Below are 57,671 nucleotides of genomic sequence, written 5' to 3' on the forward strand. Positions count from 1 at the left end.
AGAAAAACTGCACCCCCAATTGTTAGACTGTGTCTAACAATTGGGGTGCAGTTCATTAATCCCTACTCTTTTTCACTTTTACTCGATATGATAAACATTCATTTAAAGATGATTGCTCTTTATATTTCCCAGCTTCAAAATCATACGCTCCTCCTGGGAAAATCCCAACTATACTTAAATGAGCCTCGGCACATAAATTACTAATCTCATCTACAGCATAGCAGCGTAAAGATTGTGTCACGATATCATTTGAAGAATCTATTTCCCACCAATGGTCTAGCATTCTTGCATTTTCACTATCATATTCATACTTTCGTATTGCAGAACCTATCGGCATTTCTTGTCCATTGGCTTTTTCCCAATATAACGGTTGATAAATATCAATAAGTGCACATCCATCATCTTTCAACCAGTTATTTATACGCTTTAATAAAAATAATTGTTCCTCATCTGTTCCTACACCAAATCCGTCTAAATAAATAACAACATCAAACTTTTCTTTAAAGTTAATTTTATAAAAATCGGCGCAATGAACCTCAATGTCATTAGTAGAATGTTCTTTTGCAAACATAGCTAACTCCGGTACAAGCTCAACAGTAGTCATTTTTACATTCAAATTAGACATCGCCCTTGCAAATCCGCCATTTCCAGCTCCTAGTTCTAACATCGTCTGAATTGGATATCCAACTTGTTCTTGCACTTCTTTAGCAACTTCCTGTAACCAATTTTCATTATTTATATCATAGCTCATTAGTTCAAATTGTTTTTTATAAAATTCTTTTACATTTAATTCGTTCATTATTATTCTCCTCCTGCAAATTATTTTTCTGTTACAGGTGAGAAACTAAATTTCTAATCCCCATGAAAAATCCTCCTTTTGATTTCCCTACACTTACAATTCATCAAAATAATAAGAATTTTGAAAGTGAAAGTATAAAAAATAGATAATGGATTATTCCACTATCTACTCTTTAGCTACTCTTATTTTTCTTTTTGATACTCCATCCAGTCACCAGAATCAATAACTTTCAATATCATCTTTTTATCTTGAGCGATATACACATATGCCTCAATTTCCCTATCAGCAACATATACTGTTTGCGTGATTCGATCATATAAATCAGTCTCCGCATTACCTGTATATTCTTCTAGTTCATCTAACTTACACAATATCTCATCATTTACTACATAAACTTCTCCATACACCTTTTCTTCAATCGAATAAGTCATGGCCGGATATCCTTCGTTCGTATCAAATAATTTTCCATATGTCCAAGCTCTGTCTGCAATGCATGTTGCACCTAGCATATAATGAGCATTCGTTTGTCCTCTTCTTAACGTGCCATAAACGAAAACATGATACATAAATTCTTATCCCCTTTATATGTCTCTACTTTCTTATTTGTAAATAAGCACGAATCATAAAGTAACTCACTTCATTCGGAAGCTGTTCTTTAATAGATTTCAGACCACCCTCTGCATTTTGAACGGCAGTTTCAATAAGAGATTCATACTCTGATGGAACAAAACTTTGCCACTCTACTTCCATTCCATCCTCGTAGCAGCGAATTAAATGGTTTTCGATTGTTTGTCTTGATAAGTTGCGTTCTTTTGCAATCTCATTCAAATCAATACCTTGTTTATACATTTCATACGTTTCTAAATGAGAATTTGCGGACGCTTTTCCTGACTTTTTACGCTCTGAAACTACTTCTGTCTTAATCGTTTCAGCATAATTTGGATTTTCTTCAATAAAATGCTGAACTGCTTGTAAGAAGTGCGAGCCATATTTCACAAGTTTGTGTTCTCCGATACCTTTTACCGTCAACAATTCGGAATCACTTTGCGGCATTTTCACGCACATATCTTTCAATGTTTGGTCAGAGAAAATAACGAACGGAGGTACACCTTCTCCTTGTGCAATTTCTTTACGTACTTCACGAAGCACTTCAAATAAAGGATGGTCTTGAACAATTTGTCTTGTCTCTACTCGTTCTTTTCGTAAAACATTCTCTTTACCAAGTAATACTTCTTTCCCTTTTTCTGTTACTTTTAACGTCGGATAAGTGCCATGTTCAACTGCAATTAACTCATCTGAAATTAAAAACTCAATAAACTCACTGACCTCTTTTACACTACGGTTCGATAAAAGCCCATACGTTGGTAAAGTATGGAAATTAAATTCAATAACTTTCTTATTTTTCGACCCCGTTAATACTTGCGCTATCATTTGCTTTCCAAAGCGTTGGTTCGTTCTAATCATGCATGATAAAACCATTTGTGATTCCCTTGTCACATCGATGCTCTCGCGATTGTCTGTACAATTACCACAGCGTCCACAATCTTCTTTCGGTTCTTCTCCAAAGTATTGCAAAATGAATGATTGTAAACATTGTTCAGTATGACAGTAATCGGTCATATTTTGCAATTTTTCAAGTTCATTTGAAAAACGTGATTCTCCAGTTGATTGATCAATTAAAAACCGCTGTACTTGTACATCTTGAGAAGAATATAACAATATACATGTACTATCTAATCCATCACGACCAGCACGTCCCGCTTCTTGATAGTAACTTTCCATATTTTTTGGAAGCTGATAATGAATTACGTAACGAATATTCGATTTATCAATACCCATCCCGAATGCAGATGTTGCTACCATTACACTTACTTCATCTCGTAAAAAGAGTTCTTGTTGCTCATTTCGATCACTATCACTCATACCAGCATGATATTTTGATACAGAAACTCCTGCCTTCATTAAATCTTCATATAACTGATCGACTACTTTTCTAGTAGCTGCATATATAATCCCAGATTCCTTTTGATTTTGACGAATATAATCCGCCAAATATGCATTTCGATCTTGTCCTTTAATGACAGAAAACGATAAGTTCTCTCGCTCAAACGTTGTCATAATTGTATTTTCTTGATTAATTTCAAGTGTGTTACAAATATCTTCACGTACTTGCGGTGTTGCTGTTGCTGTTAATGCTAATACGAGCGGTTTTTCTGGAAGATAATCTAAAATGCGATGTATATGTAAATAACTTGGACGGAAATCATGTCCCCACTGTGAAATACAGTGTGCTTCATCAATCGCAATCATAGGGATTTTCATATCGATAAGTTGGTCAACAAACTCCATCGAATCAAGACGCTCAGGCGCCACATAAAGTAACTTGTAATGTCCTTGTTTCGCTAATTGAATTCGCTGATTTGCTTCAGCAATAGAAATAGAACTATTAATATATGTAGCTGAAATGCCATTCTGTACCAATGTATCTACTTGATCCTTCATAAGTGATATTAAAGGGGATATAACCAACGTCGTTCCTTCAAATACTAATGCCGGAATTTGATAACAAATCGACTTACCGCCACCTGTTGGCATAATACAAACTGTATCTTTCCCATCTAGTACATTTTTAATTGTTTCATCTTGTCCTCTTCGAAACGAAGAATAACCAAAGTAGGACGCTAAAAGTTCTTGTGCTTTAGTAAACAAAAAAGAGTCACCTGCTTTTCTTTATCTTTCATCTACTTCTATTATATCAATCACTTATACGACTTGAAAGGGATGAATAAATGCTTATTGTTTTTTCATTATTCTATATTTAATATGAATTAGCATCCGTGTTTTATATGTTTTACAACATTTATAACGTAAATCCAGTACACATGAAGAAAGAGTTTCAATTTAAATATTCATTTTATTTCCCTTTCTTGAATACTACTAATCGTATACATATAAATTCAGGAGGTTTCTATATGAAACATCGTAATATGAGTTCCATCACAACAAAAAAGAAAACAACACAACTCCAATTCTCTAATAATGATGCGTGGAAATATGAATCATACTATAAGTACCAGCCATTATTCTCTTATAAAAAGCTTTTACATTTTCTTTCTCAACTTTTTAGACGTTAATATATGCGCAAAAAATGTATCATTCACAGAAGTTTTCTCAATATTAAACGTATAGACTTACTACAATTCAGTTGTTACCATATATAATAATCTGTTGGATAAACCCCTTAAGTTGACCTGCTTATATTAGCAGGTCTTTTTCATGATTACATACTTCTGTGCACTTCAATCCCACTTCCAAGTCTTTTCTCCATTTTATAACTATATTTAAATCCCAACAATTAATGATAATCATAAATCGTTGGGATTTAAATTGTTCACATATAATTATGCAATTCTTCTTTCTCAATACACAAAACACATTTTACTTGTTACTATAAAAGTACTCCAGATGAGTTTTTGCTCATCGACATTATCTAGTTAATGGGGCCTGCCGCGGGAAGCAGGTCCCTTTGACTTTATGACGGTACCAATTTCATTTGGACACATTTACCAGGTTTTTTCAAAAGAATTTTATGATAACATTACGTAGTCGAGTCCGACATCTCGGCAATACCCTTTTGAGGGTCTGCAACTTCCCTTGCAGACTCTCTTTTACTTTATATTCATTTTATTCATATATACCACAACATCATTCGTTGAATTTCTCCATTTCAAATTCCCTAAAAATAATCTAGGACACGTAACTAAAAATAAATATTTATCATACTTTGAGTTATACATGTTCAAAGGAGTGTTACTATTTATGTATTCTTATTGGCAATCGTATTACTCCCCCTACCATAATCCTTATGTAAACTATGATTTATCCGTACGTAACTACCGAATTAGTAAAAACGAGAATTTTTTAAAAGGGTATATGCGTTCTTTATGGGAACAACACGTCGCTTGGACGAGATTGGCTATTATAAGTATTGTATTTAATTTACCAGATGTTAACGTTACTGTTGGACGGCTTCTACAAAACGCAACACATATGGGTCTATCACTTGAACCATTTTACGGTGAGGATGCAGTGAAAAAATATAGTGCATTAATTAAAGATCACTTAGTAATTGCAGCGGATCTTGTTAAAGCCGCAAAAGCTGGTGATCAAAATGCAGCGGCCGCTATAGAGAAAAAATGGTACGCTAATGGTGATGAAATTACTCAATTTCTTAACAGTATCAACCCATATATAGATAAAGAAGAATTTAGAAAAATGTTTTATGAACATTTAGCACTAACTAAGGCAGAAGCACTGGCATTCCTAAATAAAGATTATGAAGCAGGAGTAAAACTTTACGATAAAATTGAAAAAGAAGCATTAGAAATGGCCGACATGATAACAAACGCAATCGTAAAACAATTCCCGCAAGTATTTCAATAAAGTAAAACTTTAATCAGAGTAGGTATTACTACTAAGTAATACTTAATAAAAATAAGTCGATTTCCAAACATAAATCGGCTTATTTAGTTTTCTCTCCATGATATTTCACCTCTCCTCTTTACATTTAGCTTATATCGATATATTTTATTAATATCCGTTTTTTATAGGAGGAAATAGTTTGATTAACGCGATTGGTCTCGTTTTTATACTTACAAATAAACACGAGAAAAAAAAGAAAGTTTACTTAAATGAAAAATTTGCACTAATAGATATTATTGATTCTAAAGAAGTATTTGATGATGAAGGGAATCCTTTAGTAGAACTAACATGTAAATACAGTATATATTTAGATGAAAAATATTACTGTAAATCTCTCGATGATTATACCGGACAAGTATTTCCTTTCTTAAGTGCAAAAATAGGAAAAGGTCTTCTAAGAAACTTAAACTACTACTTTTCTTACGTTGATGCCTATGATAAGAAACCACCAGTTAAAGAAATAAGACCACTTATGAAACAAGTAACGAACAGATAGCGAAAAATACAAAAAAAAGAAAGCATCTAACTCTAGATGTTTTCTTTTTTATTGAAAACTCATTAACTTTCATCCTCTTCTAAAAGTATGTATCCAAGCATATTTTAAAATAAAAACATTGGAGGATTAGACTGAATGAAATACTCAGAAACAATTATAAGCAAACGACTTCGAATACTTAAACTGACGGGTATGTTTTTCATGCTAGTATTAATAGCATGGATTGGATATACAAAATTACTTTATGAAAACGGATTCCTTCAAGAAAAAAAGAATTCAGTAGAAGTAATGAATACTAGCATTACAGGAGAAATAGAGCAGCTTTTTCATATAAACTTGCAAGGTTATCGAAAAACAAGCCTTGATGCTGTTATAGAAGCAAGCAAAACCGATCCAAGCGAACTATCCCTAATTGAATTGGTCAACAAATCCTGCTCGCGAGATTGCATAGGCGAACCAGTAACATATGTAAACTCAAACAATGGATATATCTTTTATAAGGAATCTAATGGAACTAATGTAGCTATAACGGTTAAAAAGAAAGACACATGGGTAATTGTAAAGAAATCTGTTCAAGATGGATTATAATTCCCCCCCCAAAAAAAGAGTACGTATCGTACTCTTTTTTATTATTAATCCCCTTCCTCTTCATCCCTACAATGGCATTTCGGTTTTGTTTTACAATGACATTTTTCACACTCACATTTCGGTTTCTCTTTGCAACAACATTCGTGAAAATCTCTGCATTTACATCTACATCTCCCAAACATTAAATCATCCCAAAATTTATTACAATTTCGGGAATGCCCACAATGACAAGTATTCCCCATGAATATACTTCCTCCTAAATAGAATTCATCATACTCTATGTTTGAAAGTATACAAAGGCTTGTATATTAGTCTATTTTCTCCATATCATAAGTAGAGTTAGAAGATTATATAATAATTAGTCTTATCTCACATACTCATAGTACCACTTACGTGAATCTAACCAAGCTGTAAATTTATCGATATTTCCAGCCGAGTAACCATTCGTTATAGCATAACCAATGCCATCTTTCTGAACGACAATTTGTCCATCAATACCCGCATCAACCATCGCTTGAGCCAAAGCTTGTAAATTACTAAATGCTACACCGCCAGTTTTTACTTTGAGCAAATCCACTGCACCTCCTCCAGTTTGTCCTGTAAGAGCAAATACAATAGAATTAGCGATTTTATCAACATTCCATTTTGCCATGTCGGATTCATTGTCAATAAATCCTAATTCTATAAGAATAGCAGGTGCTTTCGTCCCATTTAATACCGCTAAATCTGTACGCTGTTTCGCACCTCGATTACGCCATCCAATATCTTTTGCTAGTTGAGCTGAGATTTTAGCCGCCAAGTCTTTCTGATCATAATACAGAACCTCAACACCCTGTCCATTTCCATTGCTCGCATTAAGATGAAAAGAAATAACTAAATCCACAGCATGGGAATTGCTTTTACGAATAATATTATTTAAATTTTGTGATTGAGTTGTCCCTACCTCGTCCGTATCGTCATAAACCGTGTGTCCCAAGGCTCTTAACTTAGCCGCCACAGCATCTTTAACTTGCCTATCCAGAACGTGTTCTCTCCGATTCCCAAAATTAGCACCTTGAACAATACTATTGTGTCCTCCGTGCAAACTATATCTGGCCATTATTCATCAACATCTCCTTTCTTAATATCCTATTCAAAACTTGTCTCATTGCTATTCCCACTTACAATCTTAACTGCACCAATACGTCATACATTTTCTAAAAGTGAAGGCAATTCGTTTTCGATTAAAAAAAGAGATGTCACTTCACAAATCGGATTCTTTATTCTCTAAATTGTATTAACTTGAATGGTAACACGAACAAAAAAGCATCACCTTTTTGGCGATGCTTAAAAACTCTATTTTACTTTTAGTTCCCTAAATAAAGTTTAAGATCATGGTGACCGAAACTATACCTATATTTCCGCCTCCTCCTTCACTGCCTCTTTTAACCTCTGCAACATATACCCAATTCCTTTACACCCCTCTAGCGGATATGTAATCATTTCTTCTGGATATAACTTTGTCACTACTTTTTTATGCTTCTTCCCTGCTAGTAAGACGATTTCGTCAAACTGTAGTAAACTTTTATCTACCATCTGTTTTTGTAATTTCTCTATACTTATTACCTCATCGCTTTTTGAATCAAATGCAAGATCATAGTTTTTTAATACAATATCATTTGGCCTTAAAAATCCATGTTTCGCTGATAATATAACCCAGTTTTCGAAAAACATGGATGCGTACGCCTGACATGCTTTTCCGAACGGACTAATATATACATCTTTTGCTTCCATCGGTCCGTAGTTTGAATGCTTATCCCAAATTTTCTTTTTTCCACATGGAATTATACATAGCCTTTTCATATATATTTCTACTCCCTTTACTTCAATAAATAAAATCCATTATTTTGTACATTTTTCTCTCGAAATACTATATAATAATTCTGAAAGTTTTAATTACACATTTTACCATATAAGTACTATGGATCACTCTCAATGCAAATATTATAATACCATAAAATTTTTTCTTTTTTCTTCAAAATAATAAAAATAAATTGCAATATTATGATGTGCGAATAAAAATTAAAAAGGAGGTTCGTAAAAATGAAAAATATTATCCCTGCACTATTAGTCTATTTTATCGTTTGCGTTATTTCCGTTATCATCCCAGCATCTGAAGGCTACAATTATGTCGGCTGGAAGTTATTTGTTGGGCAAGTGTATGCGATACCTATTTTCTTCATTACTGCGATAATCACATTTTATATAAACAAGAAAAAATCTTACGAATAAACAATTATAAGGATAGCTAACGCTATCCTTATTTTAATTCGTTAATCAAATCTAAAATAGCCCTTGCAGTACTTTGTATCCTTTCTTCCGAAAAGTCAAACGCAACACCTGTATTTTTATATATTTCCTGTATAGATAAATTCCAATCTGAACTCGCTCCCTCTTTAAAGAAAGTAATCGCTTGTTCCGGATTCTCTCGATAAATTTGAAACAATTGAATCGCTCCTATTTGTGCAATTGCATATTCAATTTTATAAAAAGGAAACTGAACAAAGTGAAATGACTCGAACCAACTAGAACCAATTTCATTCTCTACTCCTGCAATATCAACTGATGAATATTGATACCTTTTACATAGTTCAATATATTTCTCATCTCGCTCTTCTGGTGAATGATTTGGATTTGTATAAAGCCAGTGCTGGAATACATCTCCTGAAACTGACGATATTAATAACGATAAAGTACGATATAATTGAACTCGCTGTACTTCTTTATAATCATCCTCTTGCGTATAAAAAATAGTAAGCTTATCCATTAATAATAACTCCAGGCTAAGGGAATAAAGTTCCGCCACCTCTTCACGAAGGTATCTTTCCTGCATACTACTTTCATTGTTAAATTGTTTATAAAAATGTAATGCATGCCCCAATTCATGTATTAATGCATGAATTGCATAAAATGAAGGACTAAAATTAGAATAAATAAAAACGTCTTTACTATGAGGTAAGGTAAAGCAAGCAGCTCCTGATGCTTTATTTTTCCGTTCTTGTACGTCAATTAATCCCGCTTCCCTTATATGAGTAAATTCCTCATGAAAACATGAATCTGTCTTCCGAAACATTTCTTCAACCCCATCCAATAAATCAATGTAATTTTCAAATGAAGATTTTTGCAAATTACAAGGAGCAAGATCCCAAGGACGATACGTTTTTACATCAAGATTCTTTTTAAAAAGACTTCCTAACTGTTTCCAAATTGGTACAACACACTTTTCTATCGACTCATGAAACTTATAACAATCTTCAATACTATAATCTCTATTTTTTTGTTTAAAGGCATACTCACTATAATTATTAAACCCTGCATTTAAAGCCATCTGATTCCGCAATTGTACGAGTTCCTTCATAATACAATCTATTTCTATTTTTACTATACTTCTTGCTTCGCATAAAGCGTACCAAGCTTTTTCACGAATAGCTCTATTTTGGTTATCTATCCTTGCTTTTACGTATGCATACGTCTTTTGCTCACCTTCCCAATTAATAGATATGTTAGACATTATTTCTCTATATTTCGTAATAAGTTCTTGCTCTTTAACGGAAAGCGCTATGTTCTTTTCATTAAACATTTCACTCTTCACAAATCTTGCTTTTTTCATAAATCCATATTTCTGCTCATCTAATAAATCAGAAAACGGACAATCTCTAAATTTCTGGTCAAATTTTGCATTGTATCTTTTTAAAAGTGGCTGAATTTCATTTTGGTTATACATATGTATATCACGTATATTACTATCTTTTGTATCTCTATACATAGCGATTAAATTGATCGTTAACTCTTCTTCTATTTCTGCGTTTAAACTCAGCTCCTCCGAAAGCCAGCTCTCTAATTCTGAAACCGACGTAATATTTCGCTCTAAAAGTGACTGTAATTTACTCTCCAAATCATTCAACATACACAATCCTCCCCTTTTTAATTTTCTGTTTTTTAGAGATAAAAAAGGACAAGTAGCCAATCTGACTACTTGTCCTTGCTGTTTTTGTGTACTCAATAAAATTAAGCTTGGAATGCTTCTGTTAATACTGGTACGATTTGTTTTTTACGAGATACAACACCTTTTAAAGTAGCTGTGTTGTTTTCTAGTGATACGTTGTATGCTTTCTCAACAACGTTTGCTGCTTTACCGATCGCAAGACCGACAGAATCGTTAGTTAAGATATCCGTTACAACGAATAAGAATAGGTCTAAACCTTTCTCTTCTACTACTGCAGAGATTACTTTTTCAAGTTCCGCTTGGTGTACAAGAACGTCGTTTGTATCAACAGCGTTTACTTGTGCGATTTCAACTTTCGCATTATCCATTTGGAATTCTTTAGCGTCAAGAGAGATTAATTGCTCCATTGTTTTTCCGCTTAAGTCAGCACCAGCTTTTAACATTTCTAAGCCGTAGCTATCAGCATCTACACCAGCGATTTCCGCTAATTCACGAGCAGCTGCTACGTCTTGTTCTGTGCAAGTTGGAGATTTGAATAGTAAAGAATCTGAAATAATTGCAGATAACATTAAACCTGCAACTTCTTTACGAATTGTAACGCCATTTTCTTTGTACATTTTGTTTAAGATTGTAGCTGTACATCCAACTGGCTCACAACGATAGTATATAGGATCGCTTGTTTCAAAGTTAGCAATACGGTGATGGTCAATAACTTCTAACACACGAACTGATTCGATATCGTTAGCACTTTGTTGACGCTCGTTATGGTCAACTAAAATAACGTTGTCCACTTCGCTTGCTACTGTCTCAACAAAACGCGGTCCTTCTACTTTAAAATAGTCTAACGCAAATTGAGTTTCACCGCTGATTTCGCCTAAACGTACAGGCTCAGCATTCATTCCTAATTCTTTTTTCAATTCTGCATAAGCAATTGCAGAACAAATTGCATCTGTATCTGGGTTTTTATGCCCGAAAACTAGTACTTTTTCCATGTTTTCCACCTCTTCATGAAAAGGATATCTTAAAGAAGCAAATATGACAATATTTAAAGCATATTTTTTTATAAATAATTGCACTTTCTTCTATATTTTTCATCATTTTCATAAAAAAAATCATCTAAAATGAATTAGATGATCGAAATATATGTTTCAATTAAAATAGTGTAGGAGTTTGCACTACGTTGTTAAAAGCGAAATTTGAAGCTAAGCCATTATTCACAAGGTTTACATCTATAACTTGATAAAACGCATTTCCAGTGTCTGCAATTTCCCAAACAGCTAAAATAAGATGGTATCCACTACGGTCAGTTGGTACATTTGCTTCGTGCATTACTGTTGTCCCTGGTCTAGCTCCACCGTCATTTTTCACATAGAATGGCACTAAATCTAAATCTGATCGCGTTAAAGGTTTATTTGGATTCCAACCTTTTTTCGTAATATAATATTTCCACTCTTTTGTACTATGAGGAGCCGTTAGTTTCCACTTGAATGTATTCATCCCGCCATTTAACGTAACTTTCTTCCACCTATCTACAGTTTGAACATCTAAAGCGGGAAAATGACCAGCCCCTGCAATTTGTCCATCAGAAGGTCCTAGTTGCGGAAATCCACCTATCCCTTCTACGCTTTGTGGTTCATATTGAATCGGTCCACAATTTACATTTACCCCTTGCTTACATAAATAAGATCGGCTCGCTGGTGATTCTACATATCCATGAGCTGAAGCCTTTTCTGAAAATCCAAATGTTAATAATCCCGTAAGTAATACTCCACCACTTAAAATAACTTTCTTCATCTTTTGTAAACTATTCTTTTTCATACTTTCATCCCCTTCCGATAATAAAGCGAAAATAACTATAGTTGGCTAGTCATCTTCTCTACATTTATTATAAGACGAGAATCATTACTAAAAGAACCCTCTAAAAACTTTCTCAAATTCATTTAGTGCGTTAATTAGATTATAATTAACTATTTTAACACCGCCAGAAAAATATAGACTGTGTTAAAAATAGTTGTTTATTATTCACTTACTAATAATTAAGCACTCTCCCCGTTTGATTATATCTTAAATGTTTTTATAATAAATAACCGTAGCATCTAACTTTCCATTCGGAGAAATTGCATACTCTGGTATTGTTCCAACTTCTTGGTAGTCTAGTGATTTGTACAATTTATTGGAAGGATCTCCTTCTCTAGTATCTAATACTAAAAGAGACCTGTTTTCTTGCTTTGCTCGTTCCTCTGCTTTTTGCATAAGCGATCGTCCAATACCGTTACGTCTAAAGTTTGGATGAGTCATTAATTTACAAATCTCGGCTCTATGAATTCCGTTAGGCTTTGTAACTAATTGTAATTGAATACTCCCTGCTACTTCGTTGTTTATTTTAGCCACATACAATATCACTTCTGGCGCTAATACTGTTTGCCAATACTTTGTTGCGTCTTTTTGTTCCAGTGGAGGCAAAAAACCAATTGATGCCCCATCATTTACAACCATTTTCAAAAGTTTCGAAAGTTCTTCCATATCATTTTCTAGTTTCTTAATTTCTTCAATTACTAAATTTCGCATTACTTTTCCCCCTTTTGTTTCATTGTAACAATTTTTAAAGAAGGAATAATGAAATAATAAGATGAATTTATATTAAGATATGATTTTTTTTGAAAGGATAACGATATGAAATATATATTAGATAGAACGTACGCAAAAGAATTACTCGAATGGGCATATGAACAAAACCCGGGCCCTTGGTTTGAACATTCACTACATGTTGCTCAAGCAACTGAAAACATAATTATAGAACTTATAAAAAAAGGGTACAAGCTAGATGCTGACATAGCATATAATGCTGCCCTTTTGCATGATATCGGAAGATACAAAGGTTTTACCAAATCGGTCATTCATTCCTATGATGGTTATATGTATATGAATGATTTAGGGTATACAGGAAACGCTGTTATTTGTGTGACACACTCATTCCCATGCAAAAATGAACATATAGATATCGCAGCGGAGTGGAGTCTCGTTCCTCACCATATGAGAAGCCGGTTAGTTGAAATATTAAATGAACATTGTAACTACGACTTATACAATAAAGTAATTACTCTTTGTGACGCTCTTGCTGATGCGGATGGCTTTACTACGCTGGAAAGAAGATTAATTTCTGTTGGTTTGCGTCATGGTACAACATCTCATACATCTTTACATTGGAAAGGGTTTTATGCGATTAAGAAAGAATTAGAAGCTTTAATCGGTAAGAGTATATACACAGTTCTTCCTGATGTAGAAAAATCTATTTATGAAGATATAGAATATTAAATTGAATACAAATTGAAAACGATAAAAATTGAACCCATCCTAGATAATTTTTATACTCAAATTTAATTTCACATAAAAAACGTTTTAAACATAAAGTTTAAAACGTTTTTTATTCAATGCTTTTGATTTTTCAGTTCTGTTAAACACTCTTGCACTAAAGTTACCGCTTGACTCATCGCAGCTCCGCCAGCAAATGCTGCTGAAACACCACATGCTTCCAGAATCTCTTTATCCGAACATCCTTGATCAAGACAACCTTTTGTATGATAAATTGTACAATACTCATCTTGCATTGCTAAACTAATTCCTAATGCAATAAGTTGTTTTTCTCTTTTTGTTAAAGCACCCTCTTGAAAACAAGCTTGCGTGAACGCATTATATGTCTCAGCGATTTCAGGAATTTGATTTGTAAAACTACCTATACCTTCTTTATAATGATGTAGAATATCATTTATCGAACTATGTTGCTCATGTTCCATCTTATTCCCTCCAGTCATATTATCCATACCTATTGTAGTATGCGATGAAATGGAGGCAATATACCTTCTTTTAAATTAAGAATTTTCAGTTAATTTACGTTATAATTTTAAATTATCATCTACAATAACTTTTCCTCTAGAACTTTTTCTTTCAACCTCTTTACTTCTTTCTTCCCAAAATGTTAATCCTTCAATCCCCACATTTTTAGGATTAAATACTGGATCTTTCCCTTCTTTTTTCTGCGTTTCATAGTCTTTTAACACTTTTAATGCGATTTTACTTAATAATAGAATCGCGATTAAGTTTAACCATGCCATACTACCGATTCCTAAATCTCCGAAATTCCATAAAAGCGACGCTGATTCAACACTACCGATGTAAACCATAATTAAAAATCCAAATTTTAAAACTGGTTTTAACCAGCCATACTTCAATTGACGATCTAAATAAGTAAGTGTCGTTTCAGCAATATAGTAATAAGCGAGTAACGTTGTAAATGCAAAAAAGAAAATTGCAATTGAAATAAATATTGGACCAAATCCTGTCATCACAGTTTCAACTGCTTGTTGCGTATAAATTGGACCTGCTTCCACATTTCCTATGTTTTTTACAATAGCGCTTTTCCCTTCAGGTATAACATTATACATACCTGTAATTAATATCATAAGAGCTGTCGCTGTACATACGACAATTGTATCGATATATACGGAAAACGCTTGAACTAATCCTTGTTTTGCAGGATGCGATACTTCAGCAGCAGCCGAACTATACGTCGCTTCTCCGACACCAGCAACGTTTGAAAATACAGCGCGTTTTACACCCCATGCAATAGCTGCACCAACAATTCCACCAAACATTTCATTTACACCAAATGCGCTAGAGAAAATTAAAGCAAACATACTTGGAATCTCCGTTACATTCGCAATTAATATGATACATGTAACAATTACATAACCAATTGCCATAAATGGAACAAGCATTTGAGAAACGCCAGCAATTCTCTTTACACCACCAAAAATAATTGCTGCTAGTAACACGACTAAAAATATACCAGTTATATATTTGTTAATACCATTAGAGTTTTCGAATCCAACTGCGATACTACTAGATTGAATACCTGGTAATAACATGCCATATGAAAGTGTTACAACTACCGCTACAATGACTGCAAACCATTTCATTTTTAAACCTTTCTCAATGAAATATGGAGTACCGCCACGATATTCATTCCCTACTTTACTTTTGTATACTTGAGATAATGTTGATTCAACAAACGCACTCGCTGCCCCTAACAAAGCCATTACCCACATCCAAAATACAGCTCCAGGCCCGCCGAAAGCGATCGCTGTCGCTACCCCTGCAATATTACCAATTCCAACTCTTCCTGATAAGGCTAAACAAAATGCCTGAAAAGATGATATTCCCGTCTCGGAACTCTTTCCTTCAAATAATAGTTTAATCATCTCTTTAAAATAACGAATTTGCAAAAAACGTGTTGCAATCGTGAAATATACGCCTGCCCCTAATGCAAAAACAACTAAACCGATACTCCACACTTGCCCTACTAACCATTCTACTAAATTCTCCATCCAAATCCCCCTTATCATTCTTTGGAAAAGCAATTTTATATATAAGAAAACGGACAACTATTATCAAACTTTCTAGTTGTCCGCATCTTTCATTATTTCATCCCTCAATTTTTGTCAGTAAAACACCCTATTACTTTATATTTACCCAAACACTTTTCACTTCTGTATAATTATCAAGCGCATATGAACCTAATTCGCGGCCAATACCAGATTGTTTGTATCCACCAAATGGTGCAGCTGCATTTTCTAAGTTATAATCATTAATCCACACTGTTCCTGCTTTTAATTTATTTGCCACTTGATGACCCGTTTTGATATTTTGCGTCCATACACCCGCAGCAAGGCCATAGGATGAGTTGTTCGCTCGTTCAATTACTTCTTCTGTCGAATCAAATGGAAGTACAACAACAACTGGTCCAAATATTTCTTCCTTAACGATTGTCATATCGTCTGTAACATCTGTGAATACAGTTGGTTTAACGAAATAACCTTTTTCAAGCGCACGTTCGCCACCAGCCGCAACTGTAGCACCTTCTTTCTTCCCTTGCTCAATATAATGTAACACACGCTCTTGTTGTTTCTTAGATACGAGTGGACCCATTTCCGTTCCTTTCTCCATACCTGCTCCAAGTTTTACGTTGTTCGCCATTTTCACAAGTGCATCTACTACAGTTTCATAATGTTTACGATGAACAAATACACGTGATCCTGCGCTACAATTTTGACCGTGATTATACATAATACCTTGGAATGCACCATTAATTGCTTCTTCCAAGTCCGCATCTTCTAAAATGATATTTGGTGATTTGCCGCCAAGCTCTAACGTTACATGCTTAATCATTTCTGCAGACTGACGCATAATATACTTTCCTGTAACAGTAGATCCTGTAAAAGCAACTTTATCAATGTCATGATGATTTACAATTGCTGCTCCTGCTTCAGGACCAAAGCCTGGTACAAAGTTTACAACACCGTTTGGAAATCCAGCCTCTTTAAAGAGTTTTGCTGTATATAGTAAGGATAAAGGTGTTTGCTCTGCTGGTTTTAATACGATCGTACAACCTGTCGCCAGTGCAGCTCCCATTTTCCAAGAAGACATAACGAGCGGAAAGTTCCACGGAATAATCTGACCTACAACACCTACAGGTTCATGTCTCGTGTAATTTAAGTAATCTTTTGAAATTGGGATTGTTTGCCCAATAATTTTTGTAGCCCATCCTGCGTAATAACGATAATTTTCTACAGTCGCTGAAATATCATCATCAAGTGCTACTTGATATGGCTTTCCATTATCTAAAGCTTCTAGTTGCGCTAATTCTTCTCTATGTTCTTCAATTAAATCTGCTAATTTATAAATAAGATGCGCTCTTTCAGCAGTAGTCATTTCTGCCCACGGACCAGATTTAAATGCAGATCTTGCTGCTTTTACTGCAGCATCAATATCCTCTTCTTGCGCTTCACATACGACTGCTAGAACATCTTCTGTTGCTGGATTGTATGTTTCAAACGTCTTTCCGCCAATAGCAGAAACAAATTCGCCATTAATAAACATTTTAATTTCTTCATTTAAAAACGCTTCCACTTTTGGTTTCAGCTCAATATTTGTCTTTAACATTATGTTCTCCTCCTTATTTAAACAGCTGCATGAGCTGCAATATTTGATAAAATCGTTTGAAGCTTTTGATCTTCGTCAACAGTTAATCCTAGTCTTGGATAGCGAGAAGGTCCTCCCGCTTGCCCATGTAATTCCATGGAACGTTTAACGATTTGAACATATTTCCCTGATCCTTCAAGAAACTCGCAAAGTGGTAAAATAGCATCGTTTATTTCCCACACCTTTTCTAATTCACCATTTTGAAAATGCTCATACATTTTTGTAACGAGACCGGGAACGATATTTCCTGCTACTGAAACCCATCCCGAAGCACCAACTAAATATGATTCCATAACTAAATCTTCAGAACCACAGAAGACTTGGAAAGCCCCTTCACTTTGTCTTACTAAATCTCTCGCTTTTCGAATATCTCCGCTAGATTCTTTAATATGTGTAACATTTTCACACTCTTTTCCAATACGGAGCATTAGCTCTGTACTCATATCGACACCAGAAGTAAATGGGTTATTGTATAGCATAATTGGTATATTTACAGAGTTTGAGATTTCTTTAAAATGAAAATAAATCTCCTCTTCCTTCGGTTTACAATAGTAAGAGTTTATAATTAATGCACAATCCGCTCCGTGCGCTTCTGCATGTTTCGTATATTCAATTGTTTCTTTTGTGGTCTCTGCTGCAGTTCCAACAATGACTGGAATACGGCCATCAATTTCTTTCAACACAGTTTCTACCATTTTAAATCGTTCTTCTTTTGATAAACTTACAAACTCTCCTGTACTTCCATTAATGATAATACCTGCAACCTTTTGTTCGATAAAGTAATTTACATTTTGTTTTATCCCATCCCAATTAATTTCCTGAAATTCATCCATCGGTGTTATTAATACTGGAAATGCCCCTTTAATTTTTTGCATATTTATCTCTCCCTATCACATTTTATTTTAATAAGAATCCTGCCGGAAACGGATCCGTAGGGTCTAATAGAAACGTCTGCATCCCTGTAATAAATCCTCTACTTTCAAAACGGAAAATGTATCCTAGTTCCTCCTTCTTCACTTTTTCCACAGTTATAAAACTATTAAATATACTTTCATTTTTAAAAGGTTGATCCGCCATATAATCATTTTTAAATAATGCATGAACATAGGAAACAATAGTAGAAACAAACCCTGGTGAACGTACGATAAAGTTATCTTCATGAAATGTAATCGACTTTATATGGTTCTTTTCTTTTTGCGAAGGATCTACTAAAATAAGCCTTTTTATTAGCGACTGTTTTTGTATAGCCTGCAGTGTAGCTTCTCCCCATCTTTTCAATTCTGAAATGTTTTCAACACGAATTTCTGGTGAATACGTATCCTTTTCTACTACTGCATATACTTTATCTGCCTGTATGAGAGAGTAAGTGATATTACCACTCTTTAAATTTTCCTCAATCATATAGCATAGTTTGCTTTCAAACGAAACAGATATAACTTCATCATTCTCTACATACGCATGAACTAAAAATATTCCAGATAACGTTTCAATTTTATATTGATTGGACTCTCTCTTTTTTAAATACCCACTTTCGAGTAACATCGTTATTACCGCAACAATGCCCCCATAATGAAGCGGAATCGAACCTTCATGATTAAAAAATAATACAGCTGCATCTACTTCATTATGGATAGATGGAACGACAATACACCCATTCAAACCGATAAAACCACGTGGTTCATTTAATAAAAGCTTCATCTCTTCTGCTAATTCACCTGAAAATTGTTCATTTAATTGCTCCAAACTGTAGTAGTATTTGCATGGTACGTCTTTCATTACACGAAATGCCTCGCCATTTACATGTACGTCTACTGCTGTATACATTTTTTGAATGTTCATTTTATATCCTCCGTTTCATGTTCCATCGGCGGAATTAGCAAAAATCCTTCTTTGAGTGGATCCATTTCATTGTAAAAAAATTTATGCATACCCATAAGCCAAGCTGATCCCGTAATTTTCGTTATGACAGCTTCAATATTTTCAACATGTGTCGTATTCATGACATATCCTTTAAATAAAGAACCAACGATACTCTCATGAATGAACTCTTCACCAATTTTGATTTCTTTCCGAGCGTATAATACAGCTAGTTTAGCAGATGTTCCTGTACCGCATGGGGATCGATCTATTCCGCCTGGTGGTACAACAACTGTATTTTTCACATGCGCACATTCATGAGTAGCATCTGTATAAAATTCAACATGTGTTAATCCTCTAATAAACGAATACTCTGGATGAATGATTTCAAACTTCTCATTAATTGTGTTTCTTATATGAATCGCCTTATCGATGATTGTAGATGCATTTTCTGGTACTAATTCTAGGCCTACTGACTTCGCATCAATAATGGCATAAAAATTCCCTCCATACGCAATATCAGCCTCTACAGTTCCAATGTCTTTGACGTGTACAGTAATATTTTTCAATAAAAAAGCTGGTATGTTACAGAAAGATACCTCTTTTGCTTTTCCATCTTGAACAGCAATATCTACTTCCACTAAGCCAGCCGGGGTATCTAGTTTTAAAGAAGTAATCGGTTCAACTACTGGAATTAAACCTGATTCAACTAACGCTGTACATACACCGATTGTATCGTGACCGCACATCGGTAAGTATCCACCTGTCTCTATGTATATAACACCTATATCAGCCTCAGGATGACATGGGTCTGTTAATAATGCCCCTGACATTACATCATGACCACGCGGTTCATTCATTAACAATTTTCGAATCCAATCATATTCCTTTTTCATATGTAACATCTTCTCTGCCATCGTCTCTCCAATCAACTTTGGAAGTCCGCTAATTAATGTCCTCGTTGGATTCCCGCCCGTATGTGTATCAATAGTCGTAAAGACTCTTTGTGACCTCATCCGTTTAACACCCTTTCTGTAAAACGACTCAAACGAAGTGGTTCAATAGGAATAATTGTCTCTTTTTCATTTAATAACTCTTCAATTACTTTCCCAGTAACTGCTGCAAGACTAATCCCATCCCCTTCATGTCCAGCGGCAATGAAATAATTCGGAATATGTTCGACTCGTGAAATAATCGGCAAATGATCTTCTGTCCACGGACGTAAACCAGCGTAAGAACGAATTACCATCATATCTGCCATTTTCGGATAAAAGCGAATCGCTCTATTTGCGATACATTTAATGACTTCATTGTTTATTCTCGTATGAAACCCTACAAATTCACGACTACTTCCAATTAAGAAATTTTGACTTTCAGTAGGCTCAAATACGAGCGCAACCCCGTATTTTTCAGTTAAAGCATCTACTTTTCTTTTTCCGCCAAATTTAGAAATTAAATAACCGAATTCCATTACTTTACGGCATCCTACATGTTGTTGCCTTGATGCTACTATAATATGCCCTTTTCTCGGTTCAATTGGTATATTTACATTTAACATCTGACCAATCTTAGGAGCCCACACACCGGCTGCATTTACAACTTGTTTTGCTGTAAAAGTACCATTCGTAGTTTCTACAACAAATGAACCATTCGTCTCTATTTTCATACTCTTTACTTCGGTCTGCTTAAAGGCTTTTGCGCCAAACTTTTGTGCCTCTGACAGAAGCGAGAAAGCAAGGAGATATGGATTCACAGTTGAATCCGTCGCACATTCTAAACCGCCTAATAAATCATCAGCAAAAAAAGTCGACTCTTCTCTTATATCTTGCCTATCAAGCATTCGAAACGGTAATCCAGCTTTTTTTTGCCGATTTACCCATTGCTGTGCAGCCTCCATCTCTTCGTCTGACTCACATACGAGAATACTTCCTGGTGCCCTATATTCAAATGAATGCTCTAATTCTTCACTTAAATTAGTTACTAATTTTTGACTTACTAAAGACATTTGACTATCAAACCCTGGGTCTTTATCAATGGCCAAAATATTCCCATCACACCGTGAAGACGTCCCGCTGACAAATTCTCCTTTTTCAATGATTGTTACGTCTCTTCCGTATTTTGAAGTGTAATAAGCGATAGAACACCCTATTATTCCACCACCTATAATTAAAACGTCGCAGTGCCTCACAATATACTCCTCCTTTCCCTAAACCTCTCACTTTCTTTTATGCAATTGACGTGCCAATTCTGCACATATACAATTTCCATAAACAATATTTTTATTTGTAAAAATAATTCAAATTTATAGTAAATAGGTGTATTATTTTTTTATCACTGTCAAAATTTTTATACATAACGGGAGGATATTATGGCATTTTCATTTCCGACTATACAAGAGTTTTTGGAAAGTATTTTAATCGATCATACATGTAGCCTTAATCACATTAAGCAAGTAAACGAAAGGTTTTATTATCTCCCTTCTACTACAGAAGAATATAATTGCGCCATTATTTATGTAGATGACTCATTCGCTGCACTAATTGACGCTTTTTCTTATGAATTAGCTGTTATCATCCTTAACGAAAACGATAAGCCGATATGCTGTATAACTTCTCAGCAAATGATTCCATTTCTTTATAAGTCCTACAATGAACTACAGGCATTTTATGACACCGTAATACTAACAACTGACTCTTCTGTTACAGTCATTGATAGTAAAGAATACGTTCGAACTTGGACAGATGGTGCTGAAAAAATATTTTCAGTCAACCATAATGAAATTATTGGGCAACCGATTACTCGTTTTTTTGATTATAAAGACTTGGAAATTTTACAATCTTTACATGATGGAAAAAGCATAGTCGCTCAGTTCCATCAGCCTCGTCCCGATTTATTCGTATTAATTAATTCAAATCCAGTTTATTGTAATGATGAAATTATAGGAGCAGTCGTTTCAGAAACAGATGTTACAAATCAAGTCGCTTTAAATGAAAAACTATTTAATATGTCACATGAAATGCACCGTTTAGAACAAGAAGTGGCAAAGTATAAAGATGAATCTGATCCTTTCCTTGCGATGAATGGAAAAAGTCCTGTTATACAAAGAACGATACAATTAGCTAGAAAAGTTTGTTCGGTGAAATCAACTGTTTTAATACTTGGGGAAAGCGGAGTTGGAAAAGAAGTATTTGCGAAAGCAATTCATGAAGCAAGTGAAGCAGCGAAGGCGCCTTTTATTTCGATTAACTGCGGGGCAATTCCAGAAGCGTTATTTGAAAGTGAATTATTCGGTTACGAGCGTGGGGCGTTTTCTGGAGCTAATAGTAAAGGGAAAAAAGGTAAAATTGAACTCGCACAAGGCGGTACTTTATTCCTCGATGAGATTGGCGAAATGCCGCTCGATATGCAAGTAAAACTGTTACGTGTACTACAAGAACGAAAGTATTACCGAGTTGGCGGAGAAAAAGAAATTAATATTGATTTCCGCATTATCGCTGCTACAAATCGGGATTTACAAGAAGAAATGAGAAAAGGAACTTTCCGAGAAGATTTATATTATCGTTTAAATGTAGTTAGCCTGCATATTCCACCGCTGCGTGAAAGACGAGAGGATATTATCGAACTCACATACTCATTCTTAAACGATTTTTCAATCAACTATAACAGACCAATTCGTGACTTACCTTCAAGCATTATGCATGAACTGCTTCATTACAATTGGCCAGGTAATATTCGCGAACTTCGAAACGTTGTTGAACGACTTGTGGTATTTGCGACAGACGGAATTATAAAACAAGAATATTTACCATTTCATACAACCGAAAATTTAGACAATCATACAGCTCATTCCCTATTACTCAGCAACAATAATACAATCCTTTCTTTACAAGAAGAGATGGATGAGCATGAGAAAAAAGTTATTGAAAGGGCTTTACGAATTTTAAATGGGAATAAATTAGAATGCGCAAAACAACTTGGCGTAACCAGGGCTACTTTATATAACCGTTTAAAAAAACTTGGACTTCAATAAAGAAGCAGTATGCACCGATTAGGCGTTTACAGGTAGCTCTCTCTCCCTCCTCTATATTGGCATGATTTTTGCATATATAATTTGTGCAAACCGAACTAGAGGAGGAATACACATGACCAATAAAAACAACTTAATTGTTTGTCGTTGTGAAGAGGTTACATACGGACAACTTCAATCGACAATTGCTGAATATAACTGCTCGGCAAGAGAATTAAAACTAAGGACACGTGCTGGCATGGGATTTTGCGGTGGTCGTACATGCAGAATAATGATAGATCGAATGATTGAAAATGTGAATCCTGACGTAACTCTTAATGAACTACCGTTAAAATATCAACCACCAATACGTGCAGTTACTTTTGGATCGGTAGGTGAAAGTAAATGAGTAGAATTACACATCACCCTATTTTAGGTACTTTACAAAGTAGTGAGCGTATTACTTTTCAATTTAACGGTCATCAATACGAAGCATATGAACATGAAACGATAGCTGCTGCCCTGTTAGCAAATGAAATACGGACATTAAGAGTTCATGAAGATAGCGGGACACCGCGAGGTATTTATTGTAATATCGGGCACTGTTCTGAATGCCGCGTAACAGTAAATAATCAAACAAATGTACGTGCATGCTTAACTGTTGTAGAAGAAAACATGGTTGTTGAAAGCGGGAAACAGCATCCGAATATCGTGAGAGAGATGGTGAAAAAACGATGAGTGATGTAATTATCATTGGTGCAGGACCAGCGGGATTATCTGCTTCTATCTCTTGTGCTCGTTTCGGACTAAAAGTGCTCGTTATTGATGAATTTATGAAGCCGGGTGGGAGATTGTTAGGACAGTTGCATCAAGAGCCTACTGGAGAATGGTGGAACGGAATAGAAGAATCGAAGCGACTTCATGAAGAAGCAGAATCACTTTCAGTACATATTAGGTGCGGTGTTTCGGTCTATAATTTAGATAAAGATGAAAACAATTGGTTTGTACATACTAATATCGGTACGTTAGAAGCACCGTTCGTACTACTTGCTACTGGTGCTGCGGAATATTCTATTCCCCTTCCAGGCTGGACACTTCCAGGAGTGATGTCAATTGGAGCAGCTCAAGTTATGACAAATGTTCATCGCGTGCAAGTTGGAAAAAAAGGAATCATTATTGGTGCTAACATTTTGTCTTTCGCCATTTTAAGTGAATTGCAATTAGCGGGAATTAAAGTAGATCATATTGTACTCCCTGAAAAAAGCGAGTTAAGTCAAAAAGCTGGTGAACCTGAAGAAGTTTTAAACTCTCTTTTAAATGCAGCACATCTCGCTCCTTCTGCTATTTTACGAATAGGTAGCCACTTTATGAAATATGATTGGATTCGAAAAGCTGGATTAACATTCTATCCAAACAGCGGAATGAAAATAAACGGAACGCCACTTCACCTTCGGAAAGCAGCTCTTGAAATTATCGGAACAGATCAAGTTGAAGGTGTACGTATTGCTAATATTGACTCTAAAGGAAATGTTATTAATGGATCCGAGAAAATATATGAAGCAGATTTTGTTTGTATTGCTGGGGGATTATACCCACTTGCCGAACTTGCAGCTGTAGCTGGTTGTCCCTTCCATTACATTTCAGAATTAGGCGGACACGTTCCTCTCCATTCCGAAACAATGGAAACCCCTCTTCCTGGTTTATTTGTAGCTGGCAATATTACAGGCATTGAAAGCGGAAAAATTGCGATGGCGCAAGGAACTGTTGCAGGTCTATCAATTGCTAAATATGCAGGTGAAAAACATGATATAGTCGACCAACAATTATATCACGCCATGCAAAACGTTCACTCTGTTCGTCAAAAAGCTGCAATTCAGTTTAATCCGATGGTAGATATCGGTAGACGAAAGATGAATGAAATTTGGCGTGATTATTCTTCTACATATGCACATACTAAAAAGAGCTGCTGATATTATTCTCAACAGCTCTTTTCTCTACTCATCTGAGTTATTAAATCTCGCTAATGCGTAAATACCTTCTTCATCATCTAATTCAAGTTGTAATCTCGCTGCGAATGAATTGACATTATATTCTCTGTCAAGCAATAAGCGTAATGCTTCGATTAAGTTTGCTTGAATTAAAATTTGCTGGCGACCATTTACCTCTACTTCCGCAGAGAAACCGTAGTCATCGTCATACATGAGTTCAACTAACACTTCTTCTGGACCCACTTGTCTTTTTTCAGCTATATATACGCAAAGCGCATTTATTAATTCTTGTTCAGAAATTTTTATTGTTTCCATGCTACTTCATCTGCCTTCTTTTTACGTTGGTCTTTGAAGTATTTAAATGCACGAACTGCTAACATTACGATACCAGCCATTACTAACATATTTACCATAAACGCTAATACAGAACCAAGAGCTCCCATATTTGCAAATAAGCTACCCATTAGTAAACCACCAAGACCACCTAGTAATAAACCTTTCATAAAGCTTCCTTTATTACTTTTTGGTGCTGTGTTTGTTGCTTTCGTTTTTGAATCTGGAGTCGTTTTTTGAGAATTTACATTTGAGTCTTTTTTGTTTAAATCAACTTTTGACTTTTGACCTGAACTTGGTGTAAATGATTTTTTACCAGATTTGTAACTTTTCGCTGCCGCATGATCTACGAACATAAAGCTGCTAGCCCCAAAGATAACCATAAATGCTGTCATTACTGCTACAAGTTTTTTCAACATATTATATCCATTCTCCTTTTATATAGATATATGTGAAATCTATCTTTCTAGTAAATTCAGAATGATAGATTTGTTTTTAAGAACATTTTAAAGGTTCTTATGAACTTATTATATGAACTTTTGTCGAAATATGCAAGTATTATTTACTTCCGACAGTTTGGTGACAAAGGAAAATTTAAGCAAAACAGAATTGACTTTAAATGAAACAAAACATATTATAAGTTCATAAGAACTTTTTATTATTTTGGAGGTGAAAAGATGGAAACATTTCATCTCACACGAAACGAAATGGCTACCCTTCTTCTATCACTAAGAGGATGGAATACGAAAAAGCCTCTCGGTATTTTACAAGAAGCTTGGGCAAAGTCACATAAAAAAGATATTGAAAGCGGACAAAGCGTTACAGCTTTTATTACTACCGCACTTTCACCTATTTTTGAAAAGCTGATTAAAATTGACGATACTGATGTCGGTTTTTCTTTAAATGAAATAGTTGCGCTTGGCAATCAGATTGAAAACACAAGTTTCTCTGTAACTGCTATGCAAAACTGGGTGAAACGAGATATAAAAGAAATGATTGGCTCTCCTCAAAAGGGGAAAAAATATTCAATTGAACAAGCAGCCTTACTATTTATTGTCGAAGATTTAAAAACAGCACTTGATTTTGAATCCATTCGTAAGCTATTACGCCTTATTGTAAATGACCCAGCCGATCGAAGTGATGATTTAATCAATCCTGTTCATTTATATGTAGCATACTCTTCTCTATTTGAAGAACTCAATCAAGGGAATTGCTTACAATTAAATGCAACAGATACCGTTCATACAATTGAAAACATCGTAAAAGAAAAAGCTGATAAAATCGCAAGCAAGTTCGATCAAATTAATAACGAACAACGCGAAGCAATTCGTAACGCTATTATTATTGCGACCCTTTCTGTACATACCGCATATGTACAAATGTTAGCAAAACGTTACGTAACAGCAACTTTATTTTTACAGAACTTAGATGTGAAGCCTTAAAAAATAGGAGCAGAAATGCTTCTATTTTTTTATAACGGAAACAAGCAACCATCTGTTCCAAATATACAACAAATGCTTGCTTGATTTATTTAAATTTAAGTTTCATTTCATATAAAGCCGTAGTATTACGCATATCTACAAGTAGTGTCATTTAAGGTTCCATATATCCCTCTAACCCTCATTACATTCAGAATTAACTGTTTTTTACCGTGCTATTTTCTCATTCTTAATTCTATGCATATCATACACTTTCACTTCATTCTCTATATATGATTTTACTTTTTTAAATTCAGCTTTCTCATAACAACGAATTGCCCTTTTGTTGTCTTCCCTTACCTGTAATACAACTGCTTGTATATCGGAATCTAAAAACGATTTACTTATGAAATACTTTGTAATTTCTGTTCCAAGTCCTTTTGAATATAAATTCGAAACGCCAATAAGAATAGAGTATTCCATCACATAGGTATCATCATATTTCGTCTTTTTTAATCCGACTCTTCCTATTACTTCATCTCTCACTATTATTACATGATAACTTGCATAAGTCCGCGCTAATTTTTTAGTCCAATACTCCCGAAGTTCTTCTATTGTATATCGCTTAAATGGTTTCACATCTGCTATGTTATGTAATTCTTCGTCGTTATACCATTCTAATATAATTGGTAAATCATCCAATTCTAGAAGACGTTCTTTCCAGTTCACATTTCCACCCCATCTATTTTATGTTTTCAAACCAATTTAAAAAGAATATGCATATTCTTTTTTAGGTAACCTTACTATCGCTTGAATAAAAGAGGATTTTTCTACAATATCCTCTAACTGCTCCTCACTATAAACGTAAATACCACCTACATATGAACTGTACGCCTTTTTCTCAGTTATTATCGCTAAATTGTTATTTTCCTTTTTAAAATCACCCTCCACTCCTTTTTGAAATGATAAACTTTTAGTTGGTGAAACATAAAGTTGAATTAAAGATACTATTTCAACATCATCTGATTTTGCAAAGCACTGTATTTCATTTAAAATTATTTCATCTTGTAACGGAAGAAAGTCTTCTACTTCTAACTTCTCTCCTTTATGAAAAAAGTTTTGAAGTTCAGGAGTATAGAACGAAAGATTTTTCTCCTCTATCATTTTAAAAATTGTTTGCAGCAATATGTCTTTTCTTATCACAAACGGGTGGCCAAATCCATTATTGTAAAGCCCTTCTTTCATTTTCATTAATTGTTCGATGAAGGGGATTCCCGATTCTTCAATAACAAGTTTACCGTCAATTAAACGCATGTTAACAATCAATTCTTCTATCTGTAAACCTTCTAATTCAAGCGATGAGTAATATAAATCTCTATTCCAAAAATCTAATTGATCCATTCCTAATGAATTAAATAAGAGCTCATCTATAATTGGAAAAACTCCATCTTCTGTTAAAGCTTTCGTTACATTATCTAATAATCTAGGTGTTTGATTTAAAATCGTACGTATTTCTTCGTCCTCTTGAATGATTCGTACCGTCCACTCACCATGATCTTCACCCGATATTTGCTGAAAACAATGTGAATATGGCCCATGTCCAACATCGTGTAAAAGGGCTACAGTAGATACTAGCTTTCGTTCATATTTCGATAAATGTATGTCACCAATCTCAGTAAGATGTTCTATCACTTTATTTACTAGCACATATACACCTATCGAATGTTCTTCTCTTGTATGTATTGCGTTCTCATGTAAAAAATAAGTATGTCCTTGTTGTTTAATATACGCCAACCTTTGAAATGCTTTTGCATCTATCAATCGAAGGATATCTCTATCACGAATAGAGATTGGTCCATAAATCGGATCTGTAATATACATACGTTCTCCTCCTATTTTTGTAAATGAAAGACCTATACCATTATACTTAATTTTCAGTCTATTATCATTGATATATGAGAAATTTTTAATAACCTTTTCATTAACCCTTCATGAAAACGCGGCTTATATCCTTTACTATAATACTTATAAGAGACATAAAAGAATTGAAATAGCAATCCCCTATGTAAATAAGGTATAATCTACATATAGTGAACCTTTTATGTCATTAAATAAATGGTTCTTATACTCAAAAATTCATAAACTAGAAGGTGCAACAATGTTAAGTAGTTTTATTCATTCAGTATTAACGTTTTTTGAAGGATTAGGTTATTGGGGCATTATGCTTGGACTTATGATTGAGATTATCCCAAGTGAAATTGTCCTTGCTTATGCAGGATACTTAGTATTCAATGGAAGTATCTCATTTATAGGTGCTGTTGTATTCGGTACAATTGGCGGTGTTATTGCCCAAATCTTTATTTATTGGCTTGGACGATACGGCGGACGACCTATATTAGAACGTTATGGAAAATATATTTTCATACATAAAAAACAAATAGATGCTGCAGAAGATTGGTTTAATCGTTACGGAACTGGCGTCATTTTTACAGCACGCTTCATTCCAGTAGTGCGTCATGCGATTTCAATTCCTGCTGGTATTACAAAAATGCCTTTACTACGTTTCACTACATTAACAGCACTCGCAATCATCCCTTGGTCCATCATTTTCATTTATCTAGGTGAAAAACTAGGCGAAAACTGGGAGAATATAAACGATATTGCTGGTCCGTATGTGAAATCATTTGCAATTGGTGGCGTCGTACTTATACTTTTATACTTCGTTATAAAAAAATGGACAAAAAAGCGCAAAAATCTTGCTTAAGAATATAATAAAAACCGCTATAAATTCATTCGGAATTATAGCGGTTTTCTATTTATATATGAATTAATCTCCAGGAATTATATAACACCTTTCCATCTACATTTACATGGATAAGCAACCATTCGATCATTCCTTTCGTATATTATCTCAAAAAGGAGTGATTCCCCTATGCATTGGCAGCAAAAAATACCATACTTAATCGGACGCCCTATCGGTATTTCCTTCATAAATGGGCAAGGAACTTCAGGTGTATTATGTTCAGCGCATGATGGGCAATTATATGTGTATGAATACCTTTATCAAGCCCAGTTCGCAATGAAACATTATGATTATAGACAGGTTCAAGATATACATGCATTCCCAAATTGTCCTCACCAAAATCCTCTATACTAAAAAAATCGGAACGGCTCATAGCCATTCCGATTTCTATACTTTATTTCTCAGAATAAAATTTCTGCACTGCTTCATCAAAATAAATCCAACCTTTCCAGCCTAAATGAATCGTATCTTTTAAGAAATACTTATCATATTCATGACCAGAGAAATCAACTACTGGATATCCTGCTTTCTCAACCTGTTCTCGAACTTTATTATAATACACTTCACGGCGTTCTTTCGGGAAGCCAGTATAATCATACCAAGGCCCATTTACAGGTACAGAAATAAAGAGTGGTTTGACATTTTTCTCTTTAAATAAATCTAAAATAATTTGTAAATCATCATATTCTGGTGATTCATCATATGTTTCATTTGCTCTAAAGTTTTTTAAACCTTTTAGTTTTTTCTTCAGATTATTCTTATGATAATACGGATTTTCAATTCCGAATGTATTTGTAGTAGACTCAGCTTTCCCTTCTTGTTCTGCGTGTTTACGTGCGTCTTCCCAAGAAATTGAACGAAGCCCGCTATTGGTTTTCTCTTTCATCGGTTCGATTTTAAATAAAGAGTTAAATAAATCTCTATGATCTAAAATATTTCGATACATATAAGCAAGTGGTTTAACTAAACCTGCTTTTATGTTATGTTTCGTATCATTATATACAATACCTTCTAATGAATTTTTTAATATATCATCTTCTTGAACAACTTTATAATCTAATAGCCGTTTCGCGATTTGCTTCTTCATTTCTGGATTTATCTCATCATTAAAAATAAAATGATATGCTTGTTGTTTGGAGAAATTATTAGTGAAATCCCCTTGTGAGACACCAGTCTTTGTAAACCATTGTGGTGAAAGAACAAAGACTACTTTTTTACCTTCTAATTCATCCATAGTAGATGTCATATTTAAAATATGAGCTAAACTTTGTGTACCGCCAGTTCCAATTAAAAACGGTGTAAAACCAGCTGGATTTACTTTGAAATAATTAGACGGATGATATGCATCCATTCGTAAAAATTCTGATGAACCGTACATCGGTAAATACTGTGAATTCTCTAACATTTTTTGCTGTAAGAAAACACTTTGTAATTTCTCTTTTTGTAAAGAAGTTGCCGCATCTTCTACCTTCTTATCACTAATAAGCGATACTAAACTTTTCGATGGGATTAGAATGATAATGAAAAAAAGCACACATGCTAAAATTATAGGACCAAAAGCATGCTTCATTTTCATCTTCTGTCCCTCTTTCTATCGTTATTAAATTGTAACCCTTGTTTTTGACACGTCATCTTTTCTCTCCTTTGTCTCTATACATGTTCCATTCTATTTATCTATTATATACATGTATGTATTTCCTTCCTTGTTCTATTAAGCCCTATATAAATAGCGCAAGAAAATGTTTCCATAGAAACATGTTAATTATACAAGATTCTACATAAATTTCACACTGGAATTTTAGTAATAATTTTATTTTTTAACAATAAAAAAACATATGAAATGTCTAGAATTCTTCGGATGATGTATGAAGTTCAAAATATGATAATAAACGCCCGCTATGATTAACTTCATGAGTATATATAAACCCGAGCTTTCGTAAAAGTTTTTTCGAGCTCTCATTTGCTACTTTAACTCTAGCAATTATTCTTGTTACATTCAAAGTCTCTATTGCATATTTAATGGAAGCCTCTGCTGCTTCTAATGCATACCCATTCCTCCAATGTTCTGGGTCAAGGAGATACATAATTTCTATTGCACCTGTTTCATCTACCTTTCTTAAACCACAATGTCCTAAAAGCTTTCCTGTTTCACTATTAAATAACAACCATACCCCGAAGTCATACTGTTCCCAATGTAAGATAAGTTGCCCAATATAATCATTTGTTTCTTCCTTCGACATTCCTCTTGATTTAGCCAACCATTTGCCAACAGTATCTTTTTTTAATATGTTATAAAACTGATTAATATCTTCTACAATTGGTTTCCTCATAAATAATCTTTTTGTATAAATTACTTTCTCTTCTTCAAACATAGACATCATTTCCCCTCCAAATACTGTTTACAGACTAATAAATTATACCATGAACTATTTTTCTAACTTTAAATAAGAAAAACAGACTATCACATACATGAAGTCTGTTTCTCCATTCTTTTATTTTTGTACATCTGCCCATTTTAAACTTGTAGCTGGACCAAATTGATGTACATATAAATCTTTCACATATGGTTTTTGTAAGTAAGATAATCCGCGCTGGAATACCGGTGCAATTACTGCATCATCAAGTAGCATTTTTTCAGCATCTTGCATTGCTTTCCAGCGAGCCTTTTCATCATTACCTAATTCTGTTTTAATCTTCTTAATTAACGCATCATATTCTGGGTTTGCATATTCTGTATTATTGACGCTACTTCCAGAAAGGAATACTTCTAAGTAAGTCATTGGATCTGGATAATCTGGTAACCAGCGTGATAACGACATTTCATATTCTTTCTTCTTCTCAAGTGCTAATTTTTGCGTATGTGGTTGTAATTTCACATTCACTTTTAATCCTGGTAAGTTTTTCTCAAGCTGCTCTTTAATGTACTCTCCAACTTTTTTAAAGTTTTCCAAGTCATAATTTAATAGTTCTAACGTCACTTCATTTGTACCTGTCTCTTGTTTTGCTTTCTCCCAATATTCCTTCGCCTGTTTTACATTTGTCTTATTAAACTCACCAGCCGTACTTCTAAAATCTTTCTTATCTGGGCCCTTTAAAAATCCTTTTGGTACGTAATAGTTTGCTGCAACCGATCCATCATTTAAAAATGAATCTGCGAGTCCCTTCTTATCAAAAACTGTACTTAGCGCAAGACGTGCATTTTTATTTTTAAGAATCGGTACATTTTCATTAAATCGGAAGAAGTACATAACTGGATCTGTATATTGTTTTAACTCTTTATTATTTTTATATTTATCTACGAATTCTGTAGAAATAACAGCTCTATCAACTTTATCTGTTTCATATAAATTTACCGCAGTTGAAATTTCTTTTACAATTTGATAGTTTACTTCATCTAACTTCACTTCTTTTTTATCCCAATACTTATCGTTTTTCTTCATTGTAAAGCTAGCTTCATGCTTCCACTCTGATAATGTAAATGGTCCATTATATACCGCTTTATTTGCTTCTAATCCGTATTTATCACCTTGCTCTTTCGCATATTTTTCGTTAATTGGATAGAAGGATGGTAAAATTAATAATTTCGTAAAATACGGTACAGGATGTTCTAGCTCTACGACGAATGTTTTATCATCCTTCGCTTTTACTCCTAATTCATCTAGACCTAGTTGTTTTTTATTTATCTTCTCAGCGTTTTTCACATCGTACGCAATGTATGCATATTGAGAAGCGGTATCTGGATTAATCAATTGCTTCCAAGCGTATACGTAATCATGAGCGGTTACTGGATCTCCGTTAGACCATTTCGCATCACGCAATTGGAATGTATATGTCTTTCCATCTTTACTCACTTCATATTTTTGTACGCCTGCCTCAATTACTTCATCATTTTTCGATAAACGGAATAGTCCTTCCATTACGTTATTTAAAACGTTAAACGAGACTGCATCTGTTACTTTTCCTGAATTTAACGACGGAATTTCACCCGTTTCTAGTAACTGCAATACTTTCTTCTCATCTTTCGGCTTTGTTGCAGTTTTTTCTTTTGCGCAGCCAACTAAAAATGAAGAAGCTAATAGAGTACTAACTAATGAGTAACGAACAATTTTTTTCATTTGAAAACCCCCTCTATTTTTAAGGTAAGTAACGACGTGCACTAGCGTATTCTTCTATATATCCTGGTGTATTTAGCGGTATAATCTCTACCGACCTTTCAGCTCTTGGTGAGTGAATCATATTGCCATCACCAATATACATTGCAACGTGATGGACACTACCTTTCCCTTGATCATGTGCAAAGAAGATTAAATCTCCCTTTTGTAAGTTTTCTTTATCAACTGCAATTCCTGCTCTTGATTGCGGTCCAGAATCTCGCGGAATTGTAATGCCGTGCGATTTATAGATCGTATGCGTGAAGCCAGAGCAATCAAATCCAAAACCACTTGTACCAGCCCATATATACGGTAAACCTAAAAACATTTTCCCTGTGTTAATTAAATCATCAGCTGTCGGTTTTGGAATATCAGTTTGAGAACGGTAAACTGTTCCATCATTTTTTCGTAGCCATGCTTTCTGACCATTTGGCAACAATACACGGTATGAAATTGTGTCTTCACTTAATAGCGGCAGTCTTGTATTATAACTGACTTCAAGTGATTTATGTTTTTCAGAAGGATTTATATATAAAATCGCTGTTGGCTTTGTTATTAACACAAAAGGTTCATTTGTTTTATCTGCAAATTCTTGATTATATGTTAATTGCTTTTCAGGCATCCAGCCCGGATAACCTTCTTCATTTCGTGGTGTTGGCTGTCCATGCACTAATACCTTCACCCACTCGCCTTTCTTATCAATAACAGTTACTTCTTGACCGAGTAACGCTTGTGTTTCTAATTTATTTGCATTTGTTAACCATAGTTTCTCGTCAAGTGTCATTGATTTCGTCCATTTCCAAAGATCCACTGGATTTGTTGCACTCGGTGTATCGATTGACCTTAATGAATCAGGTGCTGTCCATAACGTTGCAGCAGATACATCTATAAATGCTTTATTATCCTTCTTTTCTTCAGCATTTGCCGATGTAAACGATGAAAATATAAATAAAGTTGTTAAAAATGCAGTTCCTACTTTTTTCATATATATCCCCCTTAAAAAAATAGTTTACTAGTCTCTTCTCCTAAGACTTACTATTCACTGTTGATTGAAGGTTTACCTTTGATCCAGAATAAGTCATTCCTTCTGGCTCTTCCATTAACCAAAGCGGTGCATCAAGATCAAAATAATGTATATTAGGATGTGCTGCCGCTAAATGTGCAACAGCGCTAACGGAAAGTGAAGATTCCATCATGCTTCCCACCATACACTTCACACCAGCCGTTTCTGCGATATCTGCAATACACCGTGCTTCACGTATGCCACCACATTTCATTAATTTAATATTAATTAAGTCTGCGTATCTTCCTTGAACGAGCTTTAATGCATCACTTGCTGAAAATATACTTTCATCGGCCATAATTGGCGTTTGCACACGATCTTTGACGTACTTTAACCCATCCCAATCTTTCGCGTGTACTGGTTGTTCAATAAATTCTATATTTAAATTACGATTTTCCATCTCTTGAATGATAGAGATCGCTTCTTTTGGACTCCAACCTTGATTCGCATCTAAACGTAATGTCGTATTTCTTGGTACCACATTTCGAATTGCCTCAATACGTTCCAAATCTAAATGCGCCTCTTTACCCACTTTAATCTTTAATGTTTGAAATCCTTTTTCTATATGTTTCTTCGCTTCTTTTGCCATTAATACAGGCTCATCCACACTCACTGTAATATCGGTATAAATTTCTTTCTTCCCGCCTAACAATGCATATAACGGCACATTTTGATATTGGCAATATACATCATATAAAGCGATATCTACCGCTGCTTTCGCACTTGAATTTCCAATACAACTCATTTGAATGCGCTGTAGTAACTGCTGAAACTGAATGATATCTTGACCAATTAAACATGAACGCATCGGTCCTAAAATCGCTTCTTCCATTCCACTGGTGAAATCACCCGTAATAACTGGCGTTGCGGCTGCAGCCCCCTTACCAATCACTCCTTCGTCTGTATGAATATAAACATCTATACTTTCAATTTCTGTTACAGTACGAAGCGCGGTTTTAAACGGTGTATGAAGTTTTATACGTCTACGATTTACTTTTACGTCTGTAATTTTCATTTTGTTCATCCTTTCGTTCTCCAATGAAGTGAAATCTTAATCCACCGGAAATTTATACCCACAGATTATTAGGTAAACCTATTGAGCATTTACTCTCCTATCTCTCTACTTTGCTTTTGATGTAGGACTTTAATGTGGAATAAAAAAATCCAGCCATAAGAATGATTCTTACGGCTGGATTTTGTCTATGATTGAGTAGACAAAGCAGCAATCTGATTATATTTTTTCTGTGCATCTTTTAGCGCTACAAGTAACGCTTTTTGAGAAGAACCGAAATAACGGTTCTTCACTTCCATTACTAACGCTGGGTCATTTATATTTTTATGTAAAAATAAATATTTAACAAATTGAGATGTTAATGCAATTGTCGCTGAGCAATCTGCATCTACAATTTCCCCTGTATCCTTAACAAGTACAAATGCTACGAAATAGCTTTTAAACTTTTCAGTAATGGGATTATTTTGAGGTGCTTTCGCATCCCCTACGATATAAATTGTATTTGAAGCGTACACAGCTATCTTCCTTTCTTATACGAGGATAACGGGTTTCTTAATAGTCGTATGAGCGAGGAACTCAACGTTGATTAAAAAATGTATCCGCATACCTTGTATTATAATATAATTGACAGAATTTTAACAACATTTATTTTAGTGCATATTCCATATTTATGCAAATAGCTTAAACTCTTCATTTTTACAATATGTGATTGTTCCTTGTACCATGACATTCATACATAAAAAGCTGCACCTCCAATTGTTAGACGGTGTCTAACAATTGGAGGTGCAGTTCAATGGCTAACTGTTTTTTTATTACTTTGGCATCACAAATATAGTTTCATTTGACTTAGAAAATTGATACTCTTTTCTCGCAAACTTCAAAATTTCTTCTTCATCGTCTGTTAAATTTTCTATGTTAGTCTTTAAAGAACCTTTATCTTTCTTTAAAGATACTAATTGTTTCTTTTGATCCGTAATCATATCTTTCTTTTTATCAATTACTTCTTGTTGTTTCGTTAAAATATATTGAACGTACAGAGTAGTTGCCGCAATAAAAAGGACCATTAAAATAAGACGCCTTAACTTCTTTTTATTTATCTTACGCTTGTCACTAGGTTGTGATGATTGCTCTGGTATATTAGGAACATTTACTCGTTTGAGTTTCCTCATTCAAATCCCCCTAACCCATATTTTTCACTACCATCGGCACGTTTTCTTACTAAACTAAATTCTATTCTTATAAAATAAACTCCTTCACAAAAATATCCCATAAATTAACCAATTAAAGATAGCATTCGACGACATTTCCATATTTACATCGAAATTTTTTATGTATGCTGCTATAAAATAGTAGTTTCTGTAATTCTTTTTCTACTATTGTAGAAGAGTTTTTTTACACACAAAATTCCTTCCCCACATATCCATGTTATAACATGCTTACAAGGAGGGGAAATATGCATTACCGCACATTAGGTAAAACTGGAATAACTGTTTCTGAAATAGGTTTTGGGGCATGGGCAATCGGTGGTGATGAATGGGGACCTGTTAACGATAAACAATCTATAACTGCTATAAAAAAAGCAATTGAGTGTGGTGTGAATTTTATTGATACTGCGGATGTGTATGGTTTAGGACATAGTGAAAAGTTGGTAGCTACCGCGATTAAAGGACATCGTAATAATATTATCCTATCAACGAAAGGTGGTTTAATCGGACACCACTACGATCCTAATGGAGTTCCTGTATATGATACTCCCGAAAAAATCATCGCCGTATTCGAAACAAGTTTACAACGTCTTCAAACAGATTATATTGATCTTTATTTTTGTCATATTTGGTGGCATAATCGTAGAGAAACAGAAGCATTTCTACGTGCATTTGACATATTAAAACGTGATGGCAAAGTAAGAGCAGTCGGTGTTTCGACTCATGATTTACAATACATTCATCATTTCAATAAAAACAACGAAATTGATATCGTACAACTTGATTACAATATATTAAATCGAAAACCAGAAAAAGATATATTACCATTCTTACAAGAGAAAAATCTAGGAGCTATTATTCGTGGTCCATTAAAAATGGGCATTTTAACTGGAAAATTCACAAATAAAACAATTTTTCCAGATGGAGATTTACGCAAAGAATGGCCAAATGAAACTTGGTTTCAAGAAGACTTACAAACCGTAGAAAAACTTAGGTTGCTCTCAAATAAAAATCAGACCCTCGGGCAACTTGCACTTCGCTATGTACTCTCTCATCCGGCAGTAAGTGTTGTAATTCCTGGTGCGAAGTCAGGAACGCAAGCACAAGAAAATGCATATGCATCTGTTCGCCCTATTTTGAGTGATGAAGAGCTTAACTATATTCATTCAATATAAAAAGCCCAATCCGGGCTTTTTAATTTGGCAAACTAATATCATACTCCATTCGCTTCGCTGTGTCCTCCGCAACATGCACACCTAACAAGTTTTTCACAATATGAAATGCCATATTAATTCCAGCTGAAATTCCGGCAGATGTTATAATATGTCCTTCATCTACAAACTTTACATTTTCTATAACTTCAACATTTTGAAACTCATTTTTAAACTTTTCAATACTAGCCCAATGTGTTGTTGCTTTTAAACCTGCCAATAAACCTGCTTTCGCCAGTAATAGCGCTCCTGTACAAACTGACGTCATCAGCTTTACTTCTTTCATTTGCTGGCCAATCCATTTTATTACTATTTCATTTTTTATTTCATATTCTCTAGCACCTAGCCCACCCGGAATTATTAAAATATCCACTGGTGGTAAATTTTCAATACTATAATCTGGCTGTACCTTCAATCCGTTCCTTGCTGTAATCATTTCCCCATTCTCGCTAACGGTATAAACAGTAAATGGTTTTTCTTCATTCACCTCAGTTACAGAAAAAACTTCAAATGGCCCTGCAAAGTCTAACACTTCTACTTCATTAAATAAAAATATACCAACACTCCATTTATTCATCATAAGTTCACTTCCTGTTTCAAATGATGTAATAGATGATCATATCCTTTTTCTAATGCAATATCATACGCTGTTTTCCCATCATATTTCTTTATCATCTTATTAGCTCCATTTTTAAGGAGTAACATAATTATTTCTTCATTTCCTAATAATGCCGCTTCGTGAAGTCCTGTCCAGCCACCACTTTGCATAATATTTACATCTGATCCTTTTTCAATTAAGAAAGCAACAAGTTCACTTTGCTTGTTCGCAATTGCTGCTTGCAAAGGCGTATTTTCATTTTCGTTTTTCGCTCTACTATGTATATCTGCACCGCTTTCTAAAAGAAAACTCGCTATTTCTTTCTGTCCAAAATAAGCTGCTAAATGAAGTGGTGTCCATCCATCTTCACTACATTCGTTAACAATACTTGGACTCGCCTTTATAAACTCCACTACTTTTTCCTTATGACCACTTAAAACAGCTTGTGCTATTGATTGTAAATGCTCCATAATAATCTCCTATCCTTCAAAATATTTAAGCATCCCCTTCTACATGTTCTATTAATTATTACATTTTCCTTTTAAAAACTTAAGTTTACATAATAATATTATAAATCACTTTTGTACTAAATGTTGAATAGCAATAATGTTAAAAATAATACCTTTAAACAATAAAGACTATGATTTCATTAGAGTTACTGAAAAAAGCAATTAAAAAAAACTATACACATAGTTTTCATCATATTTGTTCAGTTGCATGAACTAAAACAGGTAATGTTTATTCTGCTATTCATACTTTCAACATATCAAATAATATTATTCCAATAAAAAAACAATCCATTTTAAAAATGGATTGTTTTTTTATTTCTGTTTTATGCGGTTTATTTTATTTTAGTATTTTCAATGACGAAATAATTACACTTACAAAAATGAAATACTACTATCTTAGCCCCTCTTATAGTAAGTTTTTCGTTTGAAAACCAAAAACACATTTTCGCCTTACGATTAAAAAACATATGTAAAAATCTCTAAAACAGCTGCCTTATCATACTAATCTATAGCAATTCTGTCTTCTTCCCTTACCTGTTTCCTTTAACACATACGATTTTAAAACAAGCGCCGTTAATGAATCTGTTAATGTTTTATATGATAAATTCGATAATGCCAATAGATCGTTCGTATATAACATTCTATGCTTCTCTAATAATAATAGTACTAATCGTTCAGACGGTTTTAATGCCTCATCACTTTCTAGTATAAAGTCTATATTTTTCATTTCTCTAATTACTACTCCTTATATAAAAAATACTTTAGGTGCTAATTTAATATAAAAATAATACATAACAAAATTTGAAATATATTAAAATAACATTGTTTTAAAACACTATTATACTATAACATATAATTCTTCAAAAACTACATTTAAAAACGGTTAGTCATTCTCTAAATATGAATGACTAACCGTCTTCCAGCTTCTTCTCAATTAACATGTTTTACCTTAAATATTTCTTGCAATATGCGGCTTACTGTAATGACTTGTTCCACCGCCACCTACAACTACTTTACCGCCTTTTTCGAAAATTAATAATTTACTTGAACCATCTGCAAGAAGTACTATTACTTCAGCATTATTACTTGTTGCTATATAAATTACATAACCACTCTTTGATATACAAGTTTCCCAATTCGCATCAAATTCTGATCTTACTACACGATTTGAATACACTTGATTTTCAATTCTACCTTGTTCTTCGTTTTCCAAATTTATTCTCCCCTCTTCCCTGAATAGTTATATATATTAAAATAGCAGTCCTGTTTAAAATAGTGACCGATTTTAACATAAATAGTATATGTAGTTAGTAGGAGAATGCTTGGACAATGGAAACCAGACAGTCGATTTTGTATTGACTGCCTTGTTTCCATAGATAGTTCTCTATTTTTCGTTTCGCAGAGCTTCAAAAGTAATCATTTGCTTTGCATTTGACGGTTCTTTTTCATAAACATATTCAGCAGAGCAAGTAATGTTAGAGAAACCTATACTTTCTAAAAGGAGTTTAAACTCTACTATTCCATACCAGCGCAGCGCAAAACGTTGTAACTCTGTTTGTACTAGCTGTCCTTTACTCCACTTTTCATATTTCAAATATGATACAGTAACTTGGTTCAGCCAATCTATTTCAATTGATTTATTTTCTAATGTGATTCCGTCTCCACTCGGCAAAGAAAAAGTCGATGTATGAATTTCCCCAGTCTTCCAGTCATGCGGAAGCATAATATCTACGATTAATCGTCCGCCTGGATTAAGATGTTCATAAAAACATTTCAATGCGTTTATAGAATCCACACGATTTTCAATTAAACAAAAAGATCCAGTAGGAATGATAATTGCCTCATATTTATGCGGAATTGAAAATTGTTGCAAGCTTCCTTCATACAAATTAGGATGTAAGCCTCTCTCTTTACACCGCTTACGGCAAGAATCAAGCATTTCAGGTGAATAATCTATCCCATCCACTTTAAAACCAGCCTCTAGAAGCGGAATGATGACACGCCCTGAACCTACTGCAGCTTCGAGAATTCTACCTCTACAATCTTTTAAACGTTCTTTGTAATACTCAATATCACCATTTAAAGAATAACCGACTGGTTTTGTGTAATCATACAGTTCCGTACAAAGTGTACTATAAAAACTAAACATTTATTTTCTCCTCCGTTTTTACGTACGGAAGATTCCAATTCAACTAATCTTCCTGTACCTCTAAATTTAATGCGCTTTCGAAAGAGCTGACTGTCATAATATATCACTCACTTTCCATAGAATATAATGATATTGTATTACATAACCTTCCAATTTGAAATATAAAATTAAAAATTCAGACTACAAAACAAAAAGCTTACTTTAGTAAGCTCTTTGGAAAAAATATTTATTTCACAATCGGCAATGTCACTTCACTTAATTTCACTGTAAGTTTCGTGTCCGCTTTCGGTCTAATTGTATAATCATAGTCGCTAGCAATTAAAACGACCCCTATTTGATGTCCCGCTTTAAAGACATAATCATCTGGCTGCATGTCCCATATAAATGTATAATCTTTGCCCGGTTGAATCGCTGTTGAATCTTCTATATTATTCAAGTTTTGTGGATCCATCCAGCCCCTCGTTACGATTTCCGGCTTCGTTCCTCCATAGTCAACAAGTAATGCTGTTAAATTTGATACAGATCGATCAATATTTCCTGTAATTGAAATCTTTGGTGTACCACTTATGCGTGTATCTTTTTGCAGTACAGGCATTGTATATACTAATCGATTGGCTACTTCTAATTCTGGGTTTGCTACTAATTGATTTGATTTCATTTGTGCATCATCTAAGAATGAGAAAACTTTATTAGCCGATCCCATACTTAGTGGAAAATTGACTGATTTATTACTTAAATACATACGGATTTTTGAAGGTACAGCCGCTGGATCTGGCCAATTTTTTATCTTTTGCCACGATTTATTTTCTCTTTGCACATCAACCATTGGTTCATCCATAATTCCATTTTCAATTCCGTACAACCAATAATCTAACCATTTATTTTGTGTTTGCTGCCAGTTATTACTTGATGTCCCACCATGACCACCTTGGTGTAGCCACATTTTACGAGGTACATGATTTTCTCCGAGTGCATCCCACCATTGCGCGAACTGCTTCGTCTTAACATTCCAATCATTTAAACCATGAACAACAAATACGCTTGCTTTTACATTTTTAGCATCTTTTACATAATTGCGTTTATCCCAAAAATCATTATAATTACCTGTTTTTCGGTCTTGTCCAGCCGTTAACTCTTTTATAACTTGTCCGCAAACTTCAGGATTTTCCCTTGTCAGTACTGCTTCTGCCATATTATCTGTATCTTCTCCTTGATATCCGCCTGGCGCAATTACTGCACCATTTGCACGATAATAATCATACCAACTACTAATTGCTGCGATTGGAATAATTGTTTTTAAACCTTCAACTCCAGTAGTCGCAACAGCATTTGGTAGTGTACCATTATAAGAAACTCCAGTCATACCTACATTTCCTGTAGACCAATTTGCCTGAACTTCCTCACCCTGTTCTGTAAATGCTTTCGCGCGACCGTTTACCCAATCAATAACAGACTTTGTACCGAGTATTTCTTGTTCATCTCCAGTTGTAGGGCATCCATCTGATTTTCCAGTACCGATACTTTCGCCTAGAATAACTGCATAACCTCTTGGCACGTAATAGTTCCCATACGAACCAAGATTAACCGCTCCATACGGTTTTCCTTCATACGCATACAATTCTTCATCTACATTATATACAGGAACATCTTTTAATCCTGATCGATATGGACTCATTTCATAAATAACAGGAACCTTCACATTCGAATCTGTCTTTGGACGCATAACTTTTATCGATACTCTGTCTTTCTTACCGTCGCGATCACTATCAACTTCTGTCTCTACATATAAATTTTCGATAATGGCTTCATCGAGAGAATAAATCGGCTTTGTCATCCCATTTTCTAATTCAATTTTCGTATTTTTAGTCTCTTCTTTCTTCTCTGCATGCACATCCATAGTAAAGCTAGGTATAATTGTTGCAGATAGCATTGCTGACAGTGTAATTGCCATTTTCTTTTTACTCAAAATGTTCCCTCCCCTTATTCGTTCTCTTTTACTATATAACAAAATAACTGAAAATTCAGTTTTATTTTTATATAATAGTTGAGAAACTCAAAGATTTCTTATTAAGTAAAATTCAATACAGGTGTGAAAGTATTTTCCCACTCCCAGCTTCTATATAAAGTGAGCCCTCACCAATCGGGCGTTTACGGGCAGCGGGGCCCCCACCTAACTTCTTTGCTTCCGCTGAATCTTGAGTTTTGGGGTCTTACTGCCCGGCAAATAGCCGGAAAAATAGAGAAAAAGACAACCGATATTTCTATCGATTGTCTTACATTCCATTTATTATTTTTCTAACTCTTTAAAGGTATCTTTCAAGTCTTTATCAGATACTTTTATATCTGCATTTTTAAGCAGATCTCTAGTAACTTGTTGATGGAATTGAGGATCTTGTATACGTTGCTGTTCTAATTCTTTACGAATATTCTCTTTCTCTTCCTCATATGGTTTAAGCTCTTTTTTATCCGTTAGCTTAATAATATGATATCCGAAAGAAGATTTAACAGGTTCACTCAATTGACCAACTTCTAGCTTATATGCAGCATCCTCAAATTCTTTCACCATCATACCTGGTCCAAATTCAGATAGTTCTCCACCTTTTTCTTTAGAACCTGGATCCTCTGAGTATTGTTTAGCCAATGCCGCGAAATCTTCGCCACTATTTAATTTTTCTTTAATTTCTTTTGCTGTCTTTTCATCTTTCACTAAAATATGGCTAACTTGAAGCTTTGGCTTATAGTGATCTTTAATATCTTTTTCCGTTACGGTTGCTTTAATAGCTTTTTCAAAAGCGAAAGTAAGCTTTAATTTCTCTTTCAACTGATCTTCATTTTTCACACCATTAGATTCCATATATGTATTAAAATTATCGCCCATCTTGTCTTTTAATTCTTTCAGTTGTTTCGTTACCTCTTCATCCGTAACTTTATATTTATCATTTAATACTTTCTCTACTACCATTTCAGATAAATTCTGTTTACCATAGTTTTCTTTTAATTTTTTGTTAAAATCACTTTCTGAAATGCTTCCTGATTTTGTAGTTACAATATTATCTGATGAACCACATGCAGATAAAGATAACGTCATCCCCATTAAAATGCTACCAATTACTAATTTCTTTCTTTTCAAATCCGAATACCTCACTTCATTAAATTCAAATGTAACTATGTAAATATAACGTTTCCCTGTGAACTTCACGTGAATTTAATGAAAGTAGAACATTTGCTAATTCTCCATTTAATACATCAATTTTGAAAATTATGGTGATTCATCCTGTATCGCTAACCTCTAAAGCTGCAAAAAGGACTAAATTTTCATTAGTCCTTTTTCACATTTATATAAAATTGAATTTCCCCATTTATAGAGGAAACTCCATATTCAAAACCATGTCTTTCTAAAATACTTTTCACTATCGCTAGTCCTAATCCTGTACCTGATTTTTCTTTACTACGAGAAGATTCTAGTACGTAAAAAGGCTCCCAAATTTTCTCGATATCTTTAATTTTATCCGTATGAATGCCATTTTTTATTTGAAAATATATACTTTTATTTCTATCTTCTAAAGTAATTATTATGCTTTGATTTGCTGTATATTTTATTGCATTAGAAATTAAATTTTGAAATACCATTCTCATTTTATTTAAATCTGCATAAACGATTGTATCACCCGTATTACAGTTTACTTGTAAGTCAATTGCTTTCGAATCCAGGTCAATCTGATGCTTATCTAATATACTCTGGACCAGTGGTTCAATGGGGAATTCTTCTTTTTGTAAAATATCTCTTTCTAGTTTAGAAAATCGTAATAGTTCTTCAATTAAGTTTGATATTTGATCTGTTTGTTTAATAATTGTATCTACGTAAGTCCCATCATCTAATCCATCTTTAATCCCCATAGAGTATGCTTTTACTAATGCAATCGGTGTCTTTAATTCATGCGTTACATCACCCATAAATCGTTTTAAATGTTCATTACGATCAGTTAAGTCTTGATGTGCTTCATGTAGTTTTTCACTCATGATATTAATACTATTGGCCAACTCTCCTATTTCATCATTCGTTTTCACTTTCGTTCTTTTAAACTGCAAATGTGAAATATCCTGAGCCACATCACTTAGCTCCTTCAGTGGCGTCGTTATTATTTTTGAAAGTATCCACACAAGTAAAATAATAAGAAGGAGCGAGAAACATACGATGTATAAGTAAAATGTATTTAACGTATTTATAATTTCATTTGAATTCGCAATGGAAGTCCCAATTAAAATTATCGTATCATCTTTCGCAATATATTTAGCAAAAAAACTCGCTTTTACCTTTCCTTGATCGTACAATTTATTCGATTGCCCTTCCGTCTTCACTTTCATAACTTCGTCTTTCGTAATCCAAAGCTTATTTAAAGTTACTTTCTTTTTCGTAAGTTGCATGCGTAACGCTTCGTTCATAGCATCTTCTGACTGATTAATTGGCGTATACGCAATTGTAACGTTGTTTTCACTTTCAATTGTATGAATAACATCCTCTATATTTTCCACTGTTGTATTTTGTATTTGTGTTGTAAATTTATTTAAGTTTTCACGTGTTTTATAAATATTATAGTTCGGTAAGAGATTGTTAATGAATAATAATGAAATCATAAAGATGAGAATAACAGTTGCAGAAATACTTAAAAATAACTTTTTCCCAAGTTTATTCACTTTGTTCCTCCAAACTATAGCCCAACCCGCGATGCGTCTTAATAATATTTTCTCCAATTTTTTTACGCAGCCTTCTTACATGTGTATCAACCGTTCTCTCTTCTCCAAAATAGTCAAATCCCCATACAATATCTAGCAATTTTTTACGAGTTAAAATCGTTCCTTTATGATTTAAAAAGCATTTTATTAATTCGAGCTCTGTTTTTGTAATTTCTAACTCTATATCATTTTTATATACTTTATTTTTGGCGAAATTTATCTTTACATCTTGTACTTGAATAATATCATCATGCTGAATAAGTTTTTTCGCTCGCGTAATTAGTACTCCTGGATGAAATGGTTTTTTCACGTACTCATCTGCCCCGCTTTGAAGCGCAGCTAATTCATCTTCGCTTTCACTTTTCGCCGTAAGCATTAATACTTTTACGCTTGAATTCTTTTTTATTTCCTGACAGACAGTAATACCACTATGTTTTGGCATCATCCAATCCAAAATAGCTAAATCAATTTTTTCATCATAAAATATTTGAAGTGCTTCCTCTCCGTCTTTTGCTAATAAAACTTCGAAGCCTTCTTTTTCAAAATAAGCTTTTAAAATTCTTAACATATCTTGTTCGTCATCTGCAATTAAAACTTTCATATTTTTTCCTCCATTGCTTTTAAACAAAAACCAATTGTATCATACAACATCTTTGTTACATGAATGTGACAGAAAAATATTTAAAGCTTTTGAGGGGATAGTAATGGTGAGGTGAGGTGTTGTATTATGATAAAAAAAATCGGGGTCATTTCTCTTCTTTTATTTCTATTATCAACAAATGCATTAGCAAATACAAATCAACAAATTGAAGTGTTTGATTGTCAAAAAGAAATGGTCATTCAAAAACAATCTTTAGATCCAATAGTCCAAAAAGAAGCAGTTCAATACGCTAAAGCAATTACTGGTCCATTTAAAAACTTAAATGTCGTTCCAAAAGATGGCTATATGATAAAAATCCCATTATCTAAGCCGGTTTCTATTACTAATCAATGGTTACACACTACAATAGACGAAGTACTTATACTGCTCCCACTAAATGAAAAGCCTTATATTATGCTTTATGATGATGAAAATAATCCGCATTTTTATTATGTAAAAGGTAAACCAGGATTATTATTGAAACAAATGAACGTTAAAACGTAATTGACTGAAAAGGAGTCACCTTATAAGCTAAATTTTAAAAGCTAAGGTGCTCTTTTTTATAATAACAATTTAGTAAATGAAATTATAAAAGTTGTTTTTTAATATAAGGATCGCAACTTCATATATCAGCGATTTTTAAGATATATCGATTTACCAACTAAAATACCTGTCCGTCTATTCTTTTGGTAGCCACCTCGATAATACTTTGTAGTGACTAGATCCCTTATATAATCCCTCTTTTACAAATCCATTTGCAGTATAAAACGCATCTCCTTGCTTCGTGTCAGCATGTAATACAATCACTTCAAAATACTTTTCCGCATGACATAATAGTTGGTTTAATAATAAGTTCCCTAACTCTATACGCCGAAAATCCTTTGAAATATAAAATCTCCTTAACCGCCCAATCTTATTGTCTTTTGTGTACGGATCCTCATTTAAACCTCCAACTCCAATTAACATATCACCTCGGAAAACACCATATAAACATTCTCCAGTTTTATTGAATACATTTATTTTGTTTTTATATTCATTTATTATCCTTATAAGGAAATTAAAACCTTCTTCTTCACTCTCTTGAACGAGATGACTGAATTCATATTCCATTAAATTTTCTATTTGTTGAATATGTATATCTTTCAAGTCCATTCCCCCTAAGTACGAAAATATATAAAAATGCTCGAGAATCATTTATTCTGAGCATTTTTATGGTTGTTACTTTATTTAATTCATAGCGTGCGTATTCTTCACTTCAGATAATATTCCCTTCAACCCCATTAAATCATCTATTACTATATCAGCCTGAGCAAGTTCATCTTCTTGCGCAAAATCAAAACTGCACCCAATTGCCAGTAAACCGTTGTCTTTCGCTGCATTTATATCAGATAGCCGGTCACCAACTACGGCTGCCTCTTTTATATCATATTTGTTCATAATACTTTTAACTAAGTCACCTTTATTTAGCGATTGTATTTGTTCAATACTAAACGTTTCAGTCACCCACTTGTCTAAAGCATAATAAGTTACGATTGCTCGTAAATATTCTTTCAAACCATTACTAGCAATGTAAATGGAACAATTATTTTCTTTTATATATGTAAATATTTCTTTTACATTTGGATATAAAGCGCCTTTTCCGCTTTTTATGTTTTCAATAAGTCTATCTAAAAAATATGCATCTGTTTGTTCTCTTATTTCAATAGAATGGTCTGGTAATAAAGCTTCCCAAACTTTCGGTAACGGCACACCCATAATTTCTCTATATTTATCAATTGGTGTTACTGTATCCCATAATTGTAATGATCTTAAGTGATCAAAAGTATCATCTAATGATAATTCTAAAATTTTATCTGTTTGAAATAATGTTCCGTCCATATCAAAAATTAATGCTTGTAACATCCCATTCTCTCCTTTTGAACTATAGTACAGTTTTACTCGTTATATTTTTAAGCATCTCAATAATAATTTCTGAGCAATAATTCGCAGCAGTTTTCGCGAAGTCATCATAAGAAATTTGAGCTTCATCATCTGCGCTGTCAGAAATACATCTTATAATGAGAAACGGTATATCATTTATATAGGCAACATGTCCAATTGCTGCCCCTTCCATTTCTGTACAATGAGGTGCGTATTCTTCTATTAATTTCGCCTTTAACTTTGAATCTTCAACAAAACATTCACCACTTACAATTCTTCCTTCGTGAACTTGAATATTTGAACTATTACTGTTACATGCTTTACGTGCTAACTCTATCAATTCCTTACTTGCAATAAATTCCTCTTGGAACGGAAATAAGTTTTTCATTTGAGTTTTACTTACATCATGATGAGTAACATTCGTTGAAATAACTATATCGCCGACTTTTACATCTGAATGTAATCCGCCAGCAACGCCCGTATTAATGATAGAGTCTACATCAAATTTATGAATTAATGTTTGCGCGCATGCAGCTGCATTTACTTTCCCTACACCAGAACGTGTAATAATTACTTCTATTCCCATGAATTCTCCAATATAAAAAGGCATTCCCGCTATTGTCTGTTCCTCTTGTATAACTAGTTTTTCTAAAAGTAAATCTATTTCAATTTGCATTGCTCCAATAATGCCGATTCTGTTCATGTATGTAGTCTCCTCTTTATTTATAAGTCGGCCAATATATTATGTAATACACCATAATTTTCAGCTATCCAATTCATTTCATCTGCAAAGCGTGAAGGTGGTACACTATGCTGATCCATATTGGCATGGATCCACCAAGTACTCTCCATGTACCAAAGCATTTGAATTGCCTGAACAATATTCCCTACTGGAAAGTCTACTTCATTGCGGTACCCTTCTAAAAATGATGCAACAAGACTCTTATTTAATACTCCGTCACTTAATGCGCACGATATAACTACACGGCCAATATCTAACTCTACATAATCGTAATCCATGCGATCAAAATCAAGAATCGCTGATACTTTATCATTATGAAACAAGAAATTATCTACCCATAAATCACGGTGCACCCATCCCCGTTGGCTATTATGAAATTGTTCTGTATTTACCAATTGTGTTGCTTCTTGCTGTAATTTTATATAAGGGAGAATGTGCTCTTTTCCTAGCTTCTCTACTTCTCTCATTTTTTCTTCCCAATGTTTCAATCTCGCCTCTTTAGTAGGTGGAACAAATTTAGGATTTTCTCCTTTTATTAAAGAGCCATCATTTAACAAGTTATGCATATAACCTATCGTCTGACCAAGAGAGTGAATTTCCTTTTGATTCACTTTTCCTGGTGAAACTAAGCTACCTTCCTTATGTTCTAATACTATAAATCTTTCATCACTTTTTGATATATGCATTACATTATTTTTATAATTTAATACCCTTGGACAACTTACACCATTATTATGTAATCTTTGCTGTTGTTGTAATGCTTGTATTAAAAGGTCTGAGTTATACATTTTGTACCGTTCTTGATTATATTGCTTTAATACAAAATCCCCTGCATCCGTTTCGAGTTTCCACTTCAAATTTAGCCAACCACGGTGAATAGGTATTGCATTTCGAATTTTAAATTCAAATAAAGTTTCACATTCTACTTTCAGCTCTTGAAAAATCATTGTAGCTTTTTCATTAGATAACGGCTCTATCATCTTACTTATCCTTTCTTAGCTTGGCATTCCTTTCACTCTCTCTAACATAACCGACAATAAAAATTTCGGAAGTACAAGTTGCCTCTTCAATCTTTTCGGCTGTGAGAGTAACCTATACAGCCATTCAGTTCCAGTATCCCTCATCATTTTCGGTGCTCTTTTTACAGTACCAGATATTATATCAATCATGCCTCCGATACCAATAGATAGCGGAACGTTTAATGTTTGTATGTTTTCATAGATGAACTCTTCTTGTTTTGGTGAACCTAGTCCTACGAGTAGTAAATGCGGCTTGAATTGCTTAATTTTTATTTTTATTTTTTCTATTTCTTCACCATTTACAAATCCATGCTGTCCTTTAAACTGTGCTCCTGGGAACTGCTCATTTAATTTTTCTAATGCCTTTTTATTACTTTCTGGAGCGGCTCCAAAAAGAAAGACACGATATTCATTGTCGTTACAATATTTTATTAAATCGTGAGTTAAATCCGCCCCAGTAACACGTTCTTTCAAAGTTCCTTTTAATATTTTCGAGCCAATTATGACACCAATCCCGTCCGCTGTTATTAAATCCGCAGATAGTAACATCTTTTTAAACTGCTTTGATTTTTCCGTATTTTCCTTTGCAGACATAACAATTTCAGGATTTGCAGTTACTACAAACCTTGGTTTCTCTTGTTGTTCATGTATCCAACCTTTTAATAAACTTATAGCTTTTGCATATTCTAAAGTTGAAAAAGGTATACCTTTTATAAACTGTTGATCCACTATACTCTCCCCTTACATAAGCTGCAAATATTCATCAATGTCTTTAGAAATTTGAATAAAAGCCTTATTCCAAAATTCATAATTTCTTATATCTATTTCAAAATATTTTTTCATAAGCTCCTCTACTGGAGCCTTTCCTGTTTCTCTTAAAAACTCTTTATATTTCGGATGAAAAGTACTTTTACTTTCTTGAGCTATTTCTAATAAACTAAAACTTACTAAATATCCAAATGTGTATGGATAATTGTAAAAAGGAACATCTGCTATATAAAATTGAATATATTTCATCCATACAAACGGCTGGTATTCACTTAAAGAATTTCCATATGCTTCTTTTTGTGCCATTATAGATAATTTCTCAATTTCATCAGCACTTAATGGACCCTCTTTACATTTTTCATAAAATGTTTTTTCAAACTGATACGATGCTCGTATTGCCATTACATAATTAAAACTATTTCTTATTTTCCAGCTAAGCAATGCCTTTTTCATATCTTTACTATCAGTTGTTTCAATTAGATAATTTAAGAGTACCGTTTCAAAGAAAATAGATGCTGATTCAGCCGTACTCATCGGCAAATAATCATCTAAAAAAGATGTAGATTGTTCAAAACTCATATTATAAAAATGCCAAGCATGTCCTAATTCATGAGCGAGCACTCTTACACTATCTATACTCCCATCATAACGCATGGAGATTCTCGATTCTTTCTCACTGAAAAATGGAGCACAAAACCCACCTGGTGGTTTATTCTCTCTCGGTTCAGCATCTATCCATCCACTTTCTATCGCATTACGTGCAAATACTGCTAATTCTTCATCAATATTCTTACATGCATCATAAACGTTTTGTACTGCTACTGAAAAAGGAATAGTAACCTCATTACTTTCCTTTACTGTCATAAGTTCATGCCATGTAATGGAAGCTTTCCCTTTCTTATACACGTTTAAAGCACTTACTAATTTATCAAGGTTTTCTTCTGTCACATTCCACATTTGTAATAATACAGTTTCTGAAATGCCATTCGCATGAAAAGATTGTGTTAAAATCTCTCTATCTTCTATTTCATTACTCTTTATATTACGCAATCTCCCTATTTGATTTAATACGGTAGCAAAGATTTCTTTTTCCTTATGTAAAGTACTTGTAAGTAACTCGAATACTTCTAATCTTTCCTTTTCATTATCACTATTCATTGCAATAGTATTTGCTTGTCCAAAGGATAATAGTTTATTATTGTGCTCTATTTCTATCCTATCCCGTAATTGTATGTACATATTTTCCCACGCATTAAGCTCATCTTTTATTAACTTAGTATTATCTGAAGTTTCCACTTTATTATGTTTTATTACTTGCTGTACTTCACTTTTTAGTTCCTTCACTTTCACAGTCAATTTAGTAAGGTCAGATGAAACACTTTCTTCAACCGATTGACAGTACAAATAGTATTCTGCTTTTTCAATAGCTTGTATAAGCTTTGAAAGAACCTCTACATCTTTTGTTACAAAATATTGCTCTTTCAACTCCAAAATCGGAAATAGAATATCCTCATTCAAATACAATCGATTTAAATCCCATCTAGCAATTTCTTGTATTTTTATAGCCGCCCCCTATTTTTACAAATAGTTACAGATATTTCCCCTACACAATTATATATGAAATGATAAAATTTAGATATAATTAAATATTCAGATTCCTATAAATGCATTCTTATTTATACTTTTTTTCTACCATTAAGTATCATTCCACATATAAAAAATACTCCTTCTACAAGATTGCATTTGATATAGGAAAACTTCAAAGATTTTATCTTCATCAATACCATAACGACCGATTATCACAGATTAAAAAATAAAAAAGGATTGATCAAAAGATCAATCCTTTACTCTACTTCATTTAAGAAAAATAACGTTATAACGCCAGGACCTGTATGTGCTCCAATTGCTGCACCAATTGTATTTACGATAAATACTTCACAGCCAAATCTTTCCGTAATTAATGCTTTTAATGCTTCAGCTGTTTCTAAATCGTCACCGTGAGTCATACCGATTGTTTGACCTTTAAGGTCTTTACCACGCTCTTCCATAATATCAACAATACGGCTTAATACTTTCTTTTTCCCTCGTACCTTTTCAAGTGGTACAAGTTTTCCTTCTTCCACGTTTAAGATCGGCTTAATGTTTAGTAAACCACCGATAAAACCAGCTACTTTACTTAAACGTCCACCTCTAACAAGGTACTGTAAGTCAGCTACAGTGAAGATGTGCTCCATATGGTTCATTAGAAAATCGACACGGTTTAAAATATCTTCTTTTGATGCGCCGTCTTTTGCCATTTTAGCAGCTTCTAAAACGACAAGACCTTGACCAAGCGAAGCACATTTCGTATCAATAATTTCTAAATCTAAATCTACATATGTTTCTTTTACTTCCTCTTTAATGACAACTGATGATTGATATGTACCAGACAGTTCAGATGAAAAAGCTAAATATATACAAGGATTACCTTCTTTTGCATAAGAAACAAATTTTTCTTGGAAAGTTTCAAGTGAAGGCAATGACGTTCTATAAACAGCGCCTTCTCTCATTTTTTGCAATAATGTAACTGACTCTAATGTTACTCCATCTAAATACTCTGTTTCTGCTTCATCATATACACGGAGTGGAATTAAATCAATATCATATGCTTGCAGCAATTCTACTGGTAAATCCGCCGCACTATCCGTAATGATTTTAACACCCATTTTTAAACCTCTATTCTGTTATAAATATAAAATAATAAAATAAAAATAGTACTTTTAAATTATATACGTAAAACTTAAATGAAGAAAGGAAAACACTTTATATTGTATGCACTATTCTTCAAAACTTGAACTATTAAGGAAAATTATGCGATTCCAACTACTTTTTTCCTAAAATTATTTTCTATATAATGAAAATAGCGCAAGTTGGCCAAAGGAGGATGCACATGAGTATTCAACTAGCTACATCTAATGATTTAGAATGGATTAATAGTCAATATGAATCGATAGGATTTGTACGAAGTGATTTAAAGAGAGAGAAAGTTGCAATTATTACATATAACAATGAGTATGCAGGTGTTGGACGATTAGTCCAAATAGATGCAGATACTTTAGAAATGGGTGGAATTTTTATTCTGCCTCAATTTAGAGGGCTACAATTAGCTGGTGACCTTGTTTCATTTTTAGTAGAAACTGCGAGAAAATCACAAATACAAGATGTATATTGTCTTCCTTTTGAGGAATTAGAAAACTTTTATAAGAAATATGGCTATACTGAAGTCGATACTACGAAAGAAGCAGTCCATCCAATTATTCTAAAAAAATATAATTGGTGTTTGGCGAACTACGAAAAACACGTTCTACTATTTAAATTGTAAATGTAATAAAGCGAAACTTTAATCAGTGGGGGTTTTACTGCCCGTTAATGAGGGATAACAAAGTATATTCTCAATCGTTTTTCTATCAGTACTCCTAATCGGAGCCTAAGGATTAATTAAAGATATTTTATCTCTCCTTTTATAAATGGCTGATTAAAACTTAATGTTCCGTCAATACTATAGGTAACATGATTGTATTTCTCCATTCTCCCTTGGAGAGGAGCAGTAAGCTTTTGCTAGCTGCTCTTTTATTTTTTCAAAAAGTCACATAAATATCTTTAATTCCGAACATTCAAAAGATGAAATGTGTTAAAATTGTTATGAAGATATTTACCAACTAATAAATGCGCCCTAGACTTACGTACTAGGGCGCATTTATTTTTTAGTATGTAATTCCTTCACTCATTTATTATCCACAAAATAAGTATCATACGCTTTATCAAAAACATATCCTAACTTTTCTGCTAGGTTAGCAGATGTAGTATTCGCTGCGTCCCAGTTTGGATACTTTCCATTTTCTAAGCAATCCAATATAAGAGCTGCACTAACTACAGTTGCCAAACCTTTTCTTCTATGATTATGATCAGTCGCAACTTCAATTTCAATGCCATCATTATAAATACTATACGAGGATGCACCGCATACAACTTCTCCGTTATATAAAATGCTATAACCTATACCACGGTTTATATAATCTTCTACCGACTGAAATTGACTTGTAAAATCTTCGGAGATCTTATGTAATGTAGGGCTATTTGCGATATGCTCATCTATTCTTTTTAACTCATATCCTTTTGGAAGTGTTGATATAAAAGATTGTAATTTTGAACGATTAAAAACTTCTGGATTTCGTTTGAATTTATAACGTAAAAACTTATCTATTTTTCTTTCATGGAATGTTTCTAGGCGTTGTTTCCACTCTTCACTATTTACGATAACTAAAATTCTTTCTGGAATATTACGTAATAACTCTTCTGTTTCTTGCACATTTGGGTCTCCAGCGTAAAATGTGAAAATTCCTACCGTAACTTGTGCTACTGTTGGATTTTCAAGATCATTTACCCAAGCAGTACCCATATACCCTTGTAAATAAGAAAGTAAAACAACGTTATTGAAATCATCAAACATAGAAACTAGTTTTTTTCTTGTACGTATATTCGCTTCATATATCATTTACATTCCCGCCTTCTTTAAAATCAATCGTATTCTAAATCTTTAAGAATCAACTTATACAATTTTTCAATCAACCACTTATCATATAAGCAAACACCTATTAAACTAAAATTTTATATAATTATAAATTATTCACAAATATAAAATTATTATAACATCTAATAAAAAAAGAGTATCTCACTTTTTAAACGTTAGAATATACATCATGTATGTATAAACCCTCAACATAATGTATGAGGATTTATCAAAAAATGCGTTATAACTCCTTCTTAGAAATAAAAGATTCCGTCTCACCGTTCTTATATACCTTAGTCAATTTAACAACCGATTTGTACGTGTTATCGTCATCCTTTATCATTTTTTTCAGCTCTTCTATTTCGATATTACCAGTTCCACCCTCTACTTTTAAACAATTTGAAATGTTTAAGTATCCACTAGATGCGAATAGAATAATGAATGTAATATCAGGAAAATTAATGAATAGTATTCCAAACTTCAAAGGGTTCGCAGCAGTATCCGATAAAACTAATCGAAAATCTAACAGTTCAGGTACTTGAACAAAATCCTTAGAAACAATTGCTTTACCTACGATTGCAACTTGCTTTACTATATTCCCAAGTTCATCTGTAAATTCAGTACATATAGGTGCATCAATTGTTTTCGCTTGTAAAGATAAATTTAATTCTGGATTATGAAAATCGAAAAAGATTGTGCTCCCCTCTGTTAAACATTGCGGGCACACATTTCCTAGTAAGCTAAAGTCCTCTTCAATATATTTAACTTTCAATTTGCAACTACAAACTTTTCCTATTCGGATTGCATCAATTTTTGAGCAATCTACAAATATAACCTCACTGTCTTCTTGTACAAATGATACAATCCCTTTCATCACATTAAACGAAAGAAAATAGGATACAACGATTTCGTTTCCTGCTATTACAATACTTTCAACTTTAGTATACGGTTCTAGACTTTGTAAAAATTCACATATACTATTTTGGCAACATCCACAATCACGTTTCGGCTCACAATCCACTTACACTCCATCCCTTCTTTATATAGAATAGCTAATACATATATATGAAAGGAAAACAAAAAAGCTTGGACAATATAACTTTAACGTAGGAATATCGTTACCTATTCATAATATTAGTAAGGGAATTACACCAATAATGAGTAATAACACATAATTTTTACTATAAATACATATAACAATTTCATCTTTCATGAAAAAAACGTTATAATGAAGTGTAGCCTCTACGATTACGTTATAAAGGAGATTAAAACAATGGCTAAAATTAAAGTATACCAAGTAAAAGAAGAAAATATGGACGCAGTAAAAAACATCATTGATGTTGAGGAACAAAACCCAACTGCTGAAAACTTACAAAATCTATACGCATGTGTATTAGAAACTGAAGATATGGCATTGCCTGAATCATACATTGAAGAAGATATCTTAATTGATTCTATGGAAGTTATGGTTAACGCTTCTCAAAGCAAAGTAAGAGACTTAGGTGCATACGATGTAATCGAAGTTCAAAACAAAGGTAAGAAAACACAAATTTTATTACTTGCAGACGAAGAATACGAAATTATCGAAGGCTAATCTAACACCATACA

At 33.7% G+C, this 57,671-nt stretch carries 63 protein-coding genes; 17 read left to right on the forward strand and 46 right to left on the reverse strand.

Annotated elements, in window-relative coordinates:
- Nucleotides 1-55: 55 nt before the first annotated feature.
- The 3 genes from CQ064_RS28815 to recQ all read right to left on the reverse strand — a co-directional run bounded on the left by CQ064_RS28815 (nt 56) and on the right by recQ (nt 3,508).
- Nucleotides 56-799 (reverse strand): class I SAM-dependent methyltransferase, encoded by a 744-nt coding sequence (locus CQ064_RS28815; RefSeq protein ID WP_001004314.1) that lies wholly within the window; start codon nt 797-799, stop codon nt 56-58.
- Between the two features lie 182 nt (nt 800-981).
- Nucleotides 982-1,365, reverse strand: coding sequence for a gamma-glutamylcyclotransferase family protein (locus CQ064_RS28820; RefSeq protein ID WP_000274900.1), 384 nt, complete (start codon nt 1,363-1,365; stop codon nt 982-984).
- 25 nt (nt 1,366-1,390) lie between these two features.
- Nucleotides 1,391-3,508 carry a DNA helicase RecQ gene (gene recQ, locus CQ064_RS28825; RefSeq protein WP_000494276.1) on the reverse strand — a complete coding sequence of 706 codons (2,118 nt, stop codon included), beginning with the start codon at nt 3,506-3,508 and terminating at the stop codon, nt 1,391-1,393.
- A 263-nt stretch (nt 3,509-3,771) separates the two neighbouring features.
- Between recQ and CQ064_RS33770 the strand changes: the two genes are divergently transcribed.
- The 4 genes from CQ064_RS33770 to CQ064_RS28845 all read left to right on the forward strand — a co-directional run bounded on the left by CQ064_RS33770 (nt 3,772) and on the right by CQ064_RS28845 (nt 6,365).
- Entirely contained in the window at nt 3,772-3,933 is a 162-nt protein-coding gene (locus CQ064_RS33770; RefSeq protein ID WP_000682745.1) for a hypothetical protein, read from the forward strand.
- 685 nt (nt 3,934-4,618) lie between these two features.
- Nucleotides 4,619-5,242 carry a hypothetical protein gene (locus CQ064_RS28835; protein WP_000287723.1) on the forward strand — a complete coding sequence of 208 codons (624 nt, stop codon included), beginning with the start codon at nt 4,619-4,621 and terminating at the stop codon, nt 5,240-5,242.
- A 178-nt stretch (nt 5,243-5,420) separates the two neighbouring features.
- Complete coding sequence (locus CQ064_RS28840; RefSeq protein WP_000606231.1) at nt 5,421-5,777, forward strand: hypothetical protein; 357 nt, start codon at nt 5,421-5,423, stop codon at nt 5,775-5,777.
- Nucleotides 5,778-5,912: 135 nt separating this feature from the next.
- On the forward strand, nt 5,913-6,365 hold the full coding sequence (locus CQ064_RS28845) for a hypothetical protein (RefSeq protein WP_000877567.1): 453 nt from the start codon (nt 5,913-5,915) through the stop codon (nt 6,363-6,365).
- On the opposite strand, the gene CQ064_RS34230 is transcribed toward CQ064_RS28845, so the two are convergent.
- The 3 genes from CQ064_RS34230 to CQ064_RS28860 form a co-directional block, all read right to left on the reverse strand.
- The gene (locus CQ064_RS34230; protein ID WP_014482056.1) at nt 6,310-6,543 is read right to left on the reverse strand and encodes a hypothetical protein; all 234 of its coding nucleotides are present in this window, start codon (nt 6,541-6,543) and stop codon (nt 6,310-6,312) included. The two genes, CQ064_RS28845 and CQ064_RS34230, sit on opposite strands and share 56 nt — an antisense overlap.
- Before the next feature lie 186 nt (nt 6,544-6,729).
- The gene (locus CQ064_RS28855) at nt 6,730-7,464 is read right to left on the reverse strand and encodes an N-acetylmuramoyl-L-alanine amidase (protein WP_000135301.1); all 735 of its coding nucleotides are present in this window, start codon (nt 7,462-7,464) and stop codon (nt 6,730-6,732) included.
- Between the two features lie 293 nt (nt 7,465-7,757).
- Nucleotides 7,758-8,207 (reverse strand): DUF6884 domain-containing protein, encoded by a 450-nt coding sequence (locus CQ064_RS28860; RefSeq protein ID WP_000824876.1) that lies wholly within the window; start codon nt 8,205-8,207, stop codon nt 7,758-7,760.
- Between the two features lie 240 nt (nt 8,208-8,447).
- Between CQ064_RS28860 and CQ064_RS28865 the strand changes: the two genes are divergently transcribed.
- The gene (locus CQ064_RS28865) at nt 8,448-8,636 is read left to right on the forward strand and encodes a DUF4017 family protein (RefSeq protein WP_000789485.1); all 189 of its coding nucleotides are present in this window, start codon (nt 8,448-8,450) and stop codon (nt 8,634-8,636) included.
- Nucleotides 8,637-8,664: 28 nt separating this feature from the next.
- Here the strand turns inward: CQ064_RS28865 and CQ064_RS28870 are convergent, their stop codons facing one another.
- The 4 genes from CQ064_RS28870 to CQ064_RS28890 all read right to left on the reverse strand — a co-directional run bounded on the left by CQ064_RS28870 (nt 8,665) and on the right by CQ064_RS28890 (nt 12,918).
- The gene (locus CQ064_RS28870) at nt 8,665-10,311 is read right to left on the reverse strand and encodes a M3 family oligoendopeptidase (protein WP_000930875.1); all 1,647 of its coding nucleotides are present in this window, start codon (nt 10,309-10,311) and stop codon (nt 8,665-8,667) included.
- 101 nt (nt 10,312-10,412) lie between these two features.
- A complete protein-coding gene (gene ppaC, locus CQ064_RS28880; RefSeq protein ID WP_000416869.1) occupies nt 10,413-11,342 on the reverse strand; it encodes a manganese-dependent inorganic pyrophosphatase in 930 nt (309 codons plus the stop codon).
- Nucleotides 11,343-11,502: 160 nt separating this feature from the next.
- Nucleotides 11,503-12,168 (reverse strand): lytic polysaccharide monooxygenase, encoded by a 666-nt coding sequence (locus tag CQ064_RS28885; protein ID WP_000742274.1) that lies wholly within the window; start codon nt 12,166-12,168, stop codon nt 11,503-11,505.
- Between the two features lie 246 nt (nt 12,169-12,414).
- Nucleotides 12,415-12,918, reverse strand: coding sequence for a GNAT family N-acetyltransferase (locus tag CQ064_RS28890; RefSeq protein ID WP_001245254.1), 504 nt, complete (start codon nt 12,916-12,918; stop codon nt 12,415-12,417).
- Nucleotides 12,919-13,023: 105 nt separating this feature from the next.
- Here CQ064_RS28890 and CQ064_RS28895 point away from each other — a divergent pair, with 105 nt between their 5' ends.
- Complete coding sequence (locus CQ064_RS28895; RefSeq protein ID WP_000875115.1) at nt 13,024-13,665, forward strand: HD domain-containing protein; 642 nt, start codon at nt 13,024-13,026, stop codon at nt 13,663-13,665.
- Between the two features lie 113 nt (nt 13,666-13,778).
- Here CQ064_RS28895 and CQ064_RS28900 read toward each other — a convergent pair whose 3' ends face one another.
- The 7 genes from CQ064_RS28900 to CQ064_RS28930 form a co-directional block, all read right to left on the reverse strand.
- Nucleotides 13,779-14,171: a carboxymuconolactone decarboxylase family protein gene (locus CQ064_RS28900; RefSeq protein WP_003270796.1), complete on the reverse strand. Its 393-nt coding sequence runs from the start codon at nt 14,169-14,171 to the stop codon at nt 13,779-13,781.
- Between the two features lie 72 nt (nt 14,172-14,243).
- On the reverse strand, nt 14,244-15,734 hold the full coding sequence (locus tag CQ064_RS28905) for an alanine/glycine:cation symporter family protein (protein WP_000429514.1): 1,491 nt from the start codon (nt 15,732-15,734) through the stop codon (nt 14,244-14,246).
- A 130-nt stretch (nt 15,735-15,864) separates the two neighbouring features.
- Nucleotides 15,865-17,349 carry an aldehyde dehydrogenase family protein gene (locus CQ064_RS28910; RefSeq protein ID WP_000920978.1) on the reverse strand — a complete coding sequence of 495 codons (1,485 nt, stop codon included), beginning with the start codon at nt 17,347-17,349 and terminating at the stop codon, nt 15,865-15,867.
- 17 nt (nt 17,350-17,366) lie between these two features.
- On the reverse strand, nt 17,367-18,263 hold the full coding sequence (gene dapA / locus CQ064_RS28915) for a 4-hydroxy-tetrahydrodipicolinate synthase (protein WP_001169447.1): 897 nt from the start codon (nt 18,261-18,263) through the stop codon (nt 17,367-17,369).
- A gap of 22 nt (nt 18,264-18,285) precedes the next feature.
- Nucleotides 18,286-19,227, reverse strand: coding sequence for a proline racemase family protein (locus tag CQ064_RS28920; protein ID WP_001025563.1), 942 nt, complete (start codon nt 19,225-19,227; stop codon nt 18,286-18,288).
- On the reverse strand, nt 19,224-20,261 hold the full coding sequence (locus CQ064_RS28925; protein ID WP_001257538.1) for a proline racemase family protein: 1,038 nt from the start codon (nt 20,259-20,261) through the stop codon (nt 19,224-19,226). The genes CQ064_RS28920 and CQ064_RS28925 overlap by 4 nt, the downstream gene beginning before the upstream one ends.
- Complete coding sequence (locus CQ064_RS28930; protein ID WP_001215281.1) at nt 20,258-21,433, reverse strand: NAD(P)/FAD-dependent oxidoreductase; 1,176 nt, start codon at nt 21,431-21,433, stop codon at nt 20,258-20,260. Before CQ064_RS28930 ends, CQ064_RS28925 begins: the two co-directional genes overlap by 4 nt.
- Before the next feature lie 180 nt (nt 21,434-21,613).
- Between CQ064_RS28930 and CQ064_RS28935 the strand changes: the two genes are divergently transcribed.
- The 4 genes from CQ064_RS28935 to CQ064_RS28950 all read left to right on the forward strand — a co-directional run bounded on the left by CQ064_RS28935 (nt 21,614) and on the right by CQ064_RS28950 (nt 25,221).
- Nucleotides 21,614-23,275: a sigma-54 interaction domain-containing protein gene (locus CQ064_RS28935; RefSeq protein WP_000885734.1), complete on the forward strand. Its 1,662-nt coding sequence runs from the start codon at nt 21,614-21,616 to the stop codon at nt 23,273-23,275.
- A gap of 112 nt (nt 23,276-23,387) precedes the next feature.
- Nucleotides 23,388-23,660, forward strand: a complete 273-nt coding sequence (locus tag CQ064_RS28940) for a (2Fe-2S)-binding protein (RefSeq protein ID WP_000182620.1) — start codon at nt 23,388-23,390, stop codon at nt 23,658-23,660.
- On the forward strand, nt 23,657-23,989 hold the full coding sequence (locus tag CQ064_RS28945) for a (2Fe-2S)-binding protein (protein ID WP_000087063.1): 333 nt from the start codon (nt 23,657-23,659) through the stop codon (nt 23,987-23,989). The genes CQ064_RS28940 and CQ064_RS28945 overlap by 4 nt, the downstream gene beginning before the upstream one ends.
- Nucleotides 23,986-25,221 (forward strand): NAD(P)/FAD-dependent oxidoreductase, encoded by a 1,236-nt coding sequence (locus CQ064_RS28950; RefSeq protein ID WP_001286083.1) that lies wholly within the window; start codon nt 23,986-23,988, stop codon nt 25,219-25,221. Before CQ064_RS28945 ends, CQ064_RS28950 begins: the two co-directional genes overlap by 4 nt.
- Before the next feature lie 24 nt (nt 25,222-25,245).
- Here CQ064_RS28950 and CQ064_RS28955 read toward each other — a convergent pair whose 3' ends face one another.
- Together CQ064_RS28955 and CQ064_RS28960 are read right to left on the reverse strand one after the other, a co-directional pair.
- A complete protein-coding gene (locus tag CQ064_RS28955; protein ID WP_000447762.1) occupies nt 25,246-25,554 on the reverse strand; it encodes a YxcD family protein in 309 nt (102 codons plus the stop codon).
- Nucleotides 25,542-25,991 carry a hypothetical protein gene (locus CQ064_RS28960; RefSeq protein WP_000914478.1) on the reverse strand — a complete coding sequence of 150 codons (450 nt, stop codon included), beginning with the start codon at nt 25,989-25,991 and terminating at the stop codon, nt 25,542-25,544. Before CQ064_RS28960 ends, CQ064_RS28955 begins: the two co-directional genes overlap by 13 nt.
- Nucleotides 25,992-26,249: 258 nt before the next feature.
- On the opposite strand from CQ064_RS28960, the gene CQ064_RS28965 reads away from it, so the two are divergent.
- A complete protein-coding gene (locus CQ064_RS28965; protein ID WP_000447231.1) occupies nt 26,250-27,014 on the forward strand; it encodes a DUF1836 domain-containing protein in 765 nt (254 codons plus the stop codon).
- Nucleotides 27,015-27,218: 204 nt separating this feature from the next.
- On the opposite strand, the gene CQ064_RS28970 is transcribed toward CQ064_RS28965, so the two are convergent.
- The gene (locus CQ064_RS28970) at nt 27,219-27,719 is read right to left on the reverse strand and encodes a GNAT family N-acetyltransferase (protein WP_001104065.1); all 501 of its coding nucleotides are present in this window, start codon (nt 27,717-27,719) and stop codon (nt 27,219-27,221) included.
- 36 nt (nt 27,720-27,755) lie between these two features.
- Nucleotides 27,756-28,871 (reverse strand): HD domain-containing protein, encoded by a 1,116-nt coding sequence (locus tag CQ064_RS28975; protein WP_000275986.1) that lies wholly within the window; start codon nt 28,869-28,871, stop codon nt 27,756-27,758.
- A gap of 277 nt (nt 28,872-29,148) precedes the next feature.
- Here CQ064_RS28975 and uptA point away from each other — a divergent pair, with 277 nt between their 5' ends.
- Together uptA and CQ064_RS28985 are read left to right on the forward strand one after the other, a co-directional pair.
- Complete coding sequence (gene uptA, locus CQ064_RS28980; protein WP_000952913.1) at nt 29,149-29,754, forward strand: undecaprenyl phosphate transporter UptA; 606 nt, start codon at nt 29,149-29,151, stop codon at nt 29,752-29,754.
- Between the two features lie 168 nt (nt 29,755-29,922).
- Entirely contained in the window at nt 29,923-30,147 is a 225-nt protein-coding gene (locus CQ064_RS28985) for a hypothetical protein (protein WP_000558692.1), read from the forward strand.
- A gap of 40 nt (nt 30,148-30,187) precedes the next feature.
- On the opposite strand, the gene dltD is transcribed toward CQ064_RS28985, so the two are convergent.
- From dltD to CQ064_RS29020, 7 genes are all read right to left on the reverse strand, one after another.
- Nucleotides 30,188-31,369, reverse strand: a complete 1,182-nt coding sequence (gene dltD / locus CQ064_RS28990) for a D-alanyl-lipoteichoic acid biosynthesis protein DltD (protein WP_000782302.1) — start codon at nt 31,367-31,369, stop codon at nt 30,188-30,190.
- 268 nt (nt 31,370-31,637) lie between these two features.
- Nucleotides 31,638-32,171, reverse strand: a complete 534-nt coding sequence (locus tag CQ064_RS28995; protein ID WP_000061617.1) for a GNAT family N-acetyltransferase — start codon at nt 32,169-32,171, stop codon at nt 31,638-31,640.
- Between the two features lie 114 nt (nt 32,172-32,285).
- Nucleotides 32,286-33,908 (reverse strand): peptide ABC transporter substrate-binding protein, encoded by a 1,623-nt coding sequence (locus CQ064_RS29000; protein WP_000725188.1) that lies wholly within the window; start codon nt 33,906-33,908, stop codon nt 32,286-32,288.
- 19 nt (nt 33,909-33,927) lie between these two features.
- Nucleotides 33,928-34,929, reverse strand: a complete 1,002-nt coding sequence (locus tag CQ064_RS29005; protein ID WP_000755423.1) for a C40 family peptidase — start codon at nt 34,927-34,929, stop codon at nt 33,928-33,930.
- A gap of 40 nt (nt 34,930-34,969) precedes the next feature.
- Entirely contained in the window at nt 34,970-36,031 is a 1,062-nt protein-coding gene (locus CQ064_RS29010; protein ID WP_001038450.1) for a dipeptide epimerase, read from the reverse strand.
- 176 nt (nt 36,032-36,207) lie between these two features.
- On the reverse strand, nt 36,208-36,534 hold the full coding sequence (locus CQ064_RS29015) for a DUF3870 domain-containing protein (RefSeq protein ID WP_000271314.1): 327 nt from the start codon (nt 36,532-36,534) through the stop codon (nt 36,208-36,210).
- Nucleotides 36,535-36,831: 297 nt separating this feature from the next.
- Nucleotides 36,832-37,188 (reverse strand): FtsB family cell division protein, encoded by a 357-nt coding sequence (locus tag CQ064_RS29020; RefSeq protein WP_001228736.1) that lies wholly within the window; start codon nt 37,186-37,188, stop codon nt 36,832-36,834.
- 284 nt (nt 37,189-37,472) lie between these two features.
- Between CQ064_RS29020 and CQ064_RS29025 the strand changes: the two genes are divergently transcribed.
- Nucleotides 37,473-38,399: an aldo/keto reductase gene (locus CQ064_RS29025; RefSeq protein WP_000559362.1), complete on the forward strand. Its 927-nt coding sequence runs from the start codon at nt 37,473-37,475 to the stop codon at nt 38,397-38,399.
- A gap of 19 nt (nt 38,400-38,418) precedes the next feature.
- On the opposite strand, the gene CQ064_RS29030 is transcribed toward CQ064_RS29025, so the two are convergent.
- The 9 genes from CQ064_RS29030 to CQ064_RS29070 all read right to left on the reverse strand — a co-directional run bounded on the left by CQ064_RS29030 (nt 38,419) and on the right by CQ064_RS29070 (nt 47,026).
- The gene (locus CQ064_RS29030) at nt 38,419-39,015 is read right to left on the reverse strand and encodes a DJ-1/PfpI family protein (protein WP_000981420.1); all 597 of its coding nucleotides are present in this window, start codon (nt 39,013-39,015) and stop codon (nt 38,419-38,421) included.
- Nucleotides 39,012-39,503 (reverse strand): ankyrin repeat domain-containing protein, encoded by a 492-nt coding sequence (locus tag CQ064_RS29035; protein ID WP_000400688.1) that lies wholly within the window; start codon nt 39,501-39,503, stop codon nt 39,012-39,014. Before CQ064_RS29035 ends, CQ064_RS29030 begins: the two co-directional genes overlap by 4 nt.
- A 535-nt stretch (nt 39,504-40,038) precedes the next feature.
- The gene (locus CQ064_RS29040) at nt 40,039-40,269 is read right to left on the reverse strand and encodes a hypothetical protein (RefSeq protein WP_000789031.1); all 231 of its coding nucleotides are present in this window, start codon (nt 40,267-40,269) and stop codon (nt 40,039-40,041) included.
- Between the two features lie 222 nt (nt 40,270-40,491).
- Nucleotides 40,492-40,755, reverse strand: coding sequence for a hypothetical protein (locus CQ064_RS29045; protein ID WP_000426646.1), 264 nt, complete (start codon nt 40,753-40,755; stop codon nt 40,492-40,494).
- 171 nt (nt 40,756-40,926) lie between these two features.
- Nucleotides 40,927-41,691 (reverse strand): class I SAM-dependent methyltransferase, encoded by a 765-nt coding sequence (locus CQ064_RS29050; protein ID WP_000490904.1) that lies wholly within the window; start codon nt 41,689-41,691, stop codon nt 40,927-40,929.
- Nucleotides 41,692-41,917: 226 nt separating this feature from the next.
- Nucleotides 41,918-43,657 (reverse strand): Xaa-Pro dipeptidyl-peptidase, encoded by a 1,740-nt coding sequence (locus tag CQ064_RS29055; RefSeq protein ID WP_000038296.1) that lies wholly within the window; start codon nt 43,655-43,657, stop codon nt 41,918-41,920.
- A gap of 321 nt (nt 43,658-43,978) precedes the next feature.
- Nucleotides 43,979-44,821, reverse strand: coding sequence for a peptidylprolyl isomerase PrsA (locus CQ064_RS29060; RefSeq protein WP_001987511.1), 843 nt, complete (start codon nt 44,819-44,821; stop codon nt 43,979-43,981).
- Between the two features lie 188 nt (nt 44,822-45,009).
- Nucleotides 45,010-46,386: a sensor histidine kinase gene (locus CQ064_RS29065; RefSeq protein WP_001037238.1), complete on the reverse strand. Its 1,377-nt coding sequence runs from the start codon at nt 46,384-46,386 to the stop codon at nt 45,010-45,012.
- Nucleotides 46,379-47,026, reverse strand: a complete 648-nt coding sequence (locus CQ064_RS29070) for a response regulator transcription factor (protein WP_000865979.1) — start codon at nt 47,024-47,026, stop codon at nt 46,379-46,381. The genes CQ064_RS29065 and CQ064_RS29070 overlap by 8 nt, the downstream gene beginning before the upstream one ends.
- Nucleotides 47,027-47,152: 126 nt before the next feature.
- On the opposite strand from CQ064_RS29070, the gene CQ064_RS29075 reads away from it, so the two are divergent.
- Nucleotides 47,153-47,569, forward strand: a complete 417-nt coding sequence (locus CQ064_RS29075; RefSeq protein WP_000591776.1) for a hypothetical protein — start codon at nt 47,153-47,155, stop codon at nt 47,567-47,569.
- Nucleotides 47,570-47,743: 174 nt separating this feature from the next.
- Here CQ064_RS29075 and CQ064_RS29080 read toward each other — a convergent pair whose 3' ends face one another.
- The 7 genes from CQ064_RS29080 to CQ064_RS29110 form a co-directional block, all read right to left on the reverse strand.
- Nucleotides 47,744-48,259, reverse strand: a complete 516-nt coding sequence (locus CQ064_RS29080; RefSeq protein ID WP_003274503.1) for a GNAT family N-acetyltransferase — start codon at nt 48,257-48,259, stop codon at nt 47,744-47,746.
- A gap of 33 nt (nt 48,260-48,292) precedes the next feature.
- A complete protein-coding gene (locus tag CQ064_RS29085) occupies nt 48,293-48,967 on the reverse strand; it encodes an HAD hydrolase-like protein (RefSeq protein WP_000938416.1) in 675 nt (224 codons plus the stop codon).
- A 19-nt stretch (nt 48,968-48,986) separates the two neighbouring features.
- Nucleotides 48,987-49,688, reverse strand: coding sequence for a 5'-methylthioadenosine/adenosylhomocysteine nucleosidase (locus CQ064_RS29090; protein ID WP_001079714.1), 702 nt, complete (start codon nt 49,686-49,688; stop codon nt 48,987-48,989).
- Between the two features lie 20 nt (nt 49,689-49,708).
- Complete coding sequence (locus tag CQ064_RS29095) at nt 49,709-50,707, reverse strand: phosphotransferase (RefSeq protein WP_000572385.1); 999 nt, start codon at nt 50,705-50,707, stop codon at nt 49,709-49,711.
- A gap of 15 nt (nt 50,708-50,722) precedes the next feature.
- Entirely contained in the window at nt 50,723-51,475 is a 753-nt protein-coding gene (locus CQ064_RS29100) for a WecB/TagA/CpsF family glycosyltransferase (protein WP_000372649.1), read from the reverse strand.
- A gap of 12 nt (nt 51,476-51,487) precedes the next feature.
- A complete protein-coding gene (locus CQ064_RS29105; protein ID WP_024927886.1) occupies nt 51,488-53,071 on the reverse strand; it encodes a M3 family metallopeptidase in 1,584 nt (527 codons plus the stop codon).
- 287 nt (nt 53,072-53,358) lie between these two features.
- Entirely contained in the window at nt 53,359-54,219 is an 861-nt protein-coding gene (locus CQ064_RS29110) for a DegV family protein (RefSeq protein ID WP_000538281.1), read from the reverse strand.
- 224 nt (nt 54,220-54,443) lie between these two features.
- On the opposite strand from CQ064_RS29110, the gene CQ064_RS29115 reads away from it, so the two are divergent.
- Complete coding sequence (locus CQ064_RS29115; RefSeq protein WP_000027159.1) at nt 54,444-54,875, forward strand: GNAT family N-acetyltransferase; 432 nt, start codon at nt 54,444-54,446, stop codon at nt 54,873-54,875.
- A 402-nt stretch (nt 54,876-55,277) separates the two neighbouring features.
- Here the strand turns inward: CQ064_RS29115 and CQ064_RS29120 are convergent, their stop codons facing one another.
- Both CQ064_RS29120 and CQ064_RS29125 read right to left on the reverse strand, forming a co-directional pair.
- Entirely contained in the window at nt 55,278-56,048 is a 771-nt protein-coding gene (locus CQ064_RS29120) for a GNAT family N-acetyltransferase (RefSeq protein ID WP_000638745.1), read from the reverse strand.
- Between the two features lie 256 nt (nt 56,049-56,304).
- Nucleotides 56,305-57,084 carry a BC_2878 family exosporium-associated protein gene (locus CQ064_RS29125; protein WP_000340381.1) on the reverse strand — a complete coding sequence of 260 codons (780 nt, stop codon included), beginning with the start codon at nt 57,082-57,084 and terminating at the stop codon, nt 56,305-56,307.
- 252 nt (nt 57,085-57,336) lie between these two features.
- On the opposite strand from CQ064_RS29125, the gene CQ064_RS29130 reads away from it, so the two are divergent.
- Nucleotides 57,337-57,657 (forward strand): hypothetical protein, encoded by a 321-nt coding sequence (locus CQ064_RS29130; RefSeq protein WP_001062741.1) that lies wholly within the window; start codon nt 57,337-57,339, stop codon nt 57,655-57,657.
- Nucleotides 57,658-57,671 lie beyond the last annotated feature (14 nt).

It is taken from the genome of Bacillus sp. MYb78, from assembly GCF_002975115.1.
Taxonomy (GTDB): Bacteria; Bacillota; Bacilli; order Bacillales; family Bacillaceae_G; genus Bacillus_A; species Bacillus_A cereus.

Bases quoted from the DNA above. Each gene is read 5' to 3' on its own strand.
- CQ064_RS28855 (WP_000135301.1), bottom strand. From the start codon at position 7,464: ATGGCCAGATATAGTTTGCACGGAGGACACAATAGTATTGTTCAAGGT.
- CQ064_RS28815 (WP_001004314.1), bottom strand. From the start codon at position 799: ATGAACGAATTAAATGTAAAAGAATTTTATAAAAAACAATTTGAACTA.
- CQ064_RS28975 (WP_000275986.1), bottom strand. From the start codon at position 28,871: ATGTATATTACAGATCCGATTTATGGACCAATCTCTATTCGTGATAGA.
- CQ064_RS28870 (WP_000930875.1), bottom strand. From the start codon at position 10,311: ATGTTGAATGATTTGGAGAGTAAATTACAGTCACTTTTAGAGCGAAAT.
- CQ064_RS29020 (WP_001228736.1), bottom strand. From the start codon at position 37,188: ATGAGGAAACTCAAACGAGTAAATGTTCCTAATATACCAGAGCAATCA.
- CQ064_RS28960 (WP_000914478.1), bottom strand. From the start codon at position 25,991: ATGTTGAAAAAACTTGTAGCAGTAATGACAGCATTTATGGTTATCTTT.
- CQ064_RS29000 (WP_000725188.1), bottom strand. From the start codon at position 33,908: ATGAAAAAAATTGTTCGTTACTCATTAGTTAGTACTCTATTAGCTTCT.
- CQ064_RS29115 (WP_000027159.1), top strand. From the start codon at position 54,444: ATGAGTATTCAACTAGCTACATCTAATGATTTAGAATGGATTAATAGT.
- CQ064_RS28995 (WP_000061617.1), bottom strand. From the start codon at position 32,171: ATGTCTATGTTTGAAGAAGAGAAAGTAATTTATACAAAAAGATTATTT.
- CQ064_RS29080 (WP_003274503.1), bottom strand. From the start codon at position 48,259: ATGATTCTCGAGCATTTTTATATATTTTCGTACTTAGGGGGAATGGAC.
- uptA (WP_000952913.1), top strand. From the start codon at position 29,149: ATGTTAAGTAGTTTTATTCATTCAGTATTAACGTTTTTTGAAGGATTA.
- CQ064_RS28835 (WP_000287723.1), top strand. From the start codon at position 4,619: ATGTATTCTTATTGGCAATCGTATTACTCCCCCTACCATAATCCTTAT.
- CQ064_RS28820 (WP_000274900.1), bottom strand. From the start codon at position 1,365: ATGTATCATGTTTTCGTTTATGGCACGTTAAGAAGAGGACAAACGAAT.
- CQ064_RS29010 (WP_001038450.1), bottom strand. From the start codon at position 36,031: ATGAACAAAATGAAAATTACAGACGTAAAAGTAAATCGTAGACGTATA.
- dltD (WP_000782302.1), bottom strand. From the start codon at position 31,369: ATGAAAATGAAGCATGCTTTTGGTCCTATAATTTTAGCATGTGTGCTT.
- CQ064_RS28955 (WP_000447762.1), bottom strand. From the start codon at position 25,554: ATGGAAACAATAAAAATTTCTGAACAAGAATTAATAAATGCGCTTTGC.
- CQ064_RS29075 (WP_000591776.1), top strand. From the start codon at position 47,153: ATGATAAAAAAAATCGGGGTCATTTCTCTTCTTTTATTTCTATTATCA.
- CQ064_RS29095 (WP_000572385.1), bottom strand. From the start codon at position 50,707: ATGATAGAGCCGTTATCTAATGAAAAAGCTACAATGATTTTTCAAGAG.
- CQ064_RS29085 (WP_000938416.1), bottom strand. From the start codon at position 48,967: ATGTTACAAGCATTAATTTTTGATATGGACGGAACATTATTTCAAACA.
- CQ064_RS28885 (WP_000742274.1), bottom strand. From the start codon at position 12,168: ATGAAAAAGAATAGTTTACAAAAGATGAAGAAAGTTATTTTAAGTGGT.
- CQ064_RS28965 (WP_000447231.1), top strand. From the start codon at position 26,250: ATGGAAACATTTCATCTCACACGAAACGAAATGGCTACCCTTCTTCTA.
- CQ064_RS28935 (WP_000885734.1), top strand. From the start codon at position 21,614: ATGGCATTTTCATTTCCGACTATACAAGAGTTTTTGGAAAGTATTTTA.
- CQ064_RS29110 (WP_000538281.1), bottom strand. From the start codon at position 54,219: ATGGGTGTTAAAATCATTACGGATAGTGCGGCGGATTTACCAGTAGAA.
- CQ064_RS28925 (WP_001257538.1), bottom strand. From the start codon at position 20,261: ATGAGGTCACAAAGAGTCTTTACGACTATTGATACACATACGGGCGGG.
- CQ064_RS28940 (WP_000182620.1), top strand. From the start codon at position 23,388: ATGACCAATAAAAACAACTTAATTGTTTGTCGTTGTGAAGAGGTTACA.
- CQ064_RS29130 (WP_001062741.1), top strand. From the start codon at position 57,337: ATGGCTAAAATTAAAGTATACCAAGTAAAAGAAGAAAATATGGACGCA.
- CQ064_RS29050 (WP_000490904.1), bottom strand. From the start codon at position 41,691: ATGTTTAGTTTTTATAGTACACTTTGTACGGAACTGTATGATTACACA.
- CQ064_RS29005 (WP_000755423.1), bottom strand. From the start codon at position 34,929: ATGAAAAAAGTAGGAACTGCATTTTTAACAACTTTATTTATATTTTCA.
- CQ064_RS28950 (WP_001286083.1), top strand. From the start codon at position 23,986: ATGAGTGATGTAATTATCATTGGTGCAGGACCAGCGGGATTATCTGCT.
- CQ064_RS28865 (WP_000789485.1), top strand. From the start codon at position 8,448: ATGAAAAATATTATCCCTGCACTATTAGTCTATTTTATCGTTTGCGTT.
- CQ064_RS28905 (WP_000429514.1), bottom strand. From the start codon at position 15,734: ATGGAGAATTTAGTAGAATGGTTAGTAGGGCAAGTGTGGAGTATCGGT.
- CQ064_RS28945 (WP_000087063.1), top strand. From the start codon at position 23,657: ATGAGTAGAATTACACATCACCCTATTTTAGGTACTTTACAAAGTAGT.
- CQ064_RS28985 (WP_000558692.1), top strand. From the start codon at position 29,923: ATGCATTGGCAGCAAAAAATACCATACTTAATCGGACGCCCTATCGGT.
- CQ064_RS28860 (WP_000824876.1), bottom strand. From the start codon at position 8,207: ATGAAAAGGCTATGTATAATTCCATGTGGAAAAAAGAAAATTTGGGAT.
- CQ064_RS29035 (WP_000400688.1), bottom strand. From the start codon at position 39,503: ATGGAGCATTTACAATCAATAGCACAAGCTGTTTTAAGTGGTCATAAG.
- ppaC (WP_000416869.1), bottom strand. From the start codon at position 11,342: ATGGAAAAAGTACTAGTTTTCGGGCATAAAAACCCAGATACAGATGCA.
- CQ064_RS28900 (WP_003270796.1), bottom strand. From the start codon at position 14,171: ATGGATAATATGACTGGAGGGAATAAGATGGAACATGAGCAACATAGT.
- CQ064_RS29120 (WP_000638745.1), bottom strand. From the start codon at position 56,048: ATGATATATGAAGCGAATATACGTACAAGAAAAAAACTAGTTTCTATG.
- CQ064_RS28910 (WP_000920978.1), bottom strand. From the start codon at position 17,349: ATGTTAAAGACAAATATTGAGCTGAAACCAAAAGTGGAAGCGTTTTTA.
- CQ064_RS33770 (WP_000682745.1), top strand. From the start codon at position 3,772: ATGAAACATCGTAATATGAGTTCCATCACAACAAAAAAGAAAACAACA.
- CQ064_RS29025 (WP_000559362.1), top strand. From the start codon at position 37,473: ATGCATTACCGCACATTAGGTAAAACTGGAATAACTGTTTCTGAAATA.
- CQ064_RS29070 (WP_000865979.1), bottom strand. From the start codon at position 47,026: ATGAAAGTTTTAATTGCAGATGACGAACAAGATATGTTAAGAATTTTA.
- CQ064_RS29030 (WP_000981420.1), bottom strand. From the start codon at position 39,015: ATGATGAATAAATGGAGTGTTGGTATATTTTTATTTAATGAAGTAGAA.
- CQ064_RS28890 (WP_001245254.1), bottom strand. From the start codon at position 12,918: ATGCGAAATTTAGTAATTGAAGAAATTAAGAAACTAGAAAATGATATG.
- CQ064_RS28895 (WP_000875115.1), top strand. From the start codon at position 13,024: ATGAAATATATATTAGATAGAACGTACGCAAAAGAATTACTCGAATGG.
- CQ064_RS29040 (WP_000789031.1), bottom strand. From the start codon at position 40,269: ATGAAAAATATAGACTTTATACTAGAAAGTGATGAGGCATTAAAACCG.
- CQ064_RS29090 (WP_001079714.1), bottom strand. From the start codon at position 49,688: ATGAACAGAATCGGCATTATTGGAGCAATGCAAATTGAAATAGATTTA.
- CQ064_RS28845 (WP_000877567.1), top strand. From the start codon at position 5,913: ATGAAATACTCAGAAACAATTATAAGCAAACGACTTCGAATACTTAAA.
- CQ064_RS28920 (WP_001025563.1), bottom strand. From the start codon at position 19,227: ATGAACATTCAAAAAATGTATACAGCAGTAGACGTACATGTAAATGGC.
- dapA (WP_001169447.1), bottom strand. From the start codon at position 18,263: ATGCAAAAAATTAAAGGGGCATTTCCAGTATTAATAACACCGATGGAT.